Raw genomic sequence first — 57,671 nt, 5'->3', positions numbered from 1 at the left:
CAGATATTTATTCTTGTAATTGTAGCTGATCCGGCCCGTGTAGCCACGGTAATTGAACGGAACCTTCAGAAGGTCAGCGCCTGCAAATGGCTGCGCCAAAACAGTAGTACTCTGACGGTTGTATAAGGCCATGACCTTGAGGGTGTGCACACCGTTGAAAACTTTATCGTAGGTCACGAAAGCCTGCATGTTCGTATTCTTCGAGTATTGATTGGTATATCCATACACGGCATAGCCGGAGTAATCGTAGTTACCACGGGGGTCAATGGAGTACGAACCGTCTACGGAATTATAATGATACGTAGGTATACCATACCCCGGCGCATCGCCACGCGTCACCTGCCGGCTGTTTTCTTCTATGCCCGAATACGCAAACGTGCCCTTCACAGCAAGTCCCGGTGTAATGAAATCCAGGCGTTGGGTCGCATCCACAAGGATGTTCGAGTCCGTACGTCTCGTACGTGTATATCCGCCGTTGGCAAGGCGCGCATTAAGCGTAGGAAGGTTATCCTGTGTATCGAACGCATAGGCATAGGTGCCATTCGGATTAAGTACAGGCGCTGAAAAAGGCCTGATCTTTTGAAAATTATAGATTTCCGAAACCGCATTCTGATTGCGGGGCTCGTTGATGTTCGAAAAACGAGCCGTCATATCCAATCGTAAATCCAATGTTTTCGTTACGGCAAAATCCAGGTTGGTACGATAGTTGAACCTCCGGTAGAAATAATTATTGTTCACATCGCTTTGCGGCCCGGAGAAATCTTTTACCAGACCATCCTGTGAAAATGCGCCACCCGATATGAAGTACTTTAATCTGTCTATACCGCCTGACACGTCCACGTTGGCATTGTGCTGCCACGCATGTGTTTTGAAAATCTCTTCATACCAGTTCACATTCGGGTGTCCATAGGGATCGTTGCCCGCCCGGAAAGCATCGAGATCGGCCTGTGTGAACCGCGGCTGAAGGCCGTCATTCTCATAGGCCTCATTCATCAGCAACGCAGAATTATAGGAGTCTAGAAATTTAGGTTTGCGCACGGGTGTCTGAACACCCGTTTCCATACGCAAATTCACCTGCGGCCGGCCGGTTTTGCCTCTACGTGTCTTAACCACCAATACACCGTTGGCACCCTTGATACCGTAAACGGCTGTAGTAGACGCGTCCTTCAAAATGGAGATACTTTCAATTTCATTGACGTTAATCTGTTGCAACTGCTCGTACGAGTATTGCACATCGTCAACGATAATCAGCGGCTGGTTACCTTCGCCGTTCAATGAGCTCACCCCCCGAATAAAGAAGTCAGACGCATCCCGTCCAGGCTGCCCCGAACGCTGTACCGCAAAAAATCCGGGCATTCTTCCCACAAGCGAGTTCTGAACGTTGGAGTTCGGTACCGTGCGGATTTCTGCAGCCTGCACCGAGCTTACCGCACCGGTGTTGGTAATACGTTTCGTTTCACCATAGCCAATCACCATAACTTCCTCCAACGTGGTAAGGCTGCTCGTCAGCTTCACATCCAAGAATGTTTTTCCCTTCACAGGTATTTCCTCCGTGGCAAAACCGATAAACGATATCACCAAAACATCGCCGTCGTCTGCCTTGAGCGTAAATTTCCCATCGCTGTCCGTAACCGTGCCGAGCTGCGTGCCCTTGATCAAAATACCTACACCCGGAAGCGTTTCACCCTCCACGGAAGCAACTTTTCCCTCAATGGTATTATTTCTCTGCGCAAAGGAGAACGTCACCAAGAGAGAAAAAATAAAAATCAGTAAAATGTTTTTCATGTCTATAGATTTTTTCTTTGATGATTCCTTTACTACCACTGCGGGTTCTGAACCATATTACCGTTCTTGATCACTTCATCGAACGGTATAGGATAGAAATATCGTTTTTCATCGAAGGCCGCCTCTTGAACCGGCACGACGTTATAATTCAGAAGTGTTCCGGACTTCACGATAATCACTCCGTTGACAGGCGTAGAGAATACCTGTTCCGCGATCTTCCAGCGTCGGATATCCCACGAGCGATGCTCTTCAAATGCCAGCTCGATCCTGCGCTCATTTCTGATGATGACGCGCATTTGCTCTTGCGTGAGGCCGGCATCGAGACCATACGTACCGCCTCCCGACAAGATGCCGGCGCGCTCACGGATAGCCCGTATAACCTCATAAACGTCTGTAGTCGGGCCGGCGAATTCGTTCTGTGCTTCCGCATAATTCAACAAAATTTCCGCGTACCGAAACACAGGCCAATCATGCGGCGTATCGCCATAGTTCTGGGTCTTCTCGAATTTTCCCATGAACTTCCTGAGATAATAGCCTGTCTTAGTCTGCTGAATCTGTCCACCAGGCCGGTGACGGCCACCTTGAAATGTCTCTACAGTCGCATTGAGCCACAGCGAACCGTTATGGATCACGGTCGAGTCAAGTCGCGGATCACGGTCAGCATACGGGTTGCCCGGGTTATAGCCCGAACCGGCATCCGTAATAAACTTCCCATCGAGCGTAAGAAAAGCATCCACCAGATTTTGCGATGGACTCGTGCGGCCACGCCCCTGATTGGCTCCGGAAAAGCCCACAGGGCCGTTATTCTCCTCTATATTGGTATTTGCTCCCCCCGAACGGAAAAAGATAGTTTCCCGGTTGCCATCGGTAATGAAAAGTTTCGCAAAATCCGGCGCGAGAATAAAATACGTATTCTGATCCATAAAGTCTTTCGCCGCGTCTGCAGCAAGCTTCCAGCGATTGACATCATAGTTTGTATAGCCTGTCAGCGTGTTGTTCGGATCAATATTGCCTCCGTTGTAAAGCGGGCTGGCGGCATACAGCAGCACCCGTGCCTTCAGGGCAAGCGCGGCCTCCTTGGTGACTACGTGGCTGTTGGCATTCGGATCCGTAATCGGATATGTACGAAGGCTATCCTTGATTGCATCACACTCGCCTACGATGTAGTTCACACATTCCTCGAATGTGTTTCGTGGCAATTCTACATCTTCACCAAGCTCCAGAACACGATTTCCCATCAACGGCACGCCGCCGTAGCGCCTCAATAGCTCGAAGTAATGCATGGCCCGGATAAACCTCGCCTCGCTCTTCCATACTTTTGCCATGGGCACGCCATTCGGAAGTTTGTCTCGCAACGGTACTACTTCAATATTGGTGATGAACGTAGTAGCGCTTCGGATTCCCGCGTAGTAGTTTGACCAACGCATATCGCTTGGAACCTGCGACACCGCATTGTATTGCCCGGTACCCAGCTTGGTAATATCCACCACAACCGTTGCAGACGACACAGCATCGTCTGAAGCAGCATCGAGGTAATCGTCTCCTACGCGGTTATGCCCATTCTGTAATTGAGAGTATACCGTTGTGAGATATTGCCTGGCGTTTACACCAAGCGAATCGGTCTTGCTAAAAATAAAATCGATGGTGTACTGCTCGACAGGGAGCGCTTCAAAATCATCGTTACATGAAGAAGCCAGCGCCAGCGCACCGATAAAGAAAGAGAATTTGAATATTCTATGCTTCATAACTTCGCTAAGCTTAAAGTTTAATAGTAAGACCGCCGCTGATCACACGCATGATGGGGTAGCTCCTGAAACTGGTCACTTCAGGATCAACAGCATCGTATGAGGACGAGGTGAACAAATTCTGTCCATTCACAAAGAACTTCACCTGCGAAACACCATAACGGTTTGAAATCCTGTACGGCAGCGTATAGCCGATGCTCACATTCTTGAGCCGCATGTAATCGCCGGAGCGAACCCAGAACGACGACGACTGTGTGTTGTTAAAATTGTTGCTGGTGGAAAGCCTCGGATACGTGGCGGTCGCTGCAGTCTCCGGGGTCCACCGTCCCAGAATCTGCTCATACGCCTGACCATACGATTGACCTGTTACCTGGAAACCCGCATCCACCACGGCGTCTCGGATAGACTGATCACGATTATACGCACCTTGCAACAACACGCTTACGTCAAATCCCTTGAAGTTAAAGCCTGCCGTCACACCATAATACGAAAGCGGTTTGTTCCTACCGATAATGGTCTGGTCATACTGATTGATGACATCGTCACCGTTAAGGTCGCGGTACTTGATATCGCCAGGCTGAACGGTGATGTTCTCCAGCTTCGCACTGGAAGCTACGTCTTCCGGTGACGAGAAAAATCCGTCAGCAACATATCCATAAAGAGCACCCACCGATTCACCGGTTACGCGGTTATAGTCATACACACGCTTCTGCTCATCCAGGAACACCATCTCCGTTGCCATCCTCGACCAGTTGGCGGTAAGGAAGTAATTGAAGTCTCCAAGGTTGTTCTGGTAAGTTGCCGACAGCTCAAGCCCCTTGTAAAGATTTTCGCCGATATTCTCCGCCGGATACGCGAACCCGATCAGGGCAATGCTCTTTCCTCTGTTCTGTAGCAGGTCGTAGTATCGGTCGTAGTAATAGTCGGCAGTGAGCTGCAAATGATTATTTACGGCGGAAACGTCTACACCCACGTCAAGTTTATGTGCCTTCTCCCAGGTGATGTTGGGATTAGCCAGCGGTGAATTCTCCCACAAACCGGTTGCATTTGTGCGCCCGAACCCCTGCTGATAGGTACCATCGGTAAACGTGCGTGAATACGTCTGACGGAAGATGTAGTATCCGGAGTTGTCAATGCCATTGCCGGTCTTCCCGTAAACGCCGCGGAGCTTTAACTGATCCAGCCACGCAGCATCCTGAAGGAATGCCTCCTGGCTGAGATCCCACCCTAACCCAAAAGCGTAGAACGAGCCCCACTGCCTGCCGGGAGCATATACGTTGACGTGGCTACGGGTGAACGCACCTTCCACGAAATACTTACTGTCATAATCGTACTGAACGCGGGCAGCAAGATTGGAAGGCGTTTGCGGAAGGTCATAATTTATCGTGGCTACGCGGCGATCACCGAAGAGTTTACCGATTACGTGATGCTTGCCAAACAGCCGGTCATAGTCAAGGGAGAACTGGGCATACCACAATCGGGTGGTGGATACCGGAGCGAAATTATTGGATTGTGGAACTGAGCTGCCATACTGCGTATATTTTCCACCTTCACCAGATTCGCTCGCCACATACTGAAAAACAGTGTTCCGCTGGCTTCGCGTCAACGCCGTAATATTCTGTGTAGAAATATTGGTCACGGCGTGTGCCGAAAGCCCTTGTACAAAATCATTCAGGTTGTAGTGCAGCCCGATGTTGGCTAGCGCATCGCGGCTGTTGTCTTCGATATAGCCCGAGTTGATAAGTTGCGCCATCAGGTTGGTCTGATATGAAACGTTACCACCATACGATCCGTTAGGGTTGTAAATGGGGTACGCGTTATTCGGAGTTTCCAGGATCTGCTTCAGCAGTTCCCCCATACCCACCCCCGGCTGCGACCCGTCCTGTACCCTGGCGAACAGCGATACATCTACGAGAAAATCGTCGGTAACATCCACCGCCACATTCGAGCTAATGGTATAACGCTTCTGTTCGGCATTGGTCTGATAGGAATTCTGCGATGACGTATTGAACAGACCTTGCTGGTTCATATAGCTGCCGCTGATCGAGTACCGCGCCACCCGGCCGCCACCGCTTATATTGAGGCTGTACGATGACATGGGCGCATTGGATCGTAGCGTTTGATCATACCAGTCTACGTTCGGCCTGCGGATGGGGTCCGTGCCGTTCTTAAAAGCTTCGAAATCAGCGCCCGTGTAAACAGCCGCCTTGTTGTCGTTCTGAAGGGCTTCATTGAGCAAGTACGCATACTCAAACGCAGCGAGCGGCTTCGGCATATTGAGCGCGCTTTGAACACCTACCTGCCCGGTAAACGAAAGTTTGAATTCCTTCGTGTCAGGCCTTTTGGTGGTGATCGCCAGTACGCCACGCGAGCTGCGCATACCCAGCAATAAAGAAGAAAATGCATCTTTCAACACCGATACCGATTCAATGTTATCCGGATCAATGGAATAGAGATCACGTTGAACGCCGTCGATGACTACTACAGGTGCCTGACCTCGCAGGGTGATAGCGAACTCTGTGTTGTCGCTGGGCGCACCGAGAAAATACCGGGGAACATTCCCCCCAAGGTCGCCGACGTAATTATTACTTGTTGCCGGAACGCGGAATCCGCTAGCCTGAGACGTGTAAAGCCCGGGAAGGCGCCCTGCAAGGGCATACGCAATCGTAGGCGCGGGTGTGGTATTCAGTTGCTCCGTGTAGATCGTGCTAACCGAACCAATCAGGCTGCGCCGGTTCGCCTTGCCGTACAATACGTAGGCCTCTTCCGGGTTGTGTAGGTAGCGGCTGAAAAGCCTTACCGTAAAACGCTCCGATGTCTGTGAATCATCCTTCATCGTAACCGATGTTTCAGTGCCAACAACCAGCGTTTGCACATAAAAGTCTGGATGGTCGAATGCAACCACGTCACCGGTCCTGACCGAAGGGAGTAATGCAAAGTTCCCCTCACTGTCAGAGCTGGCGATGGAATCACCCTTCAGCCTGATGATAACACCTTCGATCGGATTGCCGTAGCTGTCGAGCAACGTACCGCTCCGCACCGGCTCCTGAACGACAGACTGTGCCAGGATCGACGTTGAAATAAAGAACATCAGCATCGATAAAGCCAGTGTACTTCTTCTGATCCGCGTTATATATAGACAAATCATAATTTTGTTTTAAGATTGAATAAACTATAGATCTGTTATTGGCACTTGAATGTGTAAACGAAGTCGACGTCAACGTCTTCGACTTTGTCTTTGACCTCAATGGAACCGTCTTCATTGGTAAAATAATATTCGATCTTCTCGATCTCCTCTCCTGCTGCCAGGCTATAATAGCTGGCAGGCCATAGAGTAATGGCATACGCATTACCAAACTGAAACTGCTTTTTTAGTTGCTGCGCCGCAGTATGATCGCGGACCTCGATCTGCCGGCCGCTACCGCGGACGTACGCCATTGACGACAGGAAGACTTGGTCAACGCCGGCATCGACCAGGTCGTTGGGGCCAACATCACCCTGGAAACCCACGGTAATAAAATCGTCTTTCGTGGCCGTCAGCGGCTGAACGGCATTGAAGTGCAGCTCACAGAAATCTATACCGTCTCCGGTACCGTTCGTAACGGCAAAGCAATCGCCTTTGAACAGCTCAGAGAAATCCTCATTCTCAGCCATACCATCGGCAGTCTCGTTCACAAAAAATGTAGGCTTGAAACTAAGATTCTCCGGACCGGTCTTAGCCTGGAAAGTAACGTAGACGTCAATGTCCTGCCCGTTGCTTACCGAATAGGTTTTATCCGTCCAAAACACAATCCACTCCATATCATCCAGCACGTTCTCGCCGATACCCACGCGCTGCTTGATCGCGGCAGGCCACGATAACCCACCACCCTGCGATGGATTCGTTCCCGTGGGAATAAGGCTCATCGTTTGAACACCTGTCTCTTCGCTATCCGTATAGCTTGCCGTAATGTTCTGCGCGCCGTTCCAGCTTCTCGGTGCGAGAAACCCGACTACCAGCCGGGCATCGTCTCTTGCCTCCGCAACGTCGAGGAAAACATGTACCTTGAATTCGGCAATCTGTCCGGCGTCAGCCGTCGGCTCGTACTCCACCTTTTTGATAGTTACGCAGGTGATGGCAAAAATAGCCAGCACGATCACCACAATATTGCCAACAAGCCACTGGCGACTGGTTATTGTATTGGCTCTCATTTTTTGGGTATTAAGCTTCATAGAACTCCAGTCTTTTATTCGTTGATCCTCTCCAGAATATATTTATACCGGTTCAGCTGACATCCGGGACTGAATGTCAACTGTATCTGCCGCTTTCCCTGCGTCACCGGATAGGTCAGATCGGCGGCCACCGTTTCAGCACTGCTACCTTCCTTGAAATTAATCTTGAAAGGATATTGCGGATCGTCAAGGGCCCAGGAGCCTCCTTGCTCTACAAGGAAAGGGAGGTAGTTATCGAAACTGTAGGTACCATCCTCGTTGAAGTTGATCCTGAACCGGGTGAAATCAAATGCATCCGTAATATCCAGGTCGTTCCTGGCCACACTCACCACCTTCCAGCTTCCATCGATGTTCTTCACCGATTCGGCCAGCGGTCCGTCATCATTATTCTCGCATGAAAGACAGGATACCAGCATCATGATGGCCAATGCCTGCATGTAAATAGTTTTCATATCAACAGGATTAAGGTCTAGTAATAGGGATTTTGTAATAGCTCGGGAGATTTAGCCGTCTCCGCGTAAGGAATGGGCCAGAAATACATGGCGTCCCGGAAATTGTGCTTGCGAACGTTGAACACATTGTAGCTCGCGGTCGAGTCAGTCCGCACCACTTCCATTCCGGTCATCGTCTGGTTTTCGGTCTGATCTGCGATCATCCAGCGGCGAACGTCGAAGAAGCGGTGCCCCTCGAATGCAAGCTCCAGCCTTCTTTCATTCCGGATAATCTCCCGCATGGCATCCTTCGAAAGGCCCGCGGCCAGCGTGAACGGAGATAGGCCCGCACGCTCGCGAATGGCCTCCACCGCATCGTATACTTCCTGCGTCGGACCATCAAATTCATTTTTTGCTTCGGCATAATTGAGTAAGACCTCGGCATAGCGCATCAACGGACGTGACGCAGGTCCTGTAATGAACCCGTTCGCGACGATCACCCGGAGCAACATCTTGTTCACATAATATCCGGTAGGCGTGCCGGCGCGTACGGCATCCTGCCCGGCCTGTCTGCCCTGATAATTTCCAAGGAAAATATCGATCGGAACACGCGGTCCCTGGAGTACCGCCGGCATTAGACTTTGGTCATGATTGATGCTGTTGTTAAGGCGCGGATCACGGTTTGCATAGGGGTTTTGAGAGTCGTAACCGGAGTTAGGGTCGGTGATCGCTTTTCCATTCGCCATGCCAAATGCATTGACCAGATCGTGGTAGGGATACGCCCCACCTTGTCCACCACCACGGGACGGTGGCTGCCACAGTCGCTCTTCATAATTGCCATCGGTAGCCACACGTTCCAGGATAGTACCCGAGTAAGCATTGCTGGATTGAAAATCTTTCGCTACAAATTCCTCGTAAAAACCTTCCCCGGGGGGCGAATTATTGACATGTAATCGATACGCATTGAGACTGATAACAGCCTGAGCCGCTTCGGCTGCGAGCTTCCACCGGTTAGGATCAGCCGTAGGATATCCTACAATAGAAGTAAGAGGTTCGGGCGCAAAACCGCTTCCATTAAATAACGGACTCGCGGCGTACAGCAAAACGCGTGCTTTCAAGGCCTTACAGGCACCTGCTCCGATCCGTCCATGATCCCGGGCCACCGGCCGGGTAATCAGATTTGCGGCGGCGATGTCACACTCCGAGACGATGTAATCCACGCATTCCTGATATGTATTTCTTACGGCAAGAATTTTGTCATTCGGGCTATATATCGTGTCACCGATTAACGGAATACCACCATAATGTTTCAGGAGAATGGCATAATACCAGGCTCGTAAAAATCTCGTCTCCGAAACCAATTGTGTCTTCAGTGCCGGCTGAAAGGGAGTAATGTCAATATGCTTCAGGAACTGGTTCGTCCTCCGGATATTCCGGTAGCAAACATCCCACGCATCCTTCGATACAATTACAGAATTGACCGTGCCGGTAGCGAATTGAACATTGGTGGTAATCGTAGGAATAGCACGTGGTTCTGCTTCATCAGACCCACCGTCCAATCCGCCCGAGCGCGCCGGGGAGAACGCGTTCCCATCACTGAATCTTCCGGGATCTGAATCGAACCCAATATCTTCAAATATCCCGAAGAAAAACTGGGTTGCATACGTACTGTCGGCGAAGACAGTCCCTTCATTAAGATTTGTAGTTTGCGTGTCGTCCAGGAAGGCTGCATCCTGGCAGGCTAGCATAATGCCGCCAATGAAAACGGCCAAAAGAATTACTCTTCTCATTTGCCTCTATTATTAAATGAACAGATCATTTTAGTTAATCGTTTTAGCAAAAAAACCAGTTTACCCTACGCAGACGTTTTGTGAGAACGAATGCGTCTATTTACTATATCGTACCGTGTATTTTGATTTACGCAAAAGAATCAACGCGACCCCTGCCATAATATAGGGGATGCTTAAAATCTGCCCTATATTGAGTGAAAGATCGTGCTCAAACGCCGATTGGTTCTCCTTGACAGACTCCACGACAAATCGAAATGTCCAAAGAATTGTCAATATCATACCCAATATGATGCCTGAACGCAAGTGATGAGCATGTGTATGCCAAACGTATAACATAAACAAAAAGAACACCGTATAAAAAACACTCTCATACAGCTGCGCGGGATGTCTGGGTAGCTGATCTACGTGGGCAAAAATAAATGCCCAGGGCAGATCGGCGGGCACGCCGACAATCTCCGAGTTCATCAAATTGCCGAATCGTATACAGGCGCCGGCGCTGATGGCCACCAGGGCAAGCCTGTCGATCACAAAAAGATATTCGGCATGGTTTCTTCTACACCATATATATACGCCAATAAGAATACCGAATACACCGCCATGGCTCGAAAGGCCGTGAAAAGGAGGGTTGACCACCACAAACGGATTGCTGACCAGCGCGTGAAGATCATAGAACAAAAAGTGTCCAAGCCGCGCACCCACGATCGCCGGGACGACGATCATCAAAAATAGAGCAGGCAGGTTTACCGTATAGCGATCCTCCTTCAAAAAAATATAAAGACCCACCTGCCTGCTGATGATGAGGCCGAGCGCCCACATCAGTCCATACCACGTCAGAGAAACAGACGTCCCCGGAATGTGGAACATAACGGGGGAAACATTCCAGTAAATAAAGCCGTCGATAAGACTCATAGTCTTTGACCGCTATGCAGAGCCGTTCCGCAGTTTCTCATCTTTTTAGGCAGGTTAAAGTGTTCTCGTTAGCGTTTTGCGTTAAATTAGTTAATCGTTTTAGCAAACTTAATAATATTCTCCTGAAATGCAAACGTTTTAGTTAACCGTTTTAGCAATATGTGCTTTAAAAGCTCAAAACGCAGTTTTACCGCATCTCCGCAATAAAAACAAGATACCGCTATAAAGAAGGTCTATAAACAGGATGACTTTAGAAATAACCCCGCGTGTGCGTCAACGCAACGCTCTATAGGCAATAACGGCCACCAGCACCCTGGACGTCAGGCTCAGCACAGTCTATACTAAACAATGGAACAATACGAAGGCACCAAGGTCAAAAATCGCATAGCAACAGTAACGGTCAGGATACCGCGCGAAACTTCCCTGTAGCTTCTGAGATTGATAACAAGACTATAACCTTAACTATAGCTCCAGCTCCAGGCTGGCAAAGCCGCACAACCCGTCGAGCATCTCGCTCAACTTGTTGCCTTTCGGTGTGAGCGCATATTCCGTGCGCGGCGGGTTGCCTGGCAGATAACTCTTTTGAATAAGGTGGTGTTGCTCCAGCGCACGCAGCCGGTCGGCCAGAATGTGATCGCTGATGTGTTCCAGGTTTTCTTTCAACAACGTAAATCGCGTGTTGCCCTCTTCAATGCTAAACAACACATCGGTCATCCATCGCTTGCTCAAAAAATACAATAGCTCATTCAATGCACAACGTTCTTCTAGAAATGCCTGGTTCTGATAATTGGTGGACGTCAGTTTTCGCTCTGTCATGACTTACTAATCTTTTAATGAGTGCCTCATTCCCGGGAAACGTATTGATCTCCAAAGCAGCTTCCCGTTCCTTTACGGCGTATTGCAGCGAGGTTTCCCCGGCTATTCAAACACTTCTCCGGCTCCGCAGGCACCCACAACGGCTCTTACGCAGCAAAAGGTTCCAATCCAACCGCTCAGGGCAAACAAAACACAGGGTGCCACCGGGATGCAAAAAAGCGTCGTCAACACACCCGTCTGTAACACGTAGTTAAAACAAAAAAATTAAAAATCACAGCCCTATGATCGCTACAAAAGCGTATGCAGCGCAAACCAAAGATTCTGGCCTTGCACCGTGGAATTTTCAGCGTCGTGACATCGGCCCACGCGACGTTCAGTTCGATATTCTCTTCTGTGGTGTGTGTCACTCCGACCTGCACCAGATCCAGGACGAATGGGGTGGTAGCATCTTCCCGATGGTACCCGGTCATGAAATCGTCGGCCGCGTCGTCAAAGTGGGCGCTGAAGTGAAGAAGTTTAAAGTAGGCGACCTGGCCGGCACCGGCTGTCTCGTAGACTCCTGCCGCACCTGCGACAACTGCAAGCACGGCCTCGAGCAGTATTGCACCAACGGTCACTCCCAGACCTACAACGGGGTAGAGCAAGACAAAAAAACTCCTACCTACGGCGGCTACTCCAACACCATCGTCGTGCACGAAGACTTCGTCCTGAGCATCTCCGACAAGCTCGACCTGGCATCCGTTGCACCGTTGCTCTGCGCGGGCATTACAACGTACTCGCCATTGCGCCACTGGAAAGTAGGCAAAGGCCACAAGCTCGCCGTACTCGGTTTGGGCGGCCTCGGCCACATGGCCGTAAAATTTGGTGTCGCCTTTGGCGCCGAAGTAACGGTACTCAGCACCTCTGCTTCTAAAGAAGCCGATGCAAAAAAACTCGGAGCCCACAAATTCGTCGTCACCTCCGATCGCGAGCAAACAAAAGCCGTTGCCGGTTACTTCGACTTCATCATCGACACCGTGTCCGCCGCGCACGACCTGGGCCTATACCTGTCGTTGCTAAAAACCGACGGTGCCCACATCCTGGTGGGAGCGCCTCCGGATCCTGCGCAATTACACGCCTTCAGTCTCATCCCCGGCCGCAAAACACTCGCCGGCTCCATGATTGGCGGCCTGCCCGAAACCCAGGAAATGCTCGACTTCTGTGCCCAGCACAACATCGTCTCCGACATCGAGCTGATCGATATGAAGGACATCCAAAAAGCCTTCGACCGCATGGTCAAAGGCGACGTCCGCTACCGCTTTGTCATCGATATGGCGACACTTTAATACCGCTATTCGCTACACGTAAAAAGCACTGGCCCCAACCAGTGCTTTTTTTATTTCTATGCCGCCAACCAACCCCGTCAACACAGGTTCTATATAAAACCAATAGCCGGGCTCACAACATTTTCCCACCTTCGCCTTGTACTAACACCAACATCGCCATGAAAACACCGCTATCCATACTGGTGCTGCTTCTAACACTATTCATCTTCCCCGCACGCGCTCAACAAAAGAAGCTCCGCATCGGCATCGCCGGCCTCACACACTCTCACGTACACTGGATCCTGAACAGCGCCAATCGTCCGGAGTTCGAGATCGTCGGCATTTCCGAACCCAACCGCGACCTCGCCACACGCCTGCTCAAACAATACAACCTCCCCCTCACACTCCTATACCCCACACTCGAAGAGATGCTGGACAAAGCCAGGCCCGAAGCCGTCACCGCCTTCCACAGCATCTATAACCACCTGGCCGTCGTCAAAGCCTGCGCACCGCGCCATATACACGTCATGGTGGAAAAACCATTGGCCGTCAGCAACGACCACGCGCAACAAATGGCCGCGCTCGCCAAACAGTATAATATACACCTGCTTACCAACTACGAGACGACCTGGTACGCCGGCCACTACGAAGCCTACGACATGATCTACCGCGACAACCGCATCGGCAAGATCCGCAAGGTTGTTGTACACGACGGCCACCGCGGTCCGAAAGAGATCAATGTGAATCCCGAGTTCCTCGCCTGGCTCACCGACCCGGTAGAAAACGGCGGCGGCGCACTCATGGACTTCGGTTGTTATGGCGCCGACCTCATCACCTGGTTGCTGAAAGGCGAAAAGCCCACCAGCGTCACCGCTGTAACACAACAGATCAAACCCGATGTATACCCCAAGGTTGACGACGACGCCACCATTGTCATCACCTACCCCGGCACCACCGGCGTCATCCAGGCCTCGTGGAACTGGCCCTACAATCGCAAAGACATCGAGATCTACGGCCAGACCGCATACATCTGGGCCGACAAAACCTCCCTCACCTTCCGCAACGGCGACGACGCCCCCCAACAAACACCCATGGCGACGTTACCCGCACCCATGGATAATCCGTTTGCATATTTCGCCGCCGTGGTAAACGGCAGCATCGTGGTAAAGGACACCGACCTCTCATCCCTCCCGCTCAACGTCACCGCAGTCGAAATCCTGGATGCAGCACGACGCTCCGCCAAAGAAGGGAAAACTATTTTCCTGAAAAAGAAATAAAACAAGCCGCATTTGAAGCACAAAAGCACTGGCACGTTCAGTGCTTTTTTTATTATAATTATTCCGTAGATTTCGAATCTATAGCAAGCCCTATAGCACAACAAATTCGGAATCGAGTGCAACGTTACCTTCACCCCTTTATTGCACGACCGCACACGTTTTCAAAGCCGGTATCATCGTCCGCGATTGTGGCCCTGTTTTTGATTATTCCCCGGATGAAAACAACCTGCGGGCAAATCCCGCGTTTTAGCATAGCACATTCCTTGCATCGATGAACCCCAATATAAAGAAGTGGATTGTCAGGCCACTGCTCATACTCCTGATCACCGTTTTTGTCCTGGCCGGCGTCGGCCTGATCGTCCTCCTTACCCAGCAGCAGCGCCTCGTAAACCTGGCCGTAGCCGCGGTCAACAAACAATTCAAAGGTGAGCTGACCATTGAAACGAGCAGCATCTCGCCCTTCAAAAACTTCCCCTACGTGTCGGTAGCCCTGCACGAAGTGCGTTTCTTCCCAACCAAGGCCACCCATGGCAAGCCCCTGGCAGAGATCGGACGCCTCTACGTCGGCTTTAGCCTGCCCGACATCCTCCAACAACAATACAACGTTCGCCGGCTTTTTATACAAGGCGGCTACGTCGACCTGACCCGCGAAGAAAACGGCCAGCTCGACATCGTCGAAGCTACCACCCAACAAGCCGACACCACTCCGGTGGCGCCTTCCACCAGCGAAGCCACCGCATTCAAAGTAGACCTCCAACGGGTCATATTAAAAGAACTTACCTTTTCGTATACCGACAAGGCCACCGGCCAGCAGATCAGCTCGTCCATTGAAAAGATTGTATCCTCCTTCCGCATCGACAGCGCCAACATCGCCGCGACACTGGAAGGCGGCATGAACCTCGACCTCGTCACCCCGACCGACACCAGCTTCTTCCGTCATAAACACCTGCAGGTAGACCTCAAAGGCGATTACAACACCGCCCGCCAATACCTCACCATCACCACCGGCGGACTCTTGCTCGAACAAGCATCGTTCAACGTAACAGGCACTGCCAACCTGGCACGACAGGCCGACGTAGACTTTCACATCCAGGGCGACAAGCCCGACTTCAACCTCATCAATGCCTTCCTGCCGCCCGACGCCAAGACAGCACTCAAACCGTTTCAATACGATGGCCGCATATACTTCGACGGCAAAGTGAAGGGTGTGATCGCCGAAAATCAACAACCGCACATAGACGTAACCTTCGGCTGCGAAGAAGCCTGGTTCCTCAACACAACGTCAGAAAAGAAAGTAGACCAACTTGGATTTAAAGGATACTATACCAACGGCCGCGAGAACTCCCTGAAAACATCCGAGCTGCACATCACCAACGTCAATGCCCGCCCCGAAAAAGGCATCTTCAAAGGCAACTTCGTCATGCGTGACTTTACCGACCCGCATGTGCTCATGCAGATCCGGTCGGAACTGGAATTAAAATTCCTCGGACAGTTCCTCGGCATCCCCGGTCTGCAACAGATCACCGGCAAGATCAAGCTTGACATGAACTTCAAGGAGATCACCGACATCGAGCTGCCCGAACAAGCCCTGAACAAATTGAAAGACGGTCTGCAAAGCGAGCTCAGCGTCGAGAACCTCGCCTTTCGCATCCCCGGCTACCCACACCAGGTACGCGACATGAACGTGCATGCCAAAATGAAAGACGGCCGCATCACCCTCGACTCCGTCTTCCTGCGCATCGGCAACTCCGACCTGCGCATCGACGGCAGCCTCAGCGACCTGCCCGCGCTGCTACACAATCCCGAAAAATCTGTAACGGTAACGATGAACGCCCGCAGCCAAAACCTCATTCTCAAAGAGCTGTTCGCCCACGACACCGCCATGTCCCGCAAAATGCAGGAAGAGATCCACGGCTTCAACATCGGCGTAGCCCTGCAAACGTCAGCCGGCCAGTTGAAACACCCGGCGCCGCTTCCCAAAGGAAAGTTCGAGCTTAAAAACCTCAGCGCATCGTTCAAAAAATACCCGCACGCGTTCCACGACCTGGGTGCCACGCTTACCATCAACGACACCGCCCTGCTGCTGCGCAACTTCACCGGCATGATCGACAAGTCCGATATCCGCTTCAGCGGCCGCGTCGTCAACTACCAGCTGTGGTTTGCCGACTATAAAAAAGGTAAGACCCAAATCGCCTTCGACTTCAAGTCCAACCGCTTTGCCATGGACGACCTGCTCGGCCCCATCAGCCGCAAGCTGGTGCCACCCGGCTATCGCCACGAAGAAGCTAACGACGTCTGGCTACGTTCCAAGATCGACCTGAAATACGACACCGTCTTTAAGGTCGCACGCATCAAGATCGCCAACATCTCGGCCAACCTCAAACAACACGGCCTGCAGCTCAAAGACATCAAAGGCAAACTGGTATATGCCTCCAGGATCATGAAGGCCGACACGCTGCATGGCACCATCGGCCGTAGTGACTTCGACATCAACTTCCGTTATTATACCGGCAACAACCCTGAGCGGAAGCAGAAACACAATTACCTCTATTTCAACTCCACGTTCCTCGACCTCGACCAGATCACACAATACGACTTCTCCACCGGCACCGATAGCGCGGAGACCATCACCCCGGCCGGGGCAACAACACCTGCGACCACAACGGCCGCCACTACGAAAGACACCAGCCAGCACGCCTCCGCCTTCAACGTCTTCATGATCCCCTTCTCCGCATTCGACGTACAGGTAAACATCGGCAAGCTCAAATACAACAAGCTTTGGCTGCGCGACGCCCAGGCCCGCATCCGCATGCAGGAAGACCACCATATCTATATCGACACGTTGTCGACCAGGATCGCCGGCGGTACCCTGGCCATGCGCGGCCACTTCAACGGCAGCGATCCCAACAAGATCTACCTGCGCAGCCGCATCAAGGTAGACCAGGTCGACCTCGAAAAGATGCTGCTCAAGCTCGACCACTTCGGCCAGGACGTCGTCATCAACAAAAACATCAAAGGCCGTGTCAGCGGCCAGATCAAAAGCTACGTGCGCATACACCCCGACTTCGTGCCGATCCTCGACAACTCCAAGGCCGAGGTAAACGTCTCCATCTACAAAGGCAGCCTGGTAGACTTCGCGCCCATGCAGGCCATGGCCGGCTACTTCAAAGACAAGAACCTGCGCATGATCAGCTTCGACACCCTGCGCAACGTACTGACATTCGCCGACGGAGTATTGAACATTCCCTCCATGAACATCAACTCGTCCCTGGGCTTCGTGGAGATCTCCGGCAAACAATCCCTGGATCTGAAAATGGAGTACTACATCCGCGTCCCCCTCAAGATGGTTACCAAGGTAGGCTTCAGCTCCCTGTTTGGTAAAAAGCAAGAAGATGTAGACCTCGACCAGGTCGACGCGATCGAATATGCCGACAAAGACAAAAAGACGCGCTTTATGAACCTGCGCGTAACCGGCACCCCCAGCGACTTTAAAATAGGCCTCGGCAAAGACAAACGCCGGACCTAAAACAGTGTGAGAGCGAGAGCGAACACGCTTACGCAGTTTTTCTTCGCTCTCGCTCTCACACTCACACTATATAAGGTCTATCTCTGGTTCAAGTCTTCCGACCAAAGGGAGGGCGACTTGGACCTGGTCTAATGGCAGTCTTCAGACTGCCGACGAGGCAACGTCGTAGCCTACGTCGCTCTATAGGCCCCAGGTTCTTACTTCATTGAATAACAATCTTACGGCTAATATCCCCTGTATCCGACTGCATCTTCAACTGATACACACCCGGTTTATACCCTTCAATATTCAACTCCATACGCGGCGTAGTAAACCCTTGCTCCTTCACCAGCTTACCCGTAAGATCGTAAAGCTTCAACACATTTTTCCTCCCCAGCATCCCATGGCACTCCACGGTCAGCGTGCCCTTGACGGGATTGGGATACACGGTCAATGACTCACCCTCTCCAGGACTTGTTCCCATGACCACGCTCGTCTCTTTCCTTTTTATATTTGTATAGTTGAAATTAAAGGCACCGTCGCCCATCAGCACCCGCATCATGTGTTGGCCCGCCGTTAACACCACATCCTTGCTCACCGTAGCATACTGCTGCCAATTGCTCGTATTGGGCACGGTAATCTTGCCGGTCTTGTCTTCGCCGTCGAACTCTACGCGAATCGAGCTACCCGTCGCATTTTGCGAAGCCACGCGTAGCTCAACAGCGTACGTACCCGCCTCTGCTACGTTCACGGTATACTCCAGCCACTCACTGCCGCCCAGCCAGCCTACATTGTAGCCGCCCTCGCCGCAGTGCTCGATATCGACAAACTCGTCCAGGCGATATTGACCACCGTTGTTAAGCGTATCGCTGTCGCTATACGCAACCGCCGGTCCGCCGTCGTCAAAGTCCTCGGCTTCGATCTTGCCCGGTATCGGCCAGGGCGTGCCCTGGTACGGTGTACCATGCCCCTTGGTCTGAATCACCTTCTGAATCGTACCATCGGCATAGTAAAACAACTTATCGACACAGATCGAACGCAGCCAGTCATTCCCCGACAACGCGCTGTTGTGATAGAACGCATACCACTGTCCTTTATACTCCACAATAGATCCGTGGTTCGTATAACTGTCGGTCGGATCGATATAGACGCCACGGTACGTCCACGGGCCCAGTGGGCTGCTGCTCGTCGCATACCGCATGCGATTGTGTCTCGTACCGTCGTCGTTGTTATCCGCATACGACAGGTAATACACACCGTTTCGCTTGTGTACCCACGTAGCCTCGTGGAAATCCTCCAGGCCTTGCATGGGCTGCATCGTGCCGTCGAGCTCGGTCATGTTGGATTTTAACTTGCCCCCCTGGCATACACCGCCGCCACCATAGTAGAAATACACCTGGCCATCGTCGTCGATAAAGACACACGGGTCGATATGCGATTGCAGCCCTTCGATGTACCCTTGCACGGTAAAGCCGCTGGCCGGCTGACTACTCGTCGCGATACCGATCTTCCAGGTCGTGTTCCATTCCGTACCACTCGGATGCGGAAAGTACAAGTAATAGGTGCCGTTTTTATAGGCACAGTCGGGTGCCCACATAAAGCCACCTTCCGGCCGGCCCCACGGCACCTGGCTCGCACGCAGAATCTCGCCGTGGTCGACCCAGTCTACCATGTTGTCGGTCGAGAAAACATGGTACTGGTCCATCAGGTCGGCGCCGCGCGGGGGCGCGATGTCACGGGAGGGGTACACGTACAGGCGGCCATCGCTCCACACGTGCGCCGACGGGTCCGCGGTAAACATCTGCTTAATAAAAGGGTTGCCGGGCATATCCTGCGCGTGCATACCGGCCGGCAGGAGCAGCACCCCAAACACGATCGCTTGAATCAGGCTTGCTTTCATAAACGGTTATTTTCGGGTGGGTTTTGCAATAGTATAGCCATTCTCCCCGTGGAACCAGCGTGCGCCCTCGCCTACCAGCCATAGGTAATAGTCGGTGCCGAGCTTGTCTTCGATGCCCACAAACTTCAACCCCGTGTCGCCGTTCAGCGGCACGTGGCCTTCGTTGTTCACCTTGAAGATCGCCGTACCTTCGTCGACCTCGTCAAACATGGCGACATACAGCGACGTCGCTCCCTGGAGCTTGGCGCCCCAGATCTGGCGCCACAGGAAGTCACCCTGTAAACGAGGGATAGAATTATACAGGCTTGCATCGTTGTGCATGTTCCCCCAACTGAAGCCCGGGAATACCAGCGGCACATAGTCTACGCCGTTTGCTCTGCACCACTTAACATCTTCGCCCACATTGTTCGGATTATAGCCCCCGATGTCGTAGCGCCCTACAGCCCATGGCATAATGATGTCGGCCTTCTTGATCAGCGCATGCAGCGCCGCATCTTTTTCGGTATCGTTACCATTGGTACGCCAGTAATACGGCACACCCAGCATGATCGATACTTTGCCCGTCGCCTTGAGCTTGTCCACCAATGCCGTAACATCGGCGGTAGTGTAAGCACGGTTGTCGTTGAAGCCCACACCCCAAATCACCACCAGCGGCTTCCCACGGTGGTGCAAGTACGTCGGGTTCTCTTTGCTGTCCTGCAGGTTGAATAATTCCTGTAGCTCTTCCCAGTCGTCGTACAGGTACGCGACATCCGCCGGCGAGCTGCCGCTGAGGTCGTACATCACACTGATCGCACGCTCGTATTTCTTCGCGGCCTTCAGCGCATTCTCCAGCACCTTGTTGAAGTGGCGCTTACCGCTCGCGTTGGACGGCTTGATCTCCCCTACAAAGCGCTGCATGTGCACACCGTCCAGGCCATACTCCTTCATCCACTTAAAGTGCAGGTCTACCGTAGACTCATCGTACGGACTATAGACATGTGCGCTGGAACCGTCGGGATAGTTAAAATCAGTTTCATACGTCTTGGCATACTCGCGCACGTCGGGCCACAGGTCTATGTTTGTGCATCCGGGAAAAAACCCACAGCCATTCTTCTGGTAGTGATACCAACCGCGGTTCGACTCGTCTCCTTCGGCCGCAAACCACCCCTGATACCCCGCCATCACCAGCTTTGTATACGACGGGTACAGCACATTCGGGTCTACATTGGTAGAGTCCTCCGGGTCGGCAGGCCCGGGATCATCGTTCGAGCTGCAAGCCAACACCATCAACGGAAAAATCAGTAAGGCTAAAATCTTCAGTAGTTTCATCTCAATACATTTTATAATTTAAATCATACAAAATCATCCGCTTCCGCTCCCGCTCTCACGCTGATTAAAAAGGGGACCCACAACAGGTCCCCTAAAAACAGCAGCAAACATCCGAGCAGTAGGACCCGAGAGGCACGCGCTTATTTTCCGCGCGGTTGCGCAGACATCGTAAATTCCAGTATTCCTCCTTTCGCCAAATCGGCATGTGCAAAAAACGGCGTGCTCAAAACCTTACCATTCAGCTTCGCCTGTTGCACATACTTAGTCTGGGCCGTGTTGTGCGGCGCCTTGATGACAAACTTCTTGCCGCCGTCCAGGTGTACCGTGACTTCTTCAAACAAGGGCCGCCCCAACGTATACGTCGGGTTGCCCGGGCTCACCTGGTAAAAACCCAGGCTGCTCAAAATGTACCAGGCCGACATCTGCCCACAATCTTCATTGCCCGACAAACCATTCTGATCATTAAAATAAAGAGTCGTTAAAATCTGATCCACCAACGCCTGCGTCTTCCAAGGTTGGCCTATGTAGTTGTACAAATACGCAATATGATGACTCGGTTCATTGCCGTGCGCATACTGGCCGATCAACCCCGAAATATCCGCCGACACATTTTGACCGGCGAGATCCGATTTGGCCGCAAACAAACTGTCCAGTCGTGTAGCAAAGGCAGCCTTACCGCCGTGCAGCGTAACCAACCCGTCGACATCATGCGGCACAAACCATGACCATTGGTACGCATTGCCTTCCACATATTCATCCTCGCGGTGATTTGAGAATCGAGGGTCAAACGGTGTCTTCCACGTACCGTCCGCCTTCTTACCACGCATAAACCCCGTGCTCTTATCAAAGTAGAGTTGATACCGCTTCGACCGCGCGCTGAATTTCTCATAGTCCGCCGTCTTGCCCAATGCCTTCGCCATCTGCGCAATACACCAGTCGTTGTAAGCATATTCCAATGCCTTTGATACTGACTCGTTTTCCTTGTCGCACGGAATAAAACCCAGTGTCTGGTTATAATACTTCGCCTTCGGCATCAGGTTCCGTTTGATCTCCTCGTCGGGGAACGACACATTCACTGTATCATAGGTCGAAGAATGTACAATCGCCTGGTAAGCCTTCTCCACATCAAAATTGCGATAGCCCTTAAAGTAAGAGTCGACAATCACCGGCACCGAGTGATAACCAATCATCGTACCCGTCTCGTTGGACGACAGCTCCCACATCGGCAGCACGCCCCGCTCCTCATACTTCCGCACCATCGCGCGAATCCACGCTTCGTTGCGCCCCGGATTGATGATCGTCATCAGCGGGTGAAACGCACGAAAAGTATCCCACAGTGAAAAAACAGTATAATTATCCGAGCCATTGGCAGCATGCGTGCGCTTATCCATACCGCGGTAACGGCCGTCGATGTCCGTATAAACGTTAGGGCTGATCGCCGTGTGATACATCGCCGTGTAAAAGATTTTCTGCTGGTCGGGAGTGCCACCCGTGATCTCGATCTTGCCGAGCCACTCCTCCCAGGCCGCCGCCGCCGCGGTTTGTACCGCCGCGAAATCCCAGCCGGCAATCTCGCGCGTAACGTTGTTGCGTGCGCCATCATAGTCTACCCCGGAAATACCCACCTTCGCCAACACCGCTTTGCCGGCGCCGGTCTTAAACTTCAGCAGCGCTTTCGCTCCGGTCTTGTTGGTAGTACGCGCAGTCGCATCCAGCAATTCCTGGTTGACGGCCAACGTGTACGTAAACGGCTCGGAAAATACCACATGGAAATATATATGCTGATCCCGCGCCCAGCCCTTCGTCACCTTGCGGCCGCGCAGCTCGTGATCGTTTATGACTTCGATTTCATTGACCACGTTCTGGTGGCTTTGCAACGTATGTCCAACATCTACAATTAAGCCCGCGTCGCTGCCTGCCGGAAAAGTATAGCGATGCATGCCCGCACGGGTCGTGGCCGTCAGCTCGGCTTTTACATTATAGTCTTTGAGTGTCACCGTGTAATATCCCGGCGACGCGCGCTCGGTGCCCGGTACTTTAGCCGAACAGTATCCCGCGTCGGGCGTCTCGGCAGTGCCTTGCGTCAGCGGCTGCACACCCGTGGTCGGCATAAACAAAATATCGCCATAGTCGCCGATGCCCGTACCGCTCAGGTGCGTATGCGAAAAACCGAGAATGGCCTGGTCGGAACTGTGATAGCCGGAGCAGGCGTCCCAGCCGTTCAAACGGGTGTCGGGACTGAGCTGGACCATACCGTACGGCACCGTCGCGCCCGGGAACGTATGGCCATGGCCACCCGTACCGATGAATGGGTCTACCAAATCGACTTTGTGAGAAACAAGAGCGCGTGACTTCCGCGGTGGTTGCGCGCGTACACCGATCGCTCCTACTATAATAAGGAGCCCTAAAACCGAAAACATCTTCATAGGCTGGTTGCAAATAAGCAATGCTCGAAAATATCCGCGTACGCTTAAAAACGGATTAATATCTACTTAACACGCGGTGCAAACGTTTTTTAATTCTAATTATGACGTTTTTTGAGTAAATTGTCCCTATTGTAAATTTTATGTGTGGGAGAAACTTAGTTGCGACACGGGCATCCGTACGGATTCTGATCATTGGCGTGCTGACCTTGTTCCTGGCCCTGCAGGGCCGGACACAAACCAACACGCCGGCTCCGGATTATGGCCTGTCGTTCGCCTCACACGAAGTCACCAAAGACCAACGCACCTCGCTCTCCCTCACACCCGAAGATCCCTTCACCATCAAAGAAGACTTCGAGATTCGTTTCGACCTTTCATTCAAACGCCTGATCGACGCCTACGGCTACGTGCTGCGCATCATTGCCAACGACTCTATTAATATAGACCTCGTGTCGAGTCCCGAACACGACGACTTCCACGACCTCAACCTCATCATCAACAACAACCCACCGCAGATACACTACGACCACCAGGACATCGGCTTGCGTCCACTCCAATGGACACCCGTCACCATCAAATTCGAAACACGCAATAAAAAACTGATCGTGTCGTGGGCCGGCAAAACCAAAACACAGGAGCTTCCCTTTTCCAGCCTGCGCACCTTCCGTTTCTTCTTTGGCGCCAACGACTTCGGCCGCTTTAATACATCCGACGTACCCCCCATGATCATCCGTCACGTTGCCATCCAGCGTGTCAACGACAAAACCATCCAATGGGACTTACGGCGCCATGGCATCGGCGAAGTATACGACAACACCAACACCTACGTCGCCATTACCAAAAATCCAACATGGCTCATAGACAAACACACCACCTGGGTACACGCCCAACAGTTCGTCATCGCGCGCTACCCGTCCGTCGCCTTCAATAGCGCCACCGGCACGGTATACGCCACGGACAAGAACCATGTATATACCTATCACCTGTCCGACGGCAAAATGCACCACACCCGCATCCACCAGGGAAAGCCCGTCTACACCGATGCCAACCAGTTATTATACATTGACGAGACCCACGCTCTTGTCAACTACGACCTCTACACCAACGTCCTCTCGGCTTACGACTTCGAGCACCAACGCTGGCAGAACGGCGACACAACCTACAACCTGCCAAACTACTGGCACAACAATAAATTCTACAACCCGGTTGATCGTTCCGTCTATACCTTTGGCGGCTATGGTCACTTCAACTATAAAAACAAGTTCATGCGCTACGACTCCACGTCACACGCATGGACCGAAGTAAAAACACAAGGCAGCATCCCACCGCGTTACCTGGGCGCCCTCGGCCGCATGGCATCAAAAGACAAAGCGCTGATCTTTGGCGGTTACGGCAGCGAAAGCGGCAAACAAGAGCTGTCGCCCCAAAGCTTTTATGATCTCTACGCATTCGATCTGAAAACCCACGCCATCCGCAAGCTCTGGGAACAGAAGTCTGCCCCGGGCGAAGAAGACATTGTCTTCTCGAACTCCCTGGTGGTAAACGAAGAAGACAGCTGCTTCTACGTCCTCAGCTTCCCCAAAAACAAATACGAAAACTACATCAAGCTGCGGAAGTACTCATTGTCCAATCCCGAGTGGCAGGTATTAGCCGACTCGATTCCCTTCCAATTCCACGACGAGCACTCCTTCTGTGACCTGTTCCTCTCCAAGGCTACACGCCAGCTGGTAGCCGTAACGTCACACAAAGAGATTGACCAGTACAAGATCAACCTCTACACCATCAACTACCCGCCCCTCAGCACCACCGACGTATTCCAGGATACAACGCCGGGCATCACACGCGCATCCTACTACAGCATCGCTAGCTTTATACTTATCACCGGCACGCTCATCACGCTGGGCGTCATCATCTTCGCCCGCCGCAAAAAGAAAGACCTGGCCGTCACACCGACAACCAACGGTGCCGCTCCGCACACCGAAGCCGCCGCCATACTCCACGACATAACACGCCACGCCCACGAATCCGAAAAGAACATTGCCTCCATTTACCTCTTCGGCGGCTTCCAGGTATTCGACAAACAGGGCCACGACATCACCGGCAAGTTCACGATGACAATTAAAGAACTGTTCGTGCTCATCCTGATCCACTCCATAAAATTCGAAAAAGGCATCTCTACGACGACATTGCAAGAGTATCTCTGGCCCGACAAAGGCGACATGAGCGCCCGCAACAACCGTAACGTAAACATCAAAAAGCTCCGCGGCTTACTGGAAGAGATCGGCGACATCACCATCGAAAACAACCACGCCTACCTCCAGCTCGCCCTCGGCGAAAACGTCCTCTGCGACTACCACATCGTATCGCGCATATTATCGACCGAAGCTCCGCTCACGGCCCCAACCGCCGAAACCCTACTCCGCTTCGTAAAACGCGGCAACCTTCTCCCCAACATCCAAACCGACTGGCTCGACAGCTTCAAGTCCGACATCTCCAACCGCGTCATCGACATGCTCCTGGAATACTCCCAAACCCTCGACGTCTCCAAAGACGACCGGGTATTGCTAGAGATCGCCGACACCATCTTCCACTACGACAGCATCAACCAGGAAGCCCTGGTCATTAAATGCTCCGTCCTGAATAAAAAAGGAAAATACTCCCTGGCCAAAACGTGGTACGACCATTTTGTCAAAGAGTATAAAAACCTCTATGCAGAAAGCTATCCCAAGACTTTCGACGAGGTTATTTCCTAGTAAACTTTCGTCACGAAAAGAAATCAAGGGAAAGCGCAAGCCTTTCTTGTACTAATTCGCATTCGAGCAATCACATTACTATCTAGGGTTAACAACTAGATTATTCTTTATTACCCATTTGAGCGAGGTATCAATATTGCCTGTAATCAAATTTTTCACGAGACTAGTCTCAATGATTTTACCGGGCTTTTTAACAGGAATATAACCGTGCGCAGCGTGCTCGACTATGAATGCGTATCTATATTCATATTGCACTTTGTACTTTTCGGGTTTATAAAATATTGCAGATGCAATTGCATTATCCGAAGTAGGCTTACTTTCTGAATAAGTAATTTGACTTGCAAATTCTTTAATACTAAGCTGTTGAAAGTCAGCGGCTGTGAATTTCTTCGTAACTTCTGTCTCTTCGAGATCGGTTGGCAGTAGCTGATGATAGAGCAAGAATGCTATCGCGTTTCCAAAGTGACGAATATTGTCGATCACGTAGTAGTCGTTGTAGTTCGGATCGAAATCTTTTTCAACGCTTACATCAACAGTCTTAGTTGAGACGCAAAAAATATAACAGTTAGGGACTATAAAACCATTAATATAAATATTGCCGCTTTTATCAACCGTAGATCCTCTACCTTCCATTGCATCATTGATAAAATCATCTTCACCCGTATAGTTTTCCCGAAAATCGGTTAGTGTTCCAAGCCTAAGAGTGGTACATGTTTTTAGAAGATTGTGTTCTGTTTTACAGTATTTAATGAGTTTCATTGAAATTGGGTTAAATAAAATTAATAACGCAATTAATTTGCGTCTAGAATACACAAACGTATTGTAAAACTAAAAGATTCGAAAAGCTAAAAAAAAAAACAAATGACCTTCAAAACGCTCTTTAGGAACTTTCTTTTATAATGACACTCGTTCTCAGCCTCCATATGCTTCTGAGTAGCTCTCAAAACCCATTTCGGGGTAAAGGCAATTCGTAACAATATTTACTATCACTCCAGCGCGACCGTCGCGCAACTATCTCTTAACCATGGACTATAAAAAAAGAGGAAGGCCTTATACCTTCCCCTTTACATTAAAGTTGCGCTAGTAACGAATCTCACCTCACGCTATTATACGGCTCCGCCACCACCTTAAACCCATCATTGCTCACCAGCGCCGCGTCAAACTCCACTTCCACATTCCTACTCTCCCCCGGCATCAACGTAAAATACCCGTCACTAATAAACGCCGGTAGCACCTGTTCACCCGTCCGCGCGTTCAACACCTGCACGCGCACAGCAAACGCCACGCCCGTCTTCCCATTCACGATCTGCGCCTTCACCACCTGTTTCCCGTTCACCTTCTCCGCACTCGATACAACCTTCAGGTCCACCGGCTTCAACGAATTCAACGCTGTAAAGTCCTTGCGCTTATTTCCGCGCCAGTAGAAGTTCTCCGACACAACCTTACCCGTCTTATCCTTCAAGCGCAGCTTAATAAAATGTACGGGCGTCAATCCGTTGTTCTTCGGCGCACCACCATATACTTTCAAGTCATACAGCGAATAACCCCAACCACTCCCCCGCTCCACGCCGTACACCCGCACATAGCGTGCCTCGGCATCATCCGCAAAAGCCACATCTTGCACGCCTTCCTTACCATAATTTACCGTAGCCGCATCTTTCCAGCTCGAAGCATCGTCCGACACCTGAATCTTATATACTTTCGCATACGCCGTCTCCCACTTCACCCGCACACCACTGATCGGCTCCTTATTTCCAAGGTCAACATATACCCACTCATGATCCCGCGCCGCACTCGCCCAGCGCGTATTCTCATCCCCATCGGTAATCGCCTCACCGCGGCCGGTCTCCGTCGAAGAAGCCACCACAGGCCTTCCTTTTGCCAGGTCACCCCGCTCGCCACCAAACGGCAAGGCGAAGCAATACGCAGCAGCATTTGACAAAGCATCCACCTTTTGTGAAAGCGTATACTTATCAACGACCTTACCATCGAGGTTATAAATCATCGCTTCCGCCGTCAGCCCTTCCACGTCCTTGCGGGTAGTATTCACCACCTTCACCGCATCACTCACCGGATTCCATTGAATATGCACCGGCTCGCACGCACTTCTAATACCCCAATACGCGCCCGTGAGGTCATAGTAATAATCATACGTCTGCCAGATAAATGTCGGCAAGCCGGCGTTGCTCGTCCAGGTCATAAGACCGGACGCATCGTTCCAAATACGATCCTGCCACCCTTCGTACATCGCCTTATTGGTTTCGATATTTACCAGCTGCGCCCGTCGACAATACTCTTCTATATTCGATGGCTTGCCATAGCGTGTCTCGATGCTGCGGTCATAACCATCCGCATCGGCGTTAAACGCCCAGTTGCCGAAGAAGTGCTTTTCCCACATATCGTTGCGTGGCCACCAATGCTCCTTGGGTATAAACTTCTTAAAGCTCTCCACATTCGTAAATATTGCGCTCCCCAGCTCAGTACGAAAACCCCACCCATCGTTTCCACCCAGGCCTGTAGGATTCTCCGTAAAATAATACCGTGGATCACGGTTGGCCCACGGGCCGCTACCCGACAGGTTGTCGGCGTGCGAGTTTGCCTGGTAATACCGGTCACCGCCATCAAAAGCACGTACATCTTCCTCCAGCCACTTATTCAGCGGTGCTTCCGGCCAGCCTTCATTGTCGGCACACCACACGGCAATAGATGGGTGATTCCGGAACCGTACAATCTTCTCAATCGCATTCGCATTGAAGTTGCTCACGTCACGCGGCAGGCTGGGATTGGAATTCAACCAAAAGTCATCCCACACCATAATGCCGTACTTGTCGCACGCTTCATAAAACTCCTCGTCGGTCGTCGAACCGATCCAATTACGGATCATATTAAAATTCATCTCCCGGTGCAGGCGCACCTTTGTATCATACTCCTCACCACGACACCGCAGCATGTACTCCGACATGCTCCAGTTCCCACCCTTCACAAACACGCGTGTGCCGTTGATGGAAATATGCAACACCTGTCCGAGTGTATCATAGCTGTATTGCTTAATACCAAACTTCATCTGTTTTGTATCCGAAGTTCTATCGTTCTCTACCACGTTAAACACGCAGGTATACAGATTGGGATCACCATAACCGTTAGGCCACCACAGCTTCGGATTGTGCACAACCAGTTGGGAGAAGTGCCGCTTGTCAAGCTTTACCTGCGTCGTGCTATTAGCCCCTATGTTAATTTTTTCTTCAAAGACAATATTACCCGGATTGATCACACCTCTCACGACGGCCGTACGCTGCACATCGGTATTGTTCCTCACATCCAGCGCTACCGACAGAAACGCCGTAGCATTCGTCGGCAACTGCGTCCGGATCCACGGATCCTGAATCGTCAGCGCACCCGAAGAGCTCAGGAACACGTCGTCCGTAATGCCTGCATTCAAGCCCGGTATATAGGGCATCCAGTCCCAGCCACCGCTGGAAACATACGTGGGCGACGCCGCATTCGCCATGGGATGCCGCGGCGGCGATACCAGCACGGCCAAGGTATTGGCGCCCGAGGCACGGACGATCCGGGTAATGTCATATTTACCACGCTGCATAAAACCATCCAGCGCGCCCAGCTTCTCGCCGTTGAGATAAATCTCACCCTGGCGGTTGATACCCTCTAAATTCAACCACAGAATCTCGCCTTTCAACGATGCCGGTACTGCGAACTGCGTCACATACCAATACGGCTGATCGAACTTTGCTTTGTCCGCCTTCCAGATGTTGTCGGCATAGTTGGGGTCTTTCTCCAGACCCGCGGCGACATACGCCGTATACACCGTGCCCGGCACCACGGCCGTCACCCATCCATCTGCTTTAAAATTCTCAAAGAGTCCGCGAAGATCCATTCCGACCTCGCGTTGCGACTTCACCCGCCACACCTGCTGCGCCGAGCTCTTTAGATCCACTCTGGTATGTTGGCCAAATGCGATACCCGCCACGCCAACACACAAAACCCCAAGGCACACGACCTTATAAAGAAACCGTTGTATATACATGTTTATGATAAGATTAAAAAAGGGGAGCGGCGCCAGATAACAATTACCCGAAAGCACCCGGCAGCCACTCCCGAAACACTACTTTTAATGAACTAGAATCGTTTTATGAAAATGAATTTGGTCAGAGGCACCGCCGATTTGAATATCGAACTCGCCTGGCTCTACTACGTAACGCATACGGTCGTTATACAACCCCAGCGCAGACACCGGCACTTGCAGCGTAACCGTTACACGTTTGCCGGCTTTGACCAATACTTTCTGAAAGGCTTTTAATTGTTGCACCGGCGTCGCCACCGAGCTTACCTTGTCGCGCACATACAGCTGCACCACTTCCTTACCATCGCGCGTGCCGGTGTTCTCCAACTCGACATCGATCTTGATGGTATCCGTCGGCGCCAGCAGCGAGTCGCGCGAGACACAGCGGCGGTATTTAAAGTCGGAATAGCTCAACCCATAGCCAAAGTTCCATAACGGCTCGGGCGTATCGAAGATATAATGGCCATGCGGCTCGTTCAGCGAACCCGGCTGATCAAACGGGCTCTCGCGATCCGTCACATAATGATTATAAAAGCAGGGCGTATTACCCGTACTGCGCGGGAACGACACATTCAGCTTACCCGACGGATTTACACGCCCCGTCAAAATGTCGGCCATCGACCGTCCCTGCATCTCACCACCATACCACTGCGCCACCACAGCGTCAGCATTATCCTTCACCCACGGCATCGCCAAAGGCTTACCCGAAATAAACACCACAACCATGGGCTTGCCCGTAGCCTTCACTGCCTTCAGCAGCTCTTCCTGTACACCCGGCAACTCCAACGAAGAAATATCAAAACCTTCACCCGCCGTTGAGTTTTTCGCACTACGGCCCAGGTATGTGCTGCGTGTGCCGATAGCGACGATCACCAGATCACTGCCCTGCGCAGCCTTCACCGCATCGGGAATACGCGATCGATCCTGGCTCCACCAATCACAACCCTCTACATGACGCAACGTAACCCTATTTCCCACAACGTCTTGCAGCCCTTTCAGCAATGTAACACCTTCTTTGGTATCCGGCCCCGTCCAGGAATAATCGCCAAACACTGTCTGGTTGCTGTTTGGCCCCACCACCGCGATGGTTTTATACTTCGTCAGGTCCAACGGCAAAATGTTATTGCTATTCTTCAACAATACGGCGCTTTCGTCAGCTACCTCTTTCGACAGGGCCACCTTATCGGCACTGCGCACGACCTTGGCCACCCTCGTCGAATCACCGTACGGCGCATCAAACAAGCCAAGCGAAAACTTGGTCGTCAACACCCGACGTACAGCCTGGTCGATATAACGCATCTCCAGCTGGCCACTTTGTACCAGCGCCTCCAGCTTGGTGTAGGCACCATCGATGTTCAGATCAACACCCGCCGTCAGCGCAATCTTCGCCGCCTCTTCCTGCGTAGCCGCCTGATGGTGGAATGTCTGCAACCGGTCTACCGAGCCCCAGTCGGAATACACATAGCCTTTAAAGCCGAGCTCCCCGCGCAGAATATCCGTCATATAATACGCCGACCCCGTCACGGCCAGACCATCGTAGGCGCTATAGCACGACATCACCGACCACGGCTGTGTCGCCGCAATCACGCGCTTGAACGGATACAGATACAGGCTGCGCAGCTCGCGCTCACCCCCACTCACGTTAGCACAGTTCAACCCACCCGACGGCGAGCCGTGCGCCAGGAAATGCTTCGGCGTACACGTAATATTATGTTTCTGATAACCACTCACAAACGCAGTGGCCATCTCGCCGATCAGGTACGGATCTTCACCGTAGGTCTCTTCGATCCGCCCCCAGCGCAGCTCGCGCGCAATGTCGAGCACCGGCGACAAGATCTGGTGAATACCAATCACCTTGGCCTCCTCCCCCGCGGCCTCCGTCATGCGGCGTACCAACGCAGGATTAAACGTACTGCCCTGTGCCAAAGCGTGCGGGAAGATGGTACACTCGTTCTGCAAAATGCCTTCAATACCTTCCGCCGCCGTAATGATGGGAATACCCAGCCGGGTTTTCGTAGCCATATACTGCTGCAGCTTCTGGTACATCTTGGCGCAATCAACGGCGCGCATACCCATCTCGTGGGTACAGCCCCAGCTCTCGCCGTGGAAGATCCGGTCGATCTCGTCGGCGCGGCCGCTGCCACGGTTTTGCAGTTGTAATATCTTTTCTTTTAATGTCATGCGCTCCAGCAGGTCTTCTACCCGCGCGGGCACCGGTGCCGTTTTGTCTTTATACAGCGGCTTGCCCGCGTTGGTCTGGGCATAGCTACAAAAGGTCAGTGTCGTAAGAATACAGGTCGCAGCAAAAAAAACAGTCTTCATTCCAGGAATTAAAGTCTATGAGTAAATAGTTTCTAATGGGTATTGGGATGATTGGAACGGTGGAAGAGAACACCGGCGTCAGTTGCCGCCGGTGTAGGAGTTATTCGATTTGGTTGTACTATTATTCCGGCGCAACGACCAATCGCACGCTTCTGAATTGCAGGTATACATACTGACCGGTACTAACCACCCAGCCAATGGAAACAGTCGTAGGTTCGTCCAGCGTAAACTCCAGGTCGTGCGTACCATTCAGGCTGCCACCCGGTGTACCGTGAAAGACCGCCAGCGGCGTGCCGATATTGTCGATATCCGGCAGCTCGGTGCCTTCCGCCACAACTTCGTATACATCGTAGGAATCACCGCCGAGGTTACCCGACTCAAAAGACATGATATACTTACCCGCCGGCAGCGTAAAGGTCTGCCATACTTTACCGTTGTTCACACCGGCACCACCCCAATCCTGCGTTTCAAAGTGGATGACACCGCCATCGTCTGTTGACCAGCCGCCACCCTGGCCACCGTTCTGATTGGTAGCCGCCGCGTTGAACAACCAGCCGCTGGGCGTACCCCATTTACCCGTACCGGAATCGCCGCGTTTAAAAGGCTTACCTGGATTGTTAAAATATGCCCGGGTAATATTCTTCGGATCAAACAGCTCCGCCACCGCCTTGAACGTATCGACCGCCAGTACTTCCGGCAGATAGTAGGTTTGGTAGGTAATCGTCGATGGCAATTTAATATCCGGCAGGATGGCAGAATCCAGATCTGCCCTGACACGCACCACTTTCCGTTCGTCATCTATATTTAGATAGGTAACCTCTGTAAATGCCGCCGTCTCATCGCTGTTATACATCTGAATGCGCACCTTGTTGATACCCGTTACCTCTACCGCCCTGATCGGCCGGTTGATCAGCGACTCCTGGTACGTCGTCCCATACGACGACCCGGAGGAAAACACCGTCACCGACGAATTACCCGCGGCATCGTACGTAATCAGCTCGAAGTTATAGCGCCCCTCGGGCAATGCGATCGGAATGGCCAGACTATCCACACCGGCGCTCCGCTCGATATCCCGGATCAACGAGTCTTGCCGGGTGTTCCAGTATACCTTCAACTTTACAATTTTCGGATCGGAAATCAACAGCCCCGTAATCACCACACGGTCACGACCGGCACGTGCATGCGCCGAGTCCACCTTGCCGGTATAGATCAGGTCTTTTCCGCCGGTATATTTCAGATAATCATCCATGTCGGTGCATGCCACAACCGCGGCCACCATCAGGGCAACGACAAATATCCCTTTCAGATTCTTCATGATAGTACTATTCAAAGTTTCCAAACTAAAACTACTGATCGTTGCCCCAGAAGGTAACTTCCGAAAACACCATATTGGTATTACCCGACCAGTTCTCGAGGCACCGGATGCGGATATACCGCACACGTGGCATGTCGCTGGGCACATTCGCTTCGTCGCCGATCCGGCCCGCCGTGCGGTCATCGTCGGTAAACAGACCTATGGGTAATCCCGACGGCTTGATGTTCGTAATGGAAAGGAGCTTCGTCCAACCGTCCAGCGAGCCGTCAGGGTTATAATTCGTCGTTCCCCACACTTCATAACGCTTGGGCGACACGTCGTTATACCAGTGGCGATCGTCTTGTACCGCCTGCAGACTGAAACGACTCAACTGCGCTTCTACCCCCAGGTCGAATGTGATAATCTTCGGCACGCCTGTGCTGGCGTTGCCCGTATGCAGTCCAAATCCGCTCACGTCACCCGTGACACGACCGTCCCACACATAGGGCATCGAACCACCCCACTCATTTGTTCTGGCATCACCCGGCAGGGAAATCTCCCGGAACTTGGTTTTATCAAGCTGAATTTCGTAGACTGGAATCAACTCCTGCAACAATACATCGGACTCATTGCCCCACCGGTCTCGTACAAAGACGCCGAACTGACGCGACACCGATTCATACCCACGCACAGAGAAACGCGACGTATCACGCGACGTATAGAAAGTACGTGCCACGGCCATATTACCCGTCGAGTCGGGCGTCGTCACAATGATCGCCAGGTCAGCCTTGGTTGCATTGATGAACGATATCGTAGCCCCACCGAAATCAGGCTCTACCAACAGTGTATGAAAGGTGGTTAGCACCGGCGGCGTCCTCGGCGTTACCTGGATGGTAACGGGCGTTGACCGGTTACCGCTGCGGTCAACGGCATACAAGTCTACCGCGTGCGCCAACGTGTCGGCAAACCCGTCTATGACCAACGTATTGGTATAATATGAGCTCTTAAACTCCATGTCGCGCCCGGCCTTGTTTTTATAGATTGCCTGCACGTAAAGCAGGTCGGGGTCGGACGGTAACGAATACGTCAGGCGGGCCGCACCAGCCAGGGGCTCTGCCTCAACATTTTTGATTGGCCCGGGCGCCGACTTATCCGTTTCAATAGCGCTGAGCTGGTCCGTGTCACACCCGCCGGCGACAACTGCCAGCAGGCAGCATACCGCGATAAATTTTATACTGTTCATTTGAATGCAGATTTAAAGGAACATTGATTTTATTACCAACCCGGGTTTTGCACCAGCTTGGGATTTACCACCAGGTCATTTTGCTTCAGCGGGAACAGGTAGTCGCGCGGTGCGACAAAATGCTGGCTATACAGCAGGCGCGGATGGTAGTACGCCGACGCATTTTCCTGTTCGATATTCCACCCGAAGATGCCCGTGTTGAGCTCATCACCAGCCGTCTTCCATCGCCTCAGGTCCCAGAACCGGCTGCCTTCGAACATCAGCTCGATGGCACGCTCACGCTGAATAATCTCGCGCAACCCTGCCTGCGATGAAAACTTCGCCGGCTGGATCGAATAGCTCGTCCACGAATCCGCCACACCCTCCAGGCCGGCGCGTTCGCGAATCTGGTCGATCCACGACAACGCCTCCGCGCCACGGCCCACTTCGTTCAGCGCCTCGGCATACAGTAAGTATAGATCGGCCAAACGCAGCTCGGGCCAGGGGAAACCCTCCACCGTGGCATCTGTCTGCGTGATCACCAGCTTCCAGTTCACCAGCTTTTTGGTCCACAGTCCTGTAGACGAGTAGTTATTCGCGCCAATGCGCGACTGCGGTTGGCCTTTCTTCGCCCGCACCGTCCAGGTACCCTTGTCCGATTGGCTTGGGCTGTTTTGCATATACCATACCGAACCGTCGAACGCCAGGTCGGCATAGTAACGGTTCTCACGGTTGAATTGAATAGACGCCGTCTGATAGCCTTCGATCAAATTATACCGCTCGTCAGCCCCTGCAGAACGTAGCGAATAGCGCCCGGAATAATTGAAATTCTTGTCTTCTTCCATAGGCACCCCGTTATCCGAATAGAAGAGGTGCGAGATATTGAGCGTCGGGTTGATCAGGTCTTTCGCCCCCCAGATGTTCAGCGGAAACTGCTGATCGATGCGGGCCATGCAGTCCTTCTGCAGATCGGTCGCCGCGCGACCGGAAAGCCCCCAGATCAATTCGGAATTCCACCGCTCGCTTACCGCACCCCGGATGCCCATTTGTATAATCGTCGTATCGCTCAGCTTGGCAAACGTCGAGAAAGTATACAACCGTGCACCGGTCTCGTGCGCAGCTTCGATTGCCACTTCGCAGGCCGCCACCGCCGAGTCCCATTTCACCTGCTCTACAGTAGAATTAAACAGGTGCACTCCGTCATGATCCACAAAGTTGGCATAGTCGGGGTTGCCGTTGAATAACGGGCTGGCTGCTGTCACCCACAGCTTGGCTTTCAGCATCAGCGCAGCAGGACGCGTCACCCGGCCCAGCTCGGTCGAGCGATTCAGGATCGCGTCAGGCAGGTTGGTGGCCGCTGTATCCAGCAGCGCAGAAATATAGGTCACCACTTCGTCCACCGGCGCACGCTTGTCGCGGAACTCATCCGTCGAGCTCGTCACCGGGTGGTTCTTCGGCAACAGCACGATCGGACCGTACATGCGGAAGAGGTAGAAGTGGTAATAGGCTTTCAGAAATTGTGCCTCACCGATCCAACGCCGCCGCATCGCCGGGTCCAGATCGTTGACCTTCGCCGGGTTGCTGACGTTTTCCAGGAAAATGTTGCAATCGCGGATGGCCCTGTAGATCGGCTGCCCGCCGTTGTTTCCGTCCCAGCAGTTCATGTAGGGCTCGTTTATATTCTGGTTGCCTTTGGCGATCTCCAGCGCCGGGTAGTTGTTCGAGCCGTTCTGCGGGTGGTATGTCCACAGCTCGTCGGCGCCCATCAGGCCAATGCTGCCAAAGCCGCTGTTCTGACCGGGCAGGTACGAGTAGCAGGTATATAAATACTTTTCCGCCTCCAGCCGGTTGGCAAAGGCATGGTCCAGTGTCGCCACGTTGTCGGGCACCAGGTCGAGGTAATCGCAGGCGCTCAACGACACCGTCAGCGACATGAACAGAATGCTATAGCGTAAAATGTTCTTCATGTTTAGAGGTGTTAGAATTTGATCTGCGCGCCCAGGTTGAATACTTTCTGAATGGGATAGCCCAGGCCATTGCCCCCCATCTCAATATCCCACATGTCAAAGCCGCTTAACAAGAATAAGTTGTTACCACTCACATAAATGCGTGCCGACGACATACCCAGCTTCTTACTTTGCGCCGGCGTCAGCGTATAGCCCATCTCGATGGTCTTCACGCGCAGGAACGCGCCGTTGCGCATAAACCAGGTGCTGTAGCGGGAAAAGTTGTTGCCATTGTAGTTCGTGCTCAGACGCGGCCACACGGCATATAGATTGCGATCTTCTTCCGACCAGTGACTGTCCGCATACTCTTTCAGCAGCGGTATATCGTTCTGGAACGGTGAGGTATTCGACGCGTCGAGCCAGAAAGATGAGCGGGCCGAACCCTGGAAAAACGCCGAGAAGTCGATGCCTTTAAACCCGAACGAGAAACCGAAGCCATACACGATCTCCGGCAACCACGGATGCCCGATCGGCACCTGGTCGGCATCGGTAATCTGGTCGTCGCCATTCATGTCGCGGTACTTGATGTCACCGGCATGATACTCGCCAAAATTCTGCTTGGGTGAATTGTTCACTTCGGTCTCGTCCACAAACAACCGCTCGGCTACCAGTCCGTAGATCTGGTTGATCGGCTGTCCTTTGTGATAGCGATAGGCTTCGTTGTATTGCGGCTCTTCATACTTCAAAAACTCGCTGTGCGCATAGGTAAAGTTTCCGCGTGCCTTTAACCACGCGCCGCTCGAAAAGGAACGGTTGTAGTCGAGCGACATGTCGACACCGCTTCCGCGGGCCTCGCCCACATTCGCGCGAACGGTTGCTGCTAAGCCTACGCTGGCAGGGATCGATGCGCGATCCATCAAAATGTTAGACCGGTGCTCCGTGAAGTAATCGATGAAGATGTCGAAGTCGTTGAAGATCCCCAGCTCGATCCCCAGGTTCAGCTTACGGGCCGTCTCCCACGAAATGTCCCGGTTGTCATACCGGCTGATACTCACACCGTTCTTGGTCTGGTTCAGGTTTTCGCCAAAGGTATAGGACCGACCGCCGTCGTTCAGGTTTACGTTCGACAGGTAAAAGAAGCGGTCGTTGGCGTCGCCGATGGCGTCGTTACCCACCAGTCCGTACGTCGCCTTCAACTTCAGATTTTGCACGATGTGCTCGACGCCCTTAAAGAATTGCTCGTTCGAGATCACCCAGCCTGCCCCCACCGCCGGGAAGAACCCATAGCGCTGGTCTTTGTAAAAACGCTCCGAGCCATTATAGCCGAACGTAAACTCCGCCAGCAGGCGATCCTGGTAGCCATACGTAAAGCGACCCGACACACCCTGGTTGCGATACGGCAGTGACTTTTGCAGACTGCCCTGGTTGGCCAGCAGCTGCTGCCGGCGTTGAAATACCAGCAGGCCGCTCACATCGTGATCGTCAAACTTGGCGTTATAGATAATGTTACCCTGCAGGTAGGTGGTCGAGTTGATGTCTTTGCTCAGCTCGTTGTAATTCAGATATTCCGTAGGATTGCCATTGGCGTTCAGCAACGCCAGGCTATATTCTTCCGACTCCGGGTTGTACGTGGCGATGTTATAGAAGTACGGATTGTAATAGCGGTTTACGTCGAAGTACGAATACCGCGATGTATTGAAGATACCGCTCGCCGCCAGGCCCGGAAGCACAAACGACAGGTCCTGCTTCAATTCAAACTGCGCATCGATCAGTGACTTGGCGTAGTCCTTATACCCTTTCACCAGCTCGGCGTATGGGTTGATATAGCTCGCGCCCTCGTTGGCGCCGGCACGGGTAGCGTTGCCGAACAGCACGTGGTTGGTATTGGGCAGGAACGACGCGGGGTAAAACGCCGGGAACATCACGGGGTTGGACCGCATAATCTTTTTATACGCATCGGCACCACCGTCCAACGGACCGCGGTAGTCATCGAAGCTACCCGACAAACGCGTTATAAGCTCGGTCTTCTTGGTCAGGTTGATGCTGATGTTGCTCCGCATCTGGTACGACTTCAAATTGATATTGTTATTGAAGTTCGACCGCTTGTCGACGTTCAGGTTACCATTGTCCTGATAGAACACACCCGACACATAATACCGGGCAATGGCGCCGCCACCGCTCACGTTGAGATTATAGCGCTGGTTACTCACCACCTTCTTCACCAGCATGCCACGCCAGTCTGTAGACGGATATAAATACGGGTTCAACCCGGCACGTGTACCTTCGATCTTCTCGCGCGAGTATAACGACGGCGCCAGCGGGTTACGCGTCAGCACCGCCTCGTTGGCCAGCTCCATATACGTAATGGGATCGGCCAGCTCGATATTCTGCGTATTAGACGAAAAAGAATTCTCGAAACGGAAGGAGATCGTCGCCGGACCATCGCTACCCCGTTTGGTCGTCACCTGGATCACGCCGTTGGCACCACGCGCACCATACAACGCCGTAGCCGTCGCATCCTTCAGGATCGAGAATGCCGCGATGTCGTCTACGTGCAAACGCGCCAGTTCGGTTGTCGTCGTCTCGATACCATCGATCAGGATCAACGGATCTTTTTTATACCCGAAAGTCGTCACCCCGCGAATAAAGAAGTCGGCGTTATCAGCCCCCGGCTCGCCGCTGCGTTGGTAGGCAATCACCCCCGACACGCGGCCGGCCAGCGCCGTCGTCAGGTTACTGGAAGGCACCTTCATTTCTGCCGGATTGACCGTCTCGATCGAGCTCACCATACTCGCTTTCTTTTGTGTACCGAAGGCCACGACCACCACCTCTTCCAGGCTGGCCACGTCTACTTCCAGTTGCACATCGATCACCGTACGCCCGTTGATCGTCTCTTCCACTGTTTTATACCCCAGGAACGAATACACCAATATCCCCTCCCCGGCCGACGGCACAGTGATCTGATAATTTCCGTCGCGGTCGGACGTAGTACCACTCGTGGTGCCTTTCAACAGGACACTTACACCCGGTATCCCCTCGCCGGTCTCGTCCTTGACGTTGCCCTTGATGATAATGTCGACAGGGTCGGCGTCGGCATTATAGGCGTTGGTGGATGTAATTTCTTTGATAATGACATTGCTGCCCTCGATGGCATACGTCAGCGGCAGGTTGCGAAGGCAAACTTTCAGCACATCCTCTACAGGGGTTTCGTGAAAGCTCACATTCAGCCGGGGGGCATCTTTCACCTTTTTCGGCGACCAAAATATATTGTATCCGGTTTGTTTGTTGATCTCACCGAATACCTCCTTGAGCGTGGCATTTTTTTTCTCAAACGTGATCTTCTGAGAAAAAACCGCTCCGCTTGCCTGCATAATTGCCAGGAAGATGACAAAAGTGGTGATCTTCATAATGAGCAGGAATTTCTTGACGTAGCCCGAAGGCATGCCAATATTAGTCGTACAATTTTTGTACATTTGAATGGCTTGCGTTAAGTAAGGAATTGTTATCAATAGTGACTTTCTGAATGAAGCAGGCTATGAGCAGGGGCATCGTAAGTGCTCCTGTTCTCATTTATAGGCCTCCCCAGTCTCAGGACGTAGCGGGTGGTGGAGATTTGGTCTTTTTCATGGCGGTTAAGTGTTTAGTAGTATTTCGTTAGGCTCTTCGTAAGTATACCGGCATCATACCGGCTGTTTGCTGCTGATGTGAATCGTCTTCCCCTCTACCCGGAATTGCACATCCCCGGTTTGCTCCATAATCTCCAGCAGCGTTGATATCCGGGTAAACCGTGTCGTCACGGCACCAAACGTTTCTTCTTTCAAGGCATCATTATCAAAGACTACCTCTACATCATACCACCGCGCGACGCTGCGCATGATGTCTTCAAGGCGTTCGTCATCAAACATAAAATAGCCTTCTTTCCAGGCCACGGCTTCACGAGTGTCTATTTCCGCTACCGTGATATTTCCTTCTGCCAGACGCGATTGTTGCCCCGGGGCCAGCGTCACGCTGTGGGTACCCGCAGTGACGCGCACCTTGCCTTCCAGTAAGCTTGTTTTGATATCCGGCTCGTCCGCATAAGCCTTTACATTGAAGTGCGTGCCTAGTACTTGTACTGCATGCTGCCCCGACACCACGGTAAAGGGACGTGTCGGCTGATGGCTTACTTCGAAGTACGCCTCCCCTTTCAGCTCCACACGACGTTCAGCACCTTCCGAAAAATTCAGCGGCAGCCGCAGCGACGAGTAGGCATTCAACCAGATCTTCGATCCATCGGGCAACACCACTTGATACTGTCCACCCTTCGGCGTTTCAATAGTATTATATCCTGACGCGGTTGCAGTGCCCTGGCGGTTTGGCGCAAGAGTATAGATCAGCTGCCCGTCACCGGACTTGGTGATTTGAATATTTTCCTGACTGGCAATATTTCCGTTGGCCGCCTCGGTAAGCGAGATCTTTGTTCCATCCACCAGCACGAGCATAGCCTGGTGGCTCCCCGGTGTAATGTCGCCTGGGTCGACCCCGGCGGTGGGACGCAAATACAACCCCACGCTCACACCTATTATAAGGAGTATGGATGCAGCGGCCAGCCACTGACGGCGGCGGTCATGTTGCGGTCGGGTGATTTCATGATGCAGGCGTACGCGCATGGATTCGGCCACAACGTGTTCGTCTTCGGGGAAGACGCTGTCGCGTTCGGCGCGCTGACGGTACCAGGAGACCAATTCCTCCTTTTCTGCCTCGGTGGCAGTCCGGTCCTTGTATTTTCGCAGTAACGAGTAGATGTATTCCTGGTCCACAGGCATAAGTCGGTTTAGTACAGGTATGTACCGTATCCCGGGTCTTACCCCACAGCGCAAACGATTTTTTTTTGAAAAAACTTAGAATCCGGTCTTTTCGACCTCTTTCAGAATGGCATACAACACGGGCGCAGCCAGGGCAAACAGCCACCCATAATTCTTGAGCTCCCCCCGGATAATGTTCAGCGCCCGGGTCAGGTTCCGTTCCACAGCCTTTTGGGTGATTTGAGCTTGTTCGGCAATCTCGCTGTTTTTCATACCCTTTTCCCGGCAGCGAAACACCAACCGACATTTGGCGGGCATTTCCTCGACTATTCCATTAATATATTCTTCCAAAAAGAGCGCATCGAGCTTCTCTTCGTCTTGCGACAAGTCGGTAAACTCATAGTTCAGCCGAAGCAATTCTGATCGCCTGCTCTCCCGTTGATAATACTTATAAATACTGAATTTCACCGCCGTCGCCAGAAAGGCCGGCAGGTTATCGATCACCACCTGATGGCGGCGCTCCCACAACGAAATAAACACCTCGTGCACAATGTCCTTCGACGAGCTTCTGTCTTCACTATGGTTCCACGCAATGAGCAACATCTTCTTCCAGTAGCGCCCATAGATTTCATTAAACGCACCATGGTCATCGGCCTTCAACAAGGTCGACAGTTCATGATCGCTATAGGCACTGTAGTTGGACATAGAATATCTCGGAACCACCCCGCGAGCGTCAGAGCATCGACGGAATGGGTGTTAGCGTAAGGTTGTGGGCTAGTCAACCTTATACGAAAGTTCCTCATTTATTTAATGATGTACAAATGGGGAAACAAAATAGCAGCGCACCGCAACTTCGCAACGCGGATTCATGCAACAGGAACAGTTGACGCCGCATAAAAAATCCGGCGCTGCTGACATAAGGCTGTCAGCAGGCAGCGTTTTACTTGCCTTATAGAACAATTTAAAACGACAACAATGAATCTATCTTCTGTCCGGATCATCACCGCAGACATCCAACGCCTTATTGATTTCTATGAGCGGATCACGGCTGCATCAATGGCAAAATACACCGAAGATTTTGCCGAGCTGCGCACACCGCAAGCAAATCTGGCCATCGGCAGCACAAGAACGCTTGCCCTGTTTGGTAACAATGAAATTGCCATCCCCGCCGCGAATCGCTCCGCCATCATTGAATTCCTCGTCGATGACGTCGACGCAGAATTTGAACGACTAAAAACATTTCTCGGCGATGCCGTCCTTCAACAACCCACTACCATGCCCTGGGGCAACCGCTCGTTGCTTTTCCGCGACCCCGATGGCAACCTGGTGAACTTCTTCGCGCCGGTTACAGAAGACGCAAAGAAAAGATTTGGTGTAGCGTAATACGAATGGGTCTAGACGGCGGCCACCGTGCATAGACTTTCAAAACTATAAACAAGAAGCGGTCCCCTTGTCCAAAATCAGACCCGGGGACCGCTCCATGTTTATAGAACATGAACTCAATCAAAAACCATAGGCGCTTACTTCACCGATAACCATATTATTCTCGGGTCCCGACACTCCCACAAATCGAAAATATCGGCCCTGGGTAGAAGGAGGCGTGACAAAGGTCTGCTCACCCAGCAGGAAACGATTAAAGTCAAATTCTCCCAGGTCAGTCCAGGTGATATTGTCCATGCTCACTAAAAATTTAATCTTGTCAGGAGCCCTGTGATCGCCATCCGGAGGAGAATCAAAGGTTGTTATCCATACTCCGAATTGTGTTATTGTTCGTACAACGCCCATGTCGATCGTTGCATGATGTGGATAGGACGAGCTCCCGGCTAATGAGTGCCAACGGGTTTTAAAGGTTCCATCAATAAAATTCTTCACCGAATTCTCCGCACCACCATGCTCCGAGGAAAAGTCAATTATATCCCAGTCTATTTTGTCAAAGGTCAACAATGTACTCGGTGAATAGTCCGTAAAAAAACTATCAATACCGGTAGAATCGGGTTTATACACGGTTCTATACTCATACCCCATATCCGGCTTAAGGTCTGCAATGACAGACGTTGGCAAATCTGACGGAAAACTTTGAAGTTTACTATTTCCCGCGATATCCGTATACCTTACTTCTATTGCAACCGCCCCATCAACAGCGCCACCCCAATGTATCGTTATTTTTCCCAGCGCGTCGATCGACGTCGATCCCACCGATCTGTTCACTAATTGCGCCTGATACTGTTCACCATAAACATTGGCACTTAGCTCTACGGGCAGCGATCTGTTCCCAAATTCATCCAGGCATACGAGTTTAAAAATGTATCTCCTCTCTTCCAGGTTATCCAGCATTTTTTTGAAAATACCCTGCCCCTCTATAACAAGGTCTGAAGAATCCCTGTAATCGTTCCAGAAAAACCTGGCTATTGTGATCCGCTGTGACTTGACAAATACTTCAAACTCAACACGATTTTTACCTGAATGGGGCGCTACGCTATCGGCTTTAGCGGCATAAATAACCTCTCCCCGATCCAGATACTCCTGATGCAGATCATTCATGTCTGAGCAGGCTACCAGCATAACAACCAGCAATGCGATGCCTATTGCATGTAGATGGCGTGATCGTTCGCGTAAATAATATAGCTGTTTCATGATGTTTTTTTTAAAAGAGTTAACATTACCGGTTGTCACCAAAAAATTGCAACTCCGATATTTGAAAGTTGTCACCGCCAGACCAGGTTTGTATAACCTTAATCCGGATATAGCGAACTTTCGGAGCTGTCACAGGACAAATAAAATCCTCTCCATTGTTGGCCCTGCTCACATCTTCATCTGTATTCTGTCCCATCGGTAATCCGGAAGGTTTTACGGACGTGCAATCCATCAGTTTAGTCCAGCTATCCCAGTTTCCTGATCCGTCAAGCTGCTCGGCTCCCCAGACCTCGAATTTTCTGGGATTCCCTTCCGAAAAAATGTACGTCCCTTGCCGCTGAAATACTCTCAACCGACTCATTTGCACTACGACACCAAGATCAATGGTAACAGAATGAGGCCAAACGCCCGAACCACCCGGCGAGCTAAACCCCTGGTCACCCATAATATCATCCCACATTCTTGGCTTTACCCAACCAAAGGCACTCGGTTGATCGCCGGGTAGCTCAACGGCATTGAATTTGTTGCGATCAAACTTTGTTTCATAGATCGGGGTCAGGGTATAATACTTGATCTCACTCCTGTTACCCCAGCGGTCCTGAACATACGCCCCGATGTTGACAGGGATCGTATCCATTTCTCTCTTTGCTCCCTCTCCGGCTTTTACCGAACTATAAAAAGTTTCCAACGGAACGTACTCTTTGTTATGATCCTCCTTCAATATCACCACTGAAATTTCCGCCCGGGCCGGGTTCTGCCAATACGCGTGAACCCCTCCAAAGTCCGGGATCAGCTCTAATGTTTCGCCAATCGTAACAACAGGAGGCTCAAGCGGGACGATGGTTGTTTCAACCGCCGGTGATTCGTTCCTGCTGCGGTCCACGGCAATCAGCTTTACCTGTCGCTCGGCAGTGTCTCCGAATCCCTGAATCTTTAACGTATCATTATAAAGAGAAGCACGTACCTCGCTGGTAATTCCATCTTGCAATGAATACACGGCTTTTACATAAAGAAGGTCTTCATCATGCGGCAGCGCATAACGAAGGATGGCTCCTCCCGGAATATTTTCGACCTCCACGTTTGCGATCTCGCCGGGAGGATTGGTATCTATTGGTTCCTGCCAAAAGGATTCCTCCTTACAGGCCGGGGCTATAAAACCAATGACTATATAAAAAAGAGTATTTCTCATGTTCATATACATATTTTTAAACACATGATTGGAGGCTGCCTACCAGCCATAATTTTGGATCAGGTTATTATTAACTACCAGGTCTGATACTTTGATAGGCCAGAAATAATCTTTTACCGTAAACTCGACCGGCTCTTTCGCCACCGATATCACCCTGTAAAAATCCGCGTGGGTCTCGCCCATGATGTTCCATCCCTGGGGCTGTTCGTTTAACACCTCTATCTCCTTCCAGCGCCGGATATCCCAAAAGCGCTTGCCTTCAAAAGCCAGCTCAATAGTTCGTTCGTCATGAATGATCTCACGCAGGCCTTCTTTGGTAGCGGGTTTACCAGGTCTGCTGGAATACGTAGACCACGATTCTTGAACCCCCTTTAGCCCGGCACGAGCCCGGATGAGATCTAGATACGTGAAGACTTCGTCAACCGGCCCGTTCACTTCATTCAATGCTTCGGCATACATCAGGTAAAGATTGGCCAGACGCATAATGGGAAAAGGAAAATATTCAAATGACACGTTGTCTCTCGTCTGCGCATCTTTGAAGCTGTGCATCTTCTTCACAGAATATCCTGTAGCGGAAAATCCAGATCCTCCCTGCCATCCGGAAACGCCGAGGTTGAAGAAATCACAAACCTTTACATTGGCAGGAAAATCGTAGTAGCCATTCCCAAAGTAAACTCCCTTATCAAAACCAAGGCTGGCATAAAAGCGCGGTTCGCGATTGTAATGCAGGTAGACTGTTTTCTCGCCTTCCTTTACATAATATTTTTCATCTCCGGCAGAAGCTTCCGGTCTCACCTTATAGCGGTCTTGATACCATCCGTTATCTCTCCACTGAACATCCTCATCGATCGGAACTCCGTTCGACGAATAGTATTTCCCAACCATTTTTAAGGTCGGTGCCCATTCGCTGGTTGCATCATTAAGCCGCTCCGGCGTTAATCGCACCAGCCTTGGCGTTGCGTGCCGTACCAGAAGGGCAACGTCATTATTGGTGTTGCCCCATAATAATTCCTTGTTCCACCGATCGCAAATTGCCTGCCGGTACGTTGTTTGGACCTTGAACGGATCAGGAGCATTTAACGTCAACGGATCAACCAGGTCATACAACGCTTTACCCTGCGCCTGGCAAACATCGATAGCCTCCTTACACGCATCCGCGGCAAGCTGCCACTTTTCAGGATCATAGGCCTGCGAAAAAAGCTGCACCCCCCGCTTGTCGATCATGCCTGCATAATCGGCATTTCCATTGAACAGGGGGCTGGCCGCAAAGAGCAGCACTTCCGCACGCATACTCAACGCCGCCAGTTTGTCAACGCGGCCAGCTTCGGTTCCTTCGATCACTTCGTTTGCATCCGGCAGATCAACGGCCGCCTCCTGCATCAGGTTCGCGATATACTGAACGACCGAATCTACCGGCTCACGATACACTTTTACTTCTTCTGCACTGGCATTGATCGGAAGGTTGACGTCAACAATAGGAATAGGACCATAGCATTTAAACAGACAATAATGATAGTAAGCCTTCAGAAACTTCACCTCGCCGATCCATCTCCTCTTCTCGTAATCCGCCAGGTCCTGAACTTTATGAATGTTGTCCAGAAAGATGCTGCAATCGCGGATACCGACCCATAAACCATCACTCCAATAATTAAAATACGGATTCGCTGCATTTTGTAAGCCGCGTGCAATGTTGGTATTCCCCCAGGTTGGGAAACCCTGGTTGATAATGTAACGTTGCCAGGTCTCGTCGGCACCGCTCATGGCAGGATCGTTATCCACCGCGCCAATTCGCGGACGGTAATTATAACAGGTGAACAGATACTTTTGAGCGACTGTTCTGTTCCGGAAAGCATAATCAATAGTCGCAATATTATCCGGCACTACATCCAGGTAATCACCGCATGCGCTCAGGGTGCATAGTATAATCAGTGTTATGAATATCTTTTTCATCGTACTCGATTTTAGAAGGAAAGTTGAAGCCCCATATTGAAGACCTTTTGAATGGGGTACCCCATACCATTGCCATTCGCGTCGCGATTGCCTCCCAATTCCGGATCCCACATCTTGAATTTGCTGAACGTTAAAAGATTGGTTCCACTGAAGTAGAAGCGCAGGTTTGTTAGTTTGATCCGTGAAATAAGACTGATGGGTAGCGTGTACCCGAACTCGACAGATTTTAACCGCAGGAACGATCCATCTCTCACGACCCAGCTGGAGCCTACCATATTATTCTCAACACGCGTAGGAGAAAGCCGGGGCCATAAGGCATATACATTTCTGTTTTCCTCTGACCAATGATCATCAGCATACGCCTTCAGCAGCGCATTCTGCCCGTCGACAAAGGGAGACGTATCAAACGCATTAATCTGGAAAGATTCCCGGGCGAGCCCTTGGAAGAAACAGGACAGATCGAATCTCTTCCAGCCACCGGATAAACCAAAACCATACACGACCTCAGGAACGGTGGGATATCCCATCGGCACCATATCCAGCTCGTTGATCTGACCGTCATCATTGAGATCTTTATATTTAATATCACCCGCCATGTAGTCGCCAAACTGCGTGGGTGAATTCCGGACTTCCTCTTCATCAACAAAAAGGCGCTCGGCTACCAACCCCCATATCTGATTCAACGAGGTGCCTACACGAGATCTCCAGGGTGTACTGGAATAATCAGGTTCTTCATAGATCTTAAACTTGCTCGTGGCATAGGTGAAATTAGCCATTCCAGTCACCCAGGCGCCATTGGCGAACGAATGATCATAACTTGCCGACATGTCAAAGCCACTGCTGCTGGCTTCCCCTACGTTCGCACGAACTCCCGCCTGGAGTCCCATGGTAGCGGGGATGAAAGCGCGGTCCATCAAAATATTCTTACGATGCTCGGAAAAGACATCGGCCTGAATTTCCAGTTTTCCGAATAAATTCATTTCAACACCCAGGTTCCATTTAATAGCCGTTTCCCAGGTGATCTGGTCATTGGCGTACCGTGATATAGAGACCCCGGTTAAAGCTTGTCCGTTTCCATAGGTCCCGAAAGCCGCGCCTTTGCGGTCATCATTCATATTCACATTCGACAGATAAAAGAATCGGTCATTCTCACTACCAATCGCGTCGTTTCCTACCAGCCCATACGTTGCTTTTACTTTCAGCTTGTCAACGATCTGTTTCAGACGACCATTCCAGAAAGTTTCGTTTGAAGCGATCCACGCCACACCGGCAGAAGGGAAAAATCCGAATCGCTCTTTTTTAGAAAATCGTTCCGAGCCGTTGTAGCCGAAATTAAACTCGGCAAAATAACGGGAATCATACGCATACGTAAACCGGCCTGCCGTGCTCATGTTGCGATACGGAAGTGACTTCTGAAGGTCACCCGCATTTGCGTTCAACTGTTCCCGCCGTGTCATCACCACCAATCCGCCGACAGCGTGTTTTTCATTGAAGAGGCGATCCCAATTGATGGCCGCTTCCATATACGTTGTCGATGTAATAAGCTTTCTGTCCAGTGGCTCCTGGTAGTCCAGATACTCCGTGCCGGTAGTCGGATTCAGCGGATTTAATCGATAGGTGTCGTCCGCTTTATCATACCGGGACATGGCGTAAAAAAAGGGGGTGTAAAAACGCCTTACTTCATAGTTAGCATAACGGTTTGTATTGAACAGTCCACGGATCGAAAGTCCTTCCAAAATAAAATCAAGCTTCTGCCGCAGCTCGCCTTGCGCCATGATATGGGAAGTGCTGAAGTCACGATAGCCCCGGGCCAGGGAAGCATACGGATTGTTATATCCTCCTTTGTCGTAGTTACCAAAAAGAATATGTTGTGTATGTGCATTCGCCGAATCCGGCAAATAGTAGGCGGGAAACAATACAGGATTTGTTCGCATCACTTGCCGGTAAATCGCATCCCCTCCCTCTATAGGGCCGGTGTAATCATCAAACAGCCCCTGTAAACGCACTGTCACTTCGGTTGTTTTCGTCACATTGAGAGTAATGTTAGATCGCAGCATGTAACTCTTTAGGTCAATGTTACTGTTGAAATTGTTTCTCTTATCAACATTGAGCAGTCCATTGTCGTTGTTGACGGATCCTGCCAGATAATACTTGGCAACCTTCTCCCCACCCGTGAGGTTGAAGTTTAATCGCTTGTTTTGTGCATAATCCTTAAAGACCATTTTATACCAGTCATTCGCAGGGTAGGCATACGGATTACCACCGTTCATCGTATTTTCAATTTTATTTTGCGAATACGGTGTTACGCCGAGCGGATTGCGCGTCCGTACAGCTTCGTTATGAAGTTTCATATAGGTAACCGGATCCGCCAGCGCTATATCCTGCGTCGGCATAGAGAATGAGTTCTCCATACGAATGTTGATGGTCGCTTTACCCTCGAGGCCTCTTTTGGTTGTCACCAGGATTACCCCATTCGCCCCGCGCGAACCATAAAGCGAAGTAGCGGTGGCGTCCTTCATAATAGAGAAACTGGCAATATCATCTGGTTGCAACCGCGCAAGTTCCCGTGTCGTAATTTCATTATTGTCCAAAAGGATCAGGGGATCTTTTTTATATCCGAAGGTGGTAACGCCACGAATAAAAAAACTGGCGTTATCGGCGCCGGGTTCTCCACTGCGCTGATACGCGATGATGCCCGACATTCTGCCCGCCAGTGCCGTCGTTAAATTGCTACTGGGTATTTTCAGTTTTTCAGGCTCTACGGTTGTAATCGAACCAATGACAGATTCTTTCTTCTGTGTTCCATAACTAACCACCACCACTTCTCCCAGGGCCGCGACATCCGGCACCAGTGAAACATTAATAGAGCTTCTATTGGCTACTTCCATCGTTTGACTGCTATAGCCTACGAAGGAGAAAATTAGTATTGCATTTACGTCTGCAACTTCCAGCGCGTACTTGCCATTGTTATCGGAGGTAGTTCCATTGTTCGTGCCTTTTATCATGACACTGACGCCAGGCAAGGACTCTCCAGACTCGTCCGTAACCGTACCGGAGACGCGCAGGGCTTGCGCGAAAATCGACTGACGCGAACCCGCAACAATGAAAATGCAACATATAAGGATCTTGTAAAATTTATGCATACATATTCTGCTTAGTGTGATGAGGTCGTATGTTAAAATCAAGTGGATGAAAAGAAGTAAGGTCAAGGCAATACCCCACTGATCACACCCCGGTTCTACTGACCTTGGGTGCGAAAGTTTCCGGACTCATGTGAGTGCCGTCGGTTCGTGTTGAAATTATTCTACTTTTTGCCGTACCCGGCATTCAGGCATTGGTATAAAGCCCGATCCCTGGAAAGACCGGAAGAAATACTGAGTAAGGTTTAATGGTCCTGCTGCTGAGCACTGAAGGATAGATTTACCCTCTTCAGAAATTTGCTGGTAAAGACCAGTAATGATCTTTTAGATAAGAAGTAGTTTTGATCCATAGGTAAAAGGTTTTAGGTGTTTGGGGTTCCTGGAAGCTTCCAGAATAAAACTAAAAGCAAAAACCGTTTTAACCGTTCTGAACCGTACTGATTGCAAACGATTTAAACGGCTTTAACCCGCTTTTACGTGGGAAGAAGAGGGATACTCAAAATATCGCCCCAAAAGAAATTTTCAGAAATTTATTACTGCAATATCTATCCTGATCTATCCTGCACAACGTTTACTTTATACCGATGATCTTAATGTAAGATGAAAAGGTATTTCAATATGCTCTCTTGAATTGTTGAGGATCATCTCCGCCGTTTTCTCTCCCATCATTTTGAAATCCGTTGAAATGGTCGTTATGCCATTGAGTATTATCTTCTTTAACGGTGTTTCATTATAGGAGATCACACCGACATCCCGGCCCACTTCAAGTTTGCTAAGCAGGATTTTTTCGATGAGCCTGACAAGATCTTCCTCCATTAGGCTGATGAATGCTTCCCCAACATTGATCGGCTCATCCTGAATTCGATGAACGACTTTCGCACTGAAGGCAAACTCATCGCAAAAACTGAAAAAGCCTTTGAGGATCTCCTGCGGATAATAAGAATCCTGCGGAAAAAGGATTTTCAGGGTATGATACTTACACAATTGCTCCAGCGCCTGTTCCAGCGCAGACCGGATGTCCAGTTCAAAATTCTCGTAGACAGCGCCAAACTGTCCGGAGACCCCCGGAACCAGCTTGTCCAATAAAATGAGCTTATCTTTGTCGATCGAATTAATTATTTCGTGAGCATTATCGCCACCTTCCAGAAAGTGCGGTATAATGACATAGTGTGTATAACCCTCTCTTTTTGACTGCAGCAATTTTTTGAAGAACGAGAAATCATTGTCGTAAATATACAGATCAATAGAAGCATGCTTCACCAACGATGCTGCGATCGAATCATAGATGATCTTTTTATGCGCACTAAGTTTATTAAAAAGCAGAAAGACTTTTAACTGGTGATTGACATCCGTGCTTTTAATGAAATATCCCTTTCCGGGAACAGAGCCGATAACGCCACAATCCTTCAGGTATTTGTACCCCCGCTCGGCTGTATCCCGTGATATCTCAAATTCAAAACTTATTTCACTCAGCGATGGCAGGATCTCGTCCTTTTTAATATTACCCTGCTGAACAGCGTTGATGATTGAATTTGCCAATTGCTGATACTTCGGTGTTGCCGAATGATCATCCAGAGAGATGTATTTATAGACGGAGGATTTTTGCATTGTCAGGAGCATCATTCAAAAGTTCAATCCAGGCGGCGTTCTGCACCGTTGTTCCCTCATCGTCCGCCTTAATTGCCACTGATCTGGCACGCCATCAAATATGCGGCCTGATTGAAAAATAACTGACTATCAATAATTTATGTAGATATATAAAAAAAGATGCACCGATATTTCGGTGAACACCGAAAACCGGAAACGAAATAACGTTGTAAACAGAGGCAGGATATTTCCGAACGCCTACAGGGTATGCTCTTTTTTGATCCCAAGCTTTTTCATTTTGGACTGCAGTGTTGTGGGCGGAACGTTCAGCAGCTCCGCTGCGCCCCCGGCACCCCAGATCTTACCCTCGCATTTTTTTAATACCTCCAGTATATGATCCCGCTCATTCTCCAGGATGGTCTTTACGCGAGGCGCGTCAGTAGCGTGGTTTGTTTCCTTTTGATCTGGCAATACGATGTCTCTGATCGTATCTCCTTTCGCGAGCAGCACGCTTCTCTCCATTAAATGCTCCAACTCCCGAACATTGCCCGGCCAGCGGTAGGCCTGAAGCTCCTGCAAAACTTTAGCGGAAATGCCCGTAATTTTTTTCCCCGTCTTCCGCGAGAAGTAACTGACAAAGTGATTTGCCAGGGTCGGTATATCTTCTTTGCGTTCGCGCAACGGAGGAAGTTGTATGGGAAAAACATTGAGGCGATAGTACAGATCAAGACGGAAACGGCCCTCCGCAACTTCCTTTTCCAAATCCCTGTTGGTGGCAGCGATCACCCGGACATCAACTTTTATCGGCGCCGAACCACCGATGCGTTCTATTTCCTTTTCCTGTAAAACTCTCAACCATTTGACCTGCAGCTCAATGGGCATTTCGCCTATTTCGTCCAGCAAGATCGTTCCGCCGGAAGCCTGCTCGAACTTGCCGATCCTTCTATCGGTGGCACCGGTAAAGGCCCCCTTCTCATGACCAAACAATTCTGATTCAATCAGGGAAGCCGGAAGGGCTGCACAATTTACTTTGATAAAGGGTTTCATTTTTCTCGGAGAGAGCCTGTGAAGACAATCGGCGACCCGTTCCTTTCCCGTACCACTTTCACCCAGTATCAGTACCGAAGTATCCAGCGGCGCCACCTGGGCAATACTGTCGAACACATTCAGCAGGCGATGGCTTGTGCCGACAATACCCTCGAAACCAGAAATCCGGGTGGAATTCCCGTCCGGTGGTAATGGGTCTTCTTTCAGCGTCTCTGCGCCTTCCGGTGTCTTTTTGATCGCCAACGCAGCGTCTATTGTCTCGGCCAATGCCTGTTGCAGTCTGTTGAATAAGGCCAGATGCTCGTGCGTGTAGGTATCCGCACTTCGACTATAAAATGAAAGATAGAAAATCCCTCCGCCGGCAAGATGCAGCGGCAGCGAGAGATAGGAGGCCATGCCAAAATACCCGGCTACTAACTTCTTCAACGGATCACGGGAGCAAAGTTCCGTAAATGCCTTTCCCGCATAAAAGGCAGCGATGGAATCCGTATGGCCCGACCGCTGCAAGACCTCGTAAGCCTGCATGCTCAGACCCGTCATCACCCGAAATTCAGGGAAATCGATACGCTGATATTCATTGAATCCTATTCGCAGGAAGCCGCTGCTATAGCGTGTATGATCAGCTTCTTTAAGCTCGCCGCGCATAAGGTCAAAGGAAATATACGGCTGAATAGCCACGCCGATCTTCATGATCGTATGCTGCCAGTTGCCAGCGCTGGTGACCAATCCGGCGAGCTGTTTTTGCAATGCAGCTTCTCTCCGAAAACCGGACTCCAGGCTATGCTCATGTCGGTACCGGGCAATCTCAAGCGCCACCAGTACATCCTTTTCACGAAAAGGTTTTACCAGAAAACCATACGGCTGCGTGGCCTTCGCCTCTGCTAAAACGTCCTGATTGGAATTCGCGGAGAGATACACAAAAGCAATGTTCTCCTCCCGTAATCTTTTTGCCAGGTCAATACCGGTCAATTTTCCCTTGAGGTAGATATCCAGCAAGACCAGCGAAGGTTTCTCCTGCTCTATCAGCTCGATAGCTTTCTGCACCGAGCGGGCTATGCCCGTTACCTGGTATCCTGCTTTTTCAAGCATCAACCGCAAATCGTTCGCTTCTATGAACTGATCCTCTACTATAAGAACTTTATCACGCATGGCAATGTCGAATATTATACCAGAAAAAAACTTACAGCTGATGCTGGCACTGATCGGACGCAAATCGTATGGCTATTGCTGTACCGCCATCATTCTGTATTTCAAACCGTGCACCAATGTCGTCGCTAAGACCTTGCATCAGGCTCATTCCCAGGGAGCTCTTGCTCTCACGATTAAAATCGGGCGGCAGGCCTATCCCATTATCAGCAATGCGAAGCGAAAAATGATCTTTTGCCTCCTGCTTCATGCAGATCGTGATCACGCCATTCCTGTTTTCCGGGAAGGCATACTTGATCGCATTGGTGATCGCCTCATTCAGGATCAACCCGAGCGGAACGGCTTGCGCTATTGTCAATTCAACAGGCTCTACGTTCATTTCAAAACGAATCCGATGCCTGGTATTGAAACTGTCTCTCAAATATTCCACGAGCTCGTGGATATAAAATGCCATATCGATCGCCGCTACATTTTCCGATTGATACAGTTTTTGATGAATGAGCGACATGGCCTGCACCCGGTGCTGGGAATCACGAATGGCGCTTAGGGCCTCTGCATTGTTCAGGTATGCCGATTGTGAATTAAGCAGGCTCATGATGGTTGCCAGGTTGTTCTTTACACGGTGATGAACCTCTTTGAGCAGCCATTCCTTTTCATCCACCAGGTTCCGAAGAGAATAATTTTTCTGGTTGATCTCACGCTGCTGCGCCTGCAATTGCTTATTACCGCGCTGTTTCACCCGGTAGCTATGATACAACAACCCCACGATGACAAGCAGCAGGGCAATGCCACCAAAGGTCAGGTTTTTAGTCAGAATTGCCTGCTGTATTTCGTTCTGATGAAGCCTGGCTTGATTGCGCAACAACTGAATATCCTTTTCTTTTTGCCCGGTTTCATACTGTATCTGCAATTCCTGTATCTGCTTGCTCTTTTTTTCTGTAAAAATGGAATCGTTGATGGCTTTATGCGCCTGGTAATGTTTAATGGCACTTATATAGTTACCCGCTGCCGAGTCGATTTTGAAAAGCATTTTGTGAATATCACCCAGCATACAAAGGCTGATGACACCTTCGGGCATTGCCATTAATTTGCCCAAATGATTTGCCGCGTGGGGATATTGCCGCCAGGCAATGTATAATTGACTAATACTGTAATACTCCTTACGCAATTCATCGATTTGCCCCGTTGACATCTCCAGCGCGATGGCCTTCAGGTAATATTTTTCTGCCGTGCTGTAGCGTGACATCGCCCGGTAGCAATCGCCCATGGCACCGGTCTGCAGCTGTCTGGCAAAATCGGTATCGGGCGGATATTCTTTTGCTGTGCGCGTTAAAAATGCAAATGCCTCCCGCTGCTTATTTTGCTTTATCAGCCCCTGCACAATCCGTCTCACCAGGGAGTAGAGCGCATTTCGGTCGTCCACTGTCACCACCCCTGGCTTATAGAACCCGCCTCCCGGCACGCTGTTCCCTTTCATAACCTCCAGGCTTTTGTGAAGCCATTGAATGCTTTTTTCAAACTCTCCAATCTCTCCGTAAAACCCACCCAGCGTATTATAAAAACTATCTTCGAAACGATAATCGCCGATCCGTTCCATGCTTTTAATAGCCTCCAGCTCATACAGGATTGCTATGTTGTAATTTCCCCTCAACGCACTGATTTCTGCCAGCAGATCGTATGTGTACTGAAGCTCGTTCGGGCCATTACATTTTTGAAGGTTTAATACCTGCTTCGCTTCGTCTTCGGCGAGCGCCAGTTTCCCCTGACGTACATGTCTGTAGGCGATCTGGGTGAGTACAGAACCCTCTTTTATTTTGTTATTGGATTCCCTGTAGATCCGAAGTGCATGCTCGAATCGCCCGATGATCGCTTGCAACGTGCTGTCAATTAACGGCGACCGCATGCCAAAATTGACCCATGCCTGTGCTTCCCTTTCTTTGTCTCCCGACGTTCTATAACGGTCGATCACCTGCCGAAAACATTCTTCCGCTTGTCGTGCATTGTCGCATCTGAAGTAGTAATACGCCATCTGCGTGAGGGTCTCTTGCCCAAGCTCGAAAGCATGGAGGGAATCGCTTAGATTTTTAGCCTGCACCAAAAACGCCAACGCACTATCCACTTTGATCTTGTTTCGATAGTTCCACTCTGTATCAAAATAGTACTTGCTTAGTGTAAGCAGTAACTTGATGCGGCCGGTGTCAGGCTTGCTTTGGTGGATACGCGTTAGCAGCTTTGCGGGTTTATCACCCTTTGCAGTTGCCTGTGCGTTGCAGAACACGAGTGTCGTTATTAAAAACACCCCGGTCAGAAAATACCGTTCAGATTTGCGAAGAAACTTCATACGATTGGGCGAGCTACGGGCTGCGGACTATGCACAGATCAGCCTGTTACCGAAATATACCATTATAAAATAACAAGAACACACGTTTGCGGGTAAAACCTGGCCCTACCCGTGGTCTTTACTGCATTTAAGTACTTTTTTAAAATGATCATTCCGATCGCCCGGTAGTCCGGCCCCTCTGGTTGAACATTCTTATTGATCCGCAACTTCCTGAAAAGCATTGGGCACATCAAAGGGTAAAGGTGAGATCAAGGCTTATCTATCATGGATACTCTTCTTTCTTACCGATTTAATATTCACACAAACGGATTTGAAAAGAACTATAAAACACCAGGTATAAACGACAAATTCGATCGTCTAAGATGAAAGAGCACCGCCATACAAAATCGGGCGCAACATTTTATATCTTTGCAAGAAAGTAGCTGCTCGAATACAATTGTTTAAATTCGACTAACTATTTTCTTGCGCAATTGCAGCCTATGCGGCGCGTTGCGCTCCACTCAAGCGCGCGGGGCTTCGCGCCGATCCATCCTTCCGCCCGATCTACCCCCTGATTTTTCAGGTGCGCTACTCTACACCCTGTTCGTTTCCAGACACGACCCGGAGAAATTCTATCTCAACGTTAACGCATCCTCCTTTATAGTCAAGAGATAACCCAGTGAAATTGCACTCATGACTCACTCTATACCCAGACCTTTAGAGGTCTGGGTCATCTTTTGCTTGTGAATACATTGTGCGTAAATTGTGTCTTCCTATTATTGGCAGTATATAGGAAGTAGCTACCTTGTTCGTAGAAGTATGGCCCAAAGTCGTTGCGACCCTGACGACGT

At 50.9% G+C, this 57,671-nt stretch carries 32 protein-coding genes (1 of these 32 running past the window's edge); 5 read left to right on the top strand and 27 right to left on the bottom strand.

Going from position 1 to position 57,671, the window contains the following annotated elements:
* The 8 genes from KK062_RS05380 to KK062_RS05345 form a co-directional block, all read right to left on the bottom strand.
* Positions 1-1,785, bottom strand: the 5' portion of a protein-coding gene (locus KK062_RS05380) for a SusC/RagA family TonB-linked outer membrane protein (protein WP_254083233.1). It extends 1,320 nt beyond the left edge of the window; the window shows 1,785 of its 3,105 coding nt (coding positions 1-1,785); the start codon lies at positions 1,783-1,785; its stop codon lies off the left edge, out of view.
* Between the two features lie 32 nt (positions 1,786-1,817).
* Positions 1,818-3,530, bottom strand: coding sequence for a RagB/SusD family nutrient uptake outer membrane protein (locus tag KK062_RS05375; RefSeq protein ID WP_254083232.1), 1,713 nt, complete (start codon positions 3,528-3,530; stop codon positions 1,818-1,820).
* 13 nt (positions 3,531-3,543) lie between these two features.
* A complete protein-coding gene (locus tag KK062_RS05370) occupies positions 3,544-6,678 on the bottom strand; it encodes a SusC/RagA family TonB-linked outer membrane protein (RefSeq protein WP_254083231.1) in 3,135 nt (1,044 codons plus the stop codon).
* A 35-nt stretch (positions 6,679-6,713) separates the two neighbouring features.
* Positions 6,714-7,721 carry a DUF4961 domain-containing protein gene (locus tag KK062_RS05365; RefSeq protein ID WP_254083230.1) on the bottom strand — a complete coding sequence of 336 codons (1,008 nt, stop codon included), beginning with the start codon at positions 7,719-7,721 and terminating at the stop codon, positions 6,714-6,716.
* Between the two features lie 35 nt (positions 7,722-7,756).
* Positions 7,757-8,194, bottom strand: a complete 438-nt coding sequence (locus KK062_RS05360; protein ID WP_254083229.1) for a DUF5004 domain-containing protein — start codon at positions 8,192-8,194, stop codon at positions 7,757-7,759.
* A 17-nt stretch (positions 8,195-8,211) separates the two neighbouring features.
* Positions 8,212-9,963, bottom strand: coding sequence for a RagB/SusD family nutrient uptake outer membrane protein (locus KK062_RS05355; protein WP_254083228.1), 1,752 nt, complete (start codon positions 9,961-9,963; stop codon positions 8,212-8,214).
* Between the two features lie 96 nt (positions 9,964-10,059).
* On the bottom strand, positions 10,060-10,872 hold the full coding sequence (gene lgt, locus KK062_RS05350) for a prolipoprotein diacylglyceryl transferase (protein WP_254083227.1): 813 nt from the start codon (positions 10,870-10,872) through the stop codon (positions 10,060-10,062).
* A gap of 462 nt (positions 10,873-11,334) precedes the next feature.
* Entirely contained in the window at positions 11,335-11,688 is a 354-nt protein-coding gene (locus KK062_RS05345) for a winged helix-turn-helix transcriptional regulator (protein WP_254083226.1), read from the bottom strand.
* 281 nt (positions 11,689-11,969) lie between these two features.
* Between KK062_RS05345 and KK062_RS05340 the strand changes: the two genes are divergently transcribed.
* From KK062_RS05340 to KK062_RS05330, 3 genes are all read left to right on the top strand, one after another.
* Positions 11,970-13,013 carry an NAD(P)-dependent alcohol dehydrogenase gene (locus KK062_RS05340; RefSeq protein ID WP_254083225.1) on the top strand — a complete coding sequence of 348 codons (1,044 nt, stop codon included), beginning with the start codon at positions 11,970-11,972 and terminating at the stop codon, positions 13,011-13,013.
* Between the two features lie 158 nt (positions 13,014-13,171).
* On the top strand, positions 13,172-14,269 hold the full coding sequence (locus KK062_RS05335) for a Gfo/Idh/MocA family protein (protein ID WP_254083224.1): 1,098 nt from the start codon (positions 13,172-13,174) through the stop codon (positions 14,267-14,269).
* A gap of 271 nt (positions 14,270-14,540) precedes the next feature.
* Positions 14,541-17,795, top strand: a complete 3,255-nt coding sequence (locus KK062_RS05330; protein WP_254083223.1) for an AsmA family protein — start codon at positions 14,541-14,543, stop codon at positions 17,793-17,795.
* 202 nt (positions 17,796-17,997) lie between these two features.
* Here KK062_RS05330 and KK062_RS05325 read toward each other — a convergent pair whose 3' ends face one another.
* From KK062_RS05325 to KK062_RS05315, 3 genes are all read right to left on the bottom strand, one after another.
* Positions 17,998-19,674: a family 43 glycosylhydrolase gene (locus tag KK062_RS05325; RefSeq protein WP_254083222.1), complete on the bottom strand. Its 1,677-nt coding sequence runs from the start codon at positions 19,672-19,674 to the stop codon at positions 17,998-18,000.
* 6 nt (positions 19,675-19,680) lie between these two features.
* A complete protein-coding gene (locus tag KK062_RS05320; protein WP_254083221.1) occupies positions 19,681-20,985 on the bottom strand; it encodes a glycoside hydrolase family 99 protein in 1,305 nt (434 codons plus the stop codon).
* A gap of 140 nt (positions 20,986-21,125) precedes the next feature.
* Positions 21,126-23,411 (bottom strand): GH92 family glycosyl hydrolase, encoded by a 2,286-nt coding sequence (locus KK062_RS05315; RefSeq protein WP_254083220.1) that lies wholly within the window; start codon positions 23,409-23,411, stop codon positions 21,126-21,128.
* 140 nt (positions 23,412-23,551) lie between these two features.
* Here KK062_RS05315 and KK062_RS05310 point away from each other — a divergent pair, with 140 nt between their 5' ends.
* Entirely contained in the window at positions 23,552-26,161 is a 2,610-nt protein-coding gene (locus KK062_RS05310; protein WP_254083219.1) for a Kelch repeat-containing protein, read from the top strand.
* Between the two features lie 78 nt (positions 26,162-26,239).
* Here the strand turns inward: KK062_RS05310 and KK062_RS05305 are convergent, their stop codons facing one another.
* From KK062_RS05305 to KK062_RS05265, 9 genes are all read right to left on the bottom strand, one after another.
* Positions 26,240-26,920, bottom strand: coding sequence for a hypothetical protein (locus KK062_RS05305; protein ID WP_254083218.1), 681 nt, complete (start codon positions 26,918-26,920; stop codon positions 26,240-26,242).
* 334 nt (positions 26,921-27,254) lie between these two features.
* Positions 27,255-30,113, bottom strand: a complete 2,859-nt coding sequence (locus KK062_RS05300; RefSeq protein WP_254083217.1) for a discoidin domain-containing protein — start codon at positions 30,111-30,113, stop codon at positions 27,255-27,257.
* 174 nt (positions 30,114-30,287) lie between these two features.
* Positions 30,288-32,561, bottom strand: coding sequence for a glycoside hydrolase family 3 N-terminal domain-containing protein (locus KK062_RS05295; RefSeq protein WP_254083216.1), 2,274 nt, complete (start codon positions 32,559-32,561; stop codon positions 30,288-30,290).
* 121 nt (positions 32,562-32,682) lie between these two features.
* Positions 32,683-33,876 (bottom strand): DUF4998 domain-containing protein, encoded by a 1,194-nt coding sequence (locus KK062_RS05290; protein WP_254083215.1) that lies wholly within the window; start codon positions 33,874-33,876, stop codon positions 32,683-32,685.
* A gap of 31 nt (positions 33,877-33,907) precedes the next feature.
* Positions 33,908-35,098 carry a DUF5000 domain-containing lipoprotein gene (locus KK062_RS05285; RefSeq protein ID WP_254083214.1) on the bottom strand — a complete coding sequence of 397 codons (1,191 nt, stop codon included), beginning with the start codon at positions 35,096-35,098 and terminating at the stop codon, positions 33,908-33,910.
* A 32-nt stretch (positions 35,099-35,130) separates the two neighbouring features.
* Positions 35,131-37,044 carry a RagB/SusD family nutrient uptake outer membrane protein gene (locus KK062_RS05280; RefSeq protein ID WP_254083213.1) on the bottom strand — a complete coding sequence of 638 codons (1,914 nt, stop codon included), beginning with the start codon at positions 37,042-37,044 and terminating at the stop codon, positions 35,131-35,133.
* Positions 37,045-37,055: 11 nt separating this feature from the next.
* A complete protein-coding gene (locus tag KK062_RS05275; RefSeq protein ID WP_254083212.1) occupies positions 37,056-40,496 on the bottom strand; it encodes a SusC/RagA family TonB-linked outer membrane protein in 3,441 nt (1,146 codons plus the stop codon).
* Positions 40,497-40,703: 207 nt separating this feature from the next.
* On the bottom strand, positions 40,704-41,828 hold the full coding sequence (locus KK062_RS05270) for a FecR domain-containing protein (protein ID WP_254083211.1): 1,125 nt from the start codon (positions 41,826-41,828) through the stop codon (positions 40,704-40,706).
* 75 nt (positions 41,829-41,903) lie between these two features.
* Positions 41,904-42,512, bottom strand: coding sequence for a sigma-70 family RNA polymerase sigma factor (locus KK062_RS05265; protein ID WP_254083210.1), 609 nt, complete (start codon positions 42,510-42,512; stop codon positions 41,904-41,906).
* Between the two features lie 270 nt (positions 42,513-42,782).
* On the opposite strand from KK062_RS05265, the gene KK062_RS05260 reads away from it, so the two are divergent.
* Positions 42,783-43,190, top strand: coding sequence for a VOC family protein (locus KK062_RS05260; protein WP_254083209.1), 408 nt, complete (start codon positions 42,783-42,785; stop codon positions 43,188-43,190).
* A gap of 120 nt (positions 43,191-43,310) precedes the next feature.
* Here the strand turns inward: KK062_RS05260 and KK062_RS05255 are convergent, their stop codons facing one another.
* The 7 genes from KK062_RS05255 to KK062_RS05225 form a co-directional block, all read right to left on the bottom strand.
* A complete protein-coding gene (locus tag KK062_RS05255) occupies positions 43,311-44,441 on the bottom strand; it encodes a DUF4998 domain-containing protein (protein WP_254083208.1) in 1,131 nt (376 codons plus the stop codon).
* 25 nt (positions 44,442-44,466) lie between these two features.
* On the bottom strand, positions 44,467-45,636 hold the full coding sequence (locus KK062_RS05250; protein ID WP_254083207.1) for a DUF5000 domain-containing lipoprotein: 1,170 nt from the start codon (positions 45,634-45,636) through the stop codon (positions 44,467-44,469).
* Between the two features lie 33 nt (positions 45,637-45,669).
* Positions 45,670-47,580, bottom strand: a complete 1,911-nt coding sequence (locus KK062_RS05245; RefSeq protein WP_254083206.1) for a RagB/SusD family nutrient uptake outer membrane protein — start codon at positions 47,578-47,580, stop codon at positions 45,670-45,672.
* Positions 47,581-47,591: 11 nt separating this feature from the next.
* The gene (locus KK062_RS05240) at positions 47,592-50,723 is read right to left on the bottom strand and encodes a SusC/RagA family TonB-linked outer membrane protein (protein ID WP_254083205.1); all 3,132 of its coding nucleotides are present in this window, start codon (positions 50,721-50,723) and stop codon (positions 47,592-47,594) included.
* A gap of 573 nt (positions 50,724-51,296) precedes the next feature.
* The gene (locus tag KK062_RS05235; RefSeq protein WP_254083204.1) at positions 51,297-52,343 is read right to left on the bottom strand and encodes a GntR family transcriptional regulator; all 1,047 of its coding nucleotides are present in this window, start codon (positions 52,341-52,343) and stop codon (positions 51,297-51,299) included.
* 222 nt (positions 52,344-52,565) lie between these two features.
* Entirely contained in the window at positions 52,566-54,503 is a 1,938-nt protein-coding gene (locus KK062_RS05230) for a sigma 54-interacting transcriptional regulator (RefSeq protein WP_254083203.1), read from the bottom strand.
* Between the two features lie 31 nt (positions 54,504-54,534).
* Positions 54,535-56,841, bottom strand: coding sequence for a tetratricopeptide repeat-containing sensor histidine kinase (locus tag KK062_RS05225; protein ID WP_254083202.1), 2,307 nt, complete (start codon positions 56,839-56,841; stop codon positions 54,535-54,537).
* Between the last annotated feature and the right edge of the window lie 830 nt (positions 56,842-57,671).

It is taken from the genome of Dawidia cretensis, from assembly GCF_018598175.1.
Taxonomy (GTDB): domain Bacteria; phylum Bacteroidota; class Bacteroidia; order Cytophagales; family Cyclobacteriaceae; genus Ohtaekwangia; species Ohtaekwangia cretensis.
This window is presented reverse-complemented; position numbering and strand designations above follow the sequence as displayed.

What these genes read in the sequence shown, in the direction of transcription:
- KK062_RS05370 (WP_254083231.1), bottom strand. Translation starts at nt 6,678, where the DNA reads ATGATTTGTCTATATATAACGCGGATCAGAAGAAGTACACTGGCTTTA.
- KK062_RS05335 (WP_254083224.1), top strand. Translation starts at nt 13,172, where the DNA reads ATGAAAACACCGCTATCCATACTGGTGCTGCTTCTAACACTATTCATC.
- KK062_RS05330 (WP_254083223.1), top strand. Translation starts at nt 14,541, where the DNA reads ATGAACCCCAATATAAAGAAGTGGATTGTCAGGCCACTGCTCATACTC.
- KK062_RS05235 (WP_254083204.1), bottom strand. Translation starts at nt 52,343, where the DNA reads ATGATGCTCCTGACAATGCAAAAATCCTCCGTCTATAAATACATCTCT.
- KK062_RS05365 (WP_254083230.1), bottom strand. Translation starts at nt 7,721, where the DNA reads ATGAGAGCCAATACAATAACCAGTCGCCAGTGGCTTGTTGGCAATATT.
- KK062_RS05280 (WP_254083213.1), bottom strand. Translation starts at nt 37,044, where the DNA reads ATGAAGAACATTTTACGCTATAGCATTCTGTTCATGTCGCTGACGGTG.
- KK062_RS05295 (WP_254083216.1), bottom strand. Translation starts at nt 32,561, where the DNA reads ATGAAGACTGTTTTTTTTGCTGCGACCTGTATTCTTACGACACTGACC.
- KK062_RS05245 (WP_254083206.1), bottom strand. Translation starts at nt 47,580, where the DNA reads ATGAAAAAGATATTCATAACACTGATTATACTATGCACCCTGAGCGCA.
- KK062_RS05230 (WP_254083203.1), bottom strand. Translation starts at nt 54,503, where the DNA reads ATGCGTGATAAAGTTCTTATAGTAGAGGATCAGTTCATAGAAGCGAAC.
- KK062_RS05345 (WP_254083226.1), bottom strand. Translation starts at nt 11,688, where the DNA reads ATGACAGAGCGAAAACTGACGTCCACCAATTATCAGAACCAGGCATTT.
- KK062_RS05355 (WP_254083228.1), bottom strand. Translation starts at nt 9,963, where the DNA reads ATGAGAAGAGTAATTCTTTTGGCCGTTTTCATTGGCGGCATTATGCTA.
- KK062_RS05315 (WP_254083220.1), bottom strand. Translation starts at nt 23,411, where the DNA reads ATGAAGATGTTTTCGGTTTTAGGGCTCCTTATTATAGTAGGAGCGATC.
- KK062_RS05290 (WP_254083215.1), bottom strand. Translation starts at nt 33,876, where the DNA reads ATGAAGAATCTGAAAGGGATATTTGTCGTTGCCCTGATGGTGGCCGCG.
- KK062_RS05310 (WP_254083219.1), top strand. Translation starts at nt 23,552, where the DNA reads ATGTGTGGGAGAAACTTAGTTGCGACACGGGCATCCGTACGGATTCTG.
- KK062_RS05265 (WP_254083210.1), bottom strand. Translation starts at nt 42,512, where the DNA reads ATGTCCAACTACAGTGCCTATAGCGATCATGAACTGTCGACCTTGTTG.
- KK062_RS05240 (WP_254083205.1), bottom strand. Translation starts at nt 50,723, where the DNA reads ATGCATAAATTTTACAAGATCCTTATATGTTGCATTTTCATTGTTGCG.
- KK062_RS05250 (WP_254083207.1), bottom strand. Translation starts at nt 45,636, where the DNA reads ATGAACATGAGAAATACTCTTTTTTATATAGTCATTGGTTTTATAGCC.
- KK062_RS05375 (WP_254083232.1), bottom strand. Translation starts at nt 3,530, where the DNA reads ATGAAGCATAGAATATTCAAATTCTCTTTCTTTATCGGTGCGCTGGCG.
- KK062_RS05320 (WP_254083221.1), bottom strand. Translation starts at nt 20,985, where the DNA reads ATGAAACTACTGAAGATTTTAGCCTTACTGATTTTTCCGTTGATGGTG.
- KK062_RS05255 (WP_254083208.1), bottom strand. Translation starts at nt 44,441, where the DNA reads ATGAAACAGCTATATTATTTACGCGAACGATCACGCCATCTACATGCA.
- KK062_RS05340 (WP_254083225.1), top strand. Translation starts at nt 11,970, where the DNA reads ATGATCGCTACAAAAGCGTATGCAGCGCAAACCAAAGATTCTGGCCTT.
- KK062_RS05275 (WP_254083212.1), bottom strand. Translation starts at nt 40,496, where the DNA reads ATGTACAAAAATTGTACGACTAATATTGGCATGCCTTCGGGCTACGTC.
- KK062_RS05225 (WP_254083202.1), bottom strand. Translation starts at nt 56,841, where the DNA reads ATGAAGTTTCTTCGCAAATCTGAACGGTATTTTCTGACCGGGGTGTTT.
- KK062_RS05325 (WP_254083222.1), bottom strand. Translation starts at nt 19,674, where the DNA reads ATGAAAGCAAGCCTGATTCAAGCGATCGTGTTTGGGGTGCTGCTCCTG.
- KK062_RS05305 (WP_254083218.1), bottom strand. Translation starts at nt 26,920, where the DNA reads ATGAAACTCATTAAATACTGTAAAACAGAACACAATCTTCTAAAAACA.
- KK062_RS05285 (WP_254083214.1), bottom strand. Translation starts at nt 35,098, where the DNA reads ATGAACAGTATAAAATTTATCGCGGTATGCTGCCTGCTGGCAGTTGTC.
- lgt (WP_254083227.1), bottom strand. Translation starts at nt 10,872, where the DNA reads ATGAGTCTTATCGACGGCTTTATTTACTGGAATGTTTCCCCCGTTATG.
- KK062_RS05270 (WP_254083211.1), bottom strand. Translation starts at nt 41,828, where the DNA reads ATGCCTGTGGACCAGGAATACATCTACTCGTTACTGCGAAAATACAAG.
- KK062_RS05360 (WP_254083229.1), bottom strand. Translation starts at nt 8,194, where the DNA reads ATGAAAACTATTTACATGCAGGCATTGGCCATCATGATGCTGGTATCC.
- KK062_RS05260 (WP_254083209.1), top strand. Translation starts at nt 42,783, where the DNA reads ATGAATCTATCTTCTGTCCGGATCATCACCGCAGACATCCAACGCCTT.